Genomic DNA, 57,671 nt, shown 5'->3' with positions numbered 1-57,671 from the left:
CCACCTCGGCCGGGTTCGGCTGCAGCGCGGTTCGCGAGGAGAGCGCCGCAACGTGCGGGTACACCAACAACCCCGACCAGGCGGGGAACACATCAAGCGGCCCCAGATATGTCAAATGGTCCGGCCGAACGCCCAATTCCTCGCACGTTTCGCGCAGCGCGGTGGCCGCATCGTCCACGTCCGCCGGCTCCTGATGGCCGCCCGGGAACGAGATTTCCCCCGGTTGGCGGCGCAGCGTCCGGGCCCGTTTCGTGAACAACACCGACACCCCGTCCTCCGCCTCCAGCAGCGGAATCATCACAGCGGTCCGAATCGTCTCAGCCGGTGTCAGCAGCCCGCGCGCCCTACCCTTCAGGCTCGCCGCAATGTCGGGAAGGTGGAGGGAGATTCCTGCATCCGACATGTGATACCCTCTCTTTCCGCCCTCGTCGTCACCCATCCATAGTACCGCAACCAGCGGCGGAGGACATCAAAATCCTTCCTGCTGCGTGGAGAGATGCGGCGAGCGACGCAGGTTTTACGAACATTTGTGTATAAATCGTTAACATTGTTCGTTTTATATTGAAAGAAATGGGTTACATTCATTCGGGATGTTGTCCTTTTTTCGTCTTTGGCGTAGGATGAATTTCGTTCACAAGACAGACATATCGCTGGGGGGATTGGGAACTGTGAAACGACGGAGCGCATGGATAGGGAGCGTGCTCAGCACCGTGGCCTTGGTGGGACTGGTCAGCGGCTGCGGTGCGGCGACTACGGCCAACAACGCGACGGGCAGCGCGCCGAAGAGCCAGGTGAAGGTCGGGCTGATCACGGATATCGGTGGTCTCAACGACCACAGCTTCAACCAGAACGCGTACATTGGTCTGCAACGGGCGGAAAAGGAACTCGGCATTCAAGGGAGAGTGGTGCAATCCCAGTCGGCCAACGACTACGTGCCGAACCTGCGTAACTTTGCCCAACAGGGGGATCAATTGGTCATTGCGGTCGGCTACCTGATGGAGGATGCCGTCAAACAGGTGGCGCCCGAATACCCGAATACAAAGTTCTTGATTCTGGACGATTCCATACCGAACATCCCCAACGTCGCTGGCGCCGTGTTCAAGACTGAACAGAGCGCGTACCTTGCCGGCGCCATGGCGGGGCTGATGGAACAAAAGTCAGGCATTCCGAAAATGAACAGCCAGAACGTGGTGGGCGTGGTCGCGGGCATGAAAATCCCGCCCGTGGAAGAGTACGTCGCCGGATTTCAACAGGGATTCCATAAGACAGATCCGCATGGCACCCTGCTCATCAGATGGACCAACAGCTTCACGGACCAGGCACTTGGCAATCAGGTGGCCAAGGATGAAATCGCCAGCGGTGCGGACATCGTCTATCAACTGGCCGGCGCTGCCGGCATCGGCGCCATCCAGGCCGCCAACCAGGCTGGCGTGTACGCCATCGGCGCGGACGCTGACCAGTCGTTCCTCGCCGAGAACGCCATTCTGACGAGTACATTGAAGCGCATCGACGTGGCCACCTTCGACATCATCAAGGACGTCACGGAAAATCGGTTCACTGCGGGCACCCACTGGTTCGACCTGGCCGGACAAGGGGTCGGACTGACGAACTTCAATGCCGTGGTTCCGCAGGATGTGCGCGACCAGGTGAATCAATTGGCCGACGAGATCAAGAGCGGGAAACTGAAGGTCTCCGCGCAAATGCAATAACCCCACAGACGATCCATAGATTCTCCCGGTGCAGGACACACTACCGGGAGAATCTTTCTGTTAGAAGACGGAGGTTGCACAATGCGTTGGAGAACGCTGTGGGCGGTGGCCGCGGCCATCACGTGCACTGCGAACCCCTGGATGGCATCGACTGCGAACGCGGGCCCAGCCGCGCCACAAGAGCCGCGCACCATTCGCGTGGTCACCTACAACATTCATTTCGGCACCGGTCTCGACGGACAGTATGATCTGCACCGCGTCTGTGAGGACATTCGCCTGCTGCACCCGGATATCGTGGGATTGCAGGAGGTGGACGTGCGCTGGGATGCCCGCAGCCGTTTTGACGACCAACTCCGCACGTTGGCCCACGAGTTGCAGATGAATGCCTACATGGCCCCGGTGTATCAATACGCCACAGCCCGCCCGGACACCCCCCGACAGAGCGGCAACGCCATTCTGAGCCGATTTCCCATTTTGGAAATGAACAACCGCTATCTCACGCGCGTGGCGCCATCCCCAACCCATGCGCATACGCCGCAGCACAACGGCGGGCGGCCGAACGCCCTCATCAGCACCCCGGGATTTCTCGACGTGAAGGTGGAGGTGGGGCGTTCACCGCTGCACGTGTACGTCACGCATTTGGATTCCCGCGAAGATCCCGCCGTTCGCCGACGGCAGGTTCAGGAAATGGTGCGCGTCATGGAGCGAGAGACGGGCGCCCAGATGTTGTTGGGGGACCTGAACGCGTCACCGTCGGCGGAAGAACTGAAACCACTTTGGAATCTGTTTCAGGACGCGGCTTCGAGTGAACGCGCCGAGAACACGTATCCGGCGGACCACCCGACGCGTCGCATCGACTATGTGCTGGTGTCGCCGGACATTCAGATCCGCTCATCATCCACGCTGCCCACCGTGGCCTCGGATCACCGGCCCGTGACAGCGGAGGTCACTCTGCCCAGGCTGAACTGAATCTTGCAGTTGACGACCGCCCGTCTGCATCCGGTACAATGAAGCGGATATTCTTACAGAGGCGGGATGCAGTTGACCTGGTATGTGCTGACCATCATTGGCACCATTGCGTTCGCGCTGAGCGGCGCGATTGTGGCCATGGAAGAGGAATACGATGTGTTTGGCGTGGTGGTTCTGGCAATGGTCACCGCATTCGGCGGCGGATTGCTCCGAAATCTCATGATTGGCCTGCCGGTCTCCGACATCTGGAACCAAGGCGCGTTATTCAATGTGGCACTGGCCTCCGCGCTCATTTTGATTCTGTTGCCCACCCGCTGGATTCACCACTGGCTGCGGTTCGCGAACATGTTTGACGCGTTGGGTCTCTCCGCGTTCACCATCCAGGGCGCATTGTACGCGGCCAGTATGAAGTATCCGGTGGGAATGGTTGTGGTGGCGGCCGTGATCACCGGTATCGGCGGCGGCGTCATCCGCGACGTGCTGGCTGGCCGAAAACCGATTGTCCTGCGCGCGGAGGTGTACGCACTGTGGGCCATGGTTGCGGGCGCAGCCATCGGCTTTCACGTGGTCAATCCGAGTCGCTCCTGGCAACTGTACGCCCTGCTGTTGGTGGTCTTCACGCTGCGCATGCTTTCCCTCGCATTCGGCTGGCACGTTCCCCGGCGGCGGTTTCGCGCCGTCCCGGTCCCCTCGGGCGAAGAGGACGCAATGCCTCCGTCCGTCCCGTAACCCGCCCCGACCGCCGAGCTGAACCACGCCATGCCTGTGGTGGCCCCGAGGGTCTAAAGGCCTCACTTGGAAGCAATCCACTCCGACTTGCCGGGCACAGGGCGTGCGCCATCCTTCAGGTGGCGGACGCACACGCAGTTGCGCGTCTGCTTCGCTTCGTACAGTGCCGCGTCGGCGGCGTCAAACAGAGCGTCCACGTCCACGTCTTTCGCGTCACTGTAGACAATGCCGCAGGAGAGCGTAACAGGAACCGCGCAGAGCACTGCGGATTGGAGCGCGGATCGCAACCGTTCGGCGAGACGAACCGCGTCAGATTCCGCGGCGTTCGGCAAAATGATGGCAAATTCTTCCCCACCGTACCGGCTGATGACCGCCGGATTCGCGTGCTGCTGCAACAGCTGCGCCGCGCGCTTCAAGACCTCGTCCCCCTCGCGGTGGCCGTACGTATCGTTGACCACTTTGAATTTGTCCAAATCCACCAAGAGCAAACAGAGGTGCTGAACCTTGGGGTGTTTTAGGTACTGCTGCATCTTGTAGCGAAAGTAGCGGACATTGTGCAATCCGGTCAGTTCGTCAAAAATGGACAGCCTGCGGTACTGGTGAAACTTCACCGATACCTCGGCGATTTGCGCAATCAGTACGACGCAGGCAGAAACCACAATGACCGCAAACGCCGCGTCGGGATGTCTGAGCATGCGGTAGAGCGGCCACGCCGAAACGGCCAACTGTAGCAGAAAATAGATGAGGCCGTGGATGGCGCGCAGCCGAACGGACAGAAAGCTGGAAATGACAGCGGACATGACCAAGGTGTATAGCACATAGGAAGGATATGCGAGCGTGCATCCGGCGATGGCAACTGCGGATAGCGTCAATAGCGCGGTTCGCAGCCACAGCCGTTGGCTGGGAAGAAGTAGCGCGACCACCACAAACAACACCGAAGCGCCGAGCACCACGGCTTGGGCGTACAGGTGATCTGGTATTAAGAAGGCGTCGGAAAACACACAACACAGCGCAGTGAGCAAGACCACACGTAGGTCAGAAGTTAATTTCATTCCTGCACCACCCGGTTGTTGATGAACCTGTGGCGACGCTGCAACGCACCCACCCCGATGACACTGTGTCCCACAAGCACGTATTGCAGGATATGTCTTCCTTTCTCTCCCGCATTCATAATATACAGATTGGCTTTCGCAGACAAGATGGTTTTGAAAATTCCCCCATTCGGGCATCCCACCCATTGTATGATATCGAACGGCCAGTCATCCCCCAGCCGCTTCCGTGCGGCTGGGGCGCCGATGCCTGCTACAGGCTCAGCCCAGATCGGCAATAGGAGACAATGTCCTCCCACGCCAGAAAGCGGCGCACCACATCCTCGTCCACCAGTTCCAATCCGCGCTGCACCTCAATGAAGCGCAGCCGGGTCGCCGCGCGCAGCGCGTGCCATTGCTCTGGATAGATGCGAATGACGTCGCCGGGAACGACGGTGATGATGCGGTTGTCCAGCGCCAGTTCACCGTTGCCCTCCAGGATGGTCCAGGTCTCCGAGCGCTTGACGTGTTTCTGATAGCTCAGGTGTTGACCGGCGTGCAGCTCGACGGACTTGGTCAACACCTCGGTTCCGTCTTCCAGCTTCTGCACATCAAGCACCCGATACCATCCCCAGCGCCGCTCTTCGTACATCGGCCGACCATCGTAATGTCCAATGACATCCTTCAACCGACTGGTGCTCTGTTTATCCGCCACCAGAATGCCGTCCGGCGTCGTGACCACCATCGCGTTGTGTACGCCCATGACCACCACGGGAATGTCCAGTTCGTTCACCACGTGCGTGTTGGTGCAGTCCACCGCATCGCCATTGCCGGCAAACGTGCTCGCCATCTCCTGGGACAGCGACTCCCAGGTGCCCAGGTCCTTCCACGTACCTTCGTACGCTCGGGCCGCAATCGACCGCGTCTGCTCGACCACCTCGTAGTCAAAGCTGCGCTTGGGCAGCGCATCGAATTGTTCATGCAGCGCCTTGTACGTAGTGGGGTAGCCTTTGTTCGCCAGCACCGAACGCAAAAAGGACAGCCGAAAACAGAACACGCCGCAGTTCCACAAAGCGCCCTCGGCAATCAGTTGCTCGGCCTGCTTCTGCGGCGGCTTTTCCACGAACGACGCCACCTTCAGCCAGTCCGCCTCGCCCTTCGATTCAATGCGCATATAGCCGAATTTGCTCGTTGGCTCCGTGGGCTGGACGCCGAGCAGTACGAGATCCGCCCCGGATGCGTGCAGCGTCGATTCCAGTTGGGCGATGTGAGCAAAATACGCATCTTCCACGTAATGGTCGACGGGCACCACCGCCACCACCTCGTCATCCGGGCAGCCCACCACATCACGCAGGTACAGCGTGGCCAACGCGATGGCTGGAAACGTGTCTCTTCGGGAAGGTTCCTGAATGAAGGGGACGTCACCCAACTGTGACGAAATCACCTCCCACTGCGCTTTGGACGCGCAGATGAAGGTGTTCGACCGCAACCCGACCGCGCCCAATTGGCGCCAGACGCGCTGCAGCATGGACACGCGGCCGCCGTCGGGGGCGGGCAGAACTTTGAGGAATTGTTTGGATCTGCTGTCATTCGACATCGGCCACAAACGTTTTCCGGATCCACCGGACAACAGAATCAGCTTCATTTCGGAGACTCCTTTTGGCAAAATCACAGTAGACGTGCCCATTCGTCTTCACTAGAATAGATCTGTCTGTTGAGGCATGTCCACAATACCGCAAACGAGGAAATGATATGGAACTCAGTATCGTCATCCCGACGTTCAACGAAAAGGAAAACGTCCGCGCCATTGTGCGGCGCATTGAACAAGCATTGGCATCGGTTCCGTGCGAATATGAAATCTGGTTCATCGATGACAGCCGGGACGACACGCCGGACGCCTTGGCCGCCCTCGCCGCGGACAACGCCCGCGTGCACTTCGTCCATCGCGAGCATGAGCGGGGACTTGGCACCGCCGTGGTAGAGGGATTCCGGCGGAGCCGCGGACGATTCATCGTGGTGATGGACGCGGATCTGCAGCACCCACCGGAACTGCTGCCCACCATCTTGCAGCGGCTGCGCGACGGGATTGATGTGGTGATTCCCAGTCGCTTCGTCCCCGGCGGCAGCGACGGCGGACTCAACGCGTTTCGCAAGCTCGTCTCCTGGACTGCGCGAAAAATTGGCCAGTTGGCCATTCGCCGCCTGCGCTCCATCTCCGACTGCACCGGCGGCTATTTTGGCTTGCACCGCGAGGTCATCCGCGATGCGCGGCTGAATCCAATCGGTTGGAAAATTCTCATGGAAGTGCTGGTTCACGGACACTATGAGACGGTGCATGAAATTCCGTACGCATTCCAGGCGCGCGACGCCGGCGAATCAAAGATGAGCCTCCGCGAGCAGTGGAACTACCTGAAGCACATCGGCCGCCTGCTCTGGAGCAGTCCGGAAGACCGGCGGTTCTATGTGTTCTGCATGGTCGGCGCGCTCGGCGTGGTGGTCAACCTGGTGATGATGAGCATCTGCCTGTACCTCCTGCACATTCGAACGGTGGCGTGGGCCTCCATCCTCTCGTCGTGCGTGGCAATGATTCACAATTTCCTGTGGAACGACAGAGTCACCTGGGGCAAGCAGCACGCCCACCCTGTCAAATGGCGGCGCGCGCTGCAGATGCCGACCTTCATCCTGGTCTCGAGTGTGGGCATCGCCATCACCGCGCTGGTCGCCCACGTGTTCCACCTGCTGCACTGGCATGCGTTGGTGGGGCAATGTCTCGGAATTATCATCGCCACCGCTTGGTCGTTCACGGCAAACAACCGATTCACCTGGGGCACCCAGTCCGACAACCGAGAACAGGTGAAACGCACCATTCGCGTGACCCACGAATAGCGGTGCGCAACGGAAAGGAGGTACAGAGTATGGCGGAAACCGCCCGCTCCCCTATGGCACGCCCCTGGTTTCTGGGGCTATTGGCGGTGAATTTGCTTGGCCGCTGTCTCTGGATTTTATACATGCATCCGCCGCAAAAGGCGGATTTTGATTGGTATTTCACGCACGCCGTACAGCTGGCGCAACACAACGTGTATGAATGGAACGGGCATCCGACGGCCTACTGGCCGATTGGCTGGCCGCTGTTTCTGTCGCTGTTCCTCCGCATATTCGGCCCGCACATGATGGTTGGGATGTTTGTCAACGCCGTGCTCAGCACCGGTATCGTGGCGCTCATCTACCGATTGGCCGCGGAGATCTTTTCGTCGCATCGGATGGCTCTGTGCGCGGCCATTGGGTACTCACTGCTGCCCAGCCAAATTCTTTGGAACTCCGTGCTCGGTTCGGAAGAACTGTTCACGTTTCTGCTGGTGTTTTCGATGTATCTCTATGTGCATGCGACGCGCCAGCACACAGCGAAGGGCGGGTGGATACGGCCAACGCTGTTCGCCGGACTGTTGCTGGGTCTCGCCTCCGACGTGCGTCCCATCACGCTCCTGTTTCCGTTGGTCATATTCCTGTACGAATGGTGGATCAACCGTCGGCGCTGGCTGAACAGTCTCGCCCGCGTCGCCTGCTTTGTTGGACCGATGGCGGCTGCGATTGCGCCGGTCACCATCCGCAACATCCTGTCCCTACATCACTTTGTGCTGGTGTCAACGAACGGAGGGACAAATCTGTGGCAGGGGACGAAAACCGACTCGGGCTACTACTGGTCTTGGCTCCCTTGGAAAAATCCGCTGCTGGCAGCCCACAACAACGAATTGCTGCAGGACCAAATCGGCAAAAAGGTGGCGGAACGGTACATCCTGTCCCACCCGCTGACCACGCTGCACCACGGGATATTGAAAATCATCAGCCTCTACAAGGACGATGTGAACAGCGTGTGGTACACATTTCACGTGACCGCGCCCGCGCTGACCACCAGCATCTCCTGGTTCTGCACCGTCGTGTACGGACTGTTCATGCTGCTGGCGGCGATTGGCCTCATTCGCGTGTTTTTCGTGCACCGCGGCGCTTGGCGCCTGGCCCTGTTCCCGGCCGCGTGGATTGTGTACAACACGCTGCTCTTTATGTTTTTCCCCGCTTGGGATCGGTTCCGTTATCCGATGATGCCCCTCTTCGCGCTGTTCTTGGGTGCGGGCCTGGCGCTGCTCTGGAAAGCGGAGCGAGACCGCCCGTCCGCTGCACGGCCGCAGGGCATGTGAGGCCCTCCGCGTCAGTGCACAATCTTCATGTCGGAAGGCGGCCACACCACCGCGTCAATTCGTCCGATGATATTGGCGCGGGGGACAAAGTGGTTTTGCCAGAACCGGCTGTCGAACGAATTGTTTCGGTTGTCTCCCATCACGAAGTACTCTCCAGGCGGCACCTTGTACGGCCCGAACGTTCCCTCGGTGGTGACCGTCAGATACGGCTCCTTCAACAGTTTCCCATTGATATAGACATGCCCATTGGTGATGTAGACCGTTTCCCCGGGCAGCCCGATGATCCGTTTCAGCAGCGGATCTTCGGAGGTGGAATTCTTGGGGTGGTGAAACATGATGACCTCGCCCCGATACGGCGCGGCCAGTTCAGTCGCCAGATGATCCACCAGCAGATGGGTTGGATAGGGGAGAGTTGGCACCATCGACCCCGAAATGACCTCCGCCTGACTGACAACGTAATGCGTTGTAAATAAGGCGATGAGCACACCCGCCACCACCGGACCGATGTAGTTTCTAAACACCTTCATCAGGGTTTTCAACCCACGGACGCCTCCCGAGAGATCGTGTTTGCGCAATCGTTCCTCCGGCCGGACGCGCGCCCGCCCCCGGCAGAAAACACCGCCCAACGATGCTAAATTCAACGCACGAACGGTTCATCCTCTCCCCCGGCCCGTGGGGAATCAAACCACCCATGCCACGCGCCGGGGAACATGCCCCGCGCTCGTGGCATCCAGTGTGGACATCCGTTCGTCGCCGACTCACACAGGGATGCGCGCCACCCGCAGCGAGCCGTCGGGGTCGACCCACACGTGGACCATACCGAGCGCCACGCTGCCGGCTATCGCCGGGACCAGTTTGTTGTACGTGATCCACAGTCCGTTCGCGCTGGCGGCGCGCACCAGTACAGAACTCGGCCGTGACGACAGGCGAGTGGAGTCAAACACATCCGCGGTCGTCCAAGACGCGCCGCCGTCCAGACTGTAGGACACGTCTTGCGTGCTCGATCCGTACACAAACCAGGTCCCGTCCGCCGCCAACGGCAGACGCACGGTGACGTCGTCGGCACCGTATTGAACCGTCACACTGTTGAAGAATCGGTAGGTGTTCACAATGGCCGTCTGGATGTCTGTGGTCGACGTGAAGACCGGAGTTCCTGTTGCGGTGACGGCCTTTGAAAACGTCGCTGCGTATTCCTCTTCCGGCGTGTAGCGCAGTGTTGCCGTGCCCTCGGTGGATGCCGAGTATCCGCGGAGCAGATCCGTGAGGTTGGCCATCCATTTCTGTTCGTCGTCTGCCATGAGGTACTCGGTTTGCTGAACACCGTTGGTCAACTCCGTGTCATCCGCCCAGGCGCTCCAGGTCTGCCCCGGCTGATACCGACCGTCGGTGATTTTCAGATAGTTCCAGTAGAGTTGATCCGCGTCCTGTAGGGTCACCACATCGCCGGCGCCGAAGTGGGACGCGGAGAACGGTGTGATCCAGTGGTTCGACACCGCCTGCAGCACGGCGCCCGCATTCGGATCGGACGTCGGAACATCGTCGTACGGCGACGATGATGGTACGGTCGCCGTCGCCCCCACCGCCGCCGCGAAATCGGCCACCAGCTTCTCCTTGGATACCGCTCCCGGTATCGTGGACGCTTGGACCGTCGTGTCCGCTGGGCCCTCAGGAGCGGTCTGGGTCTGCTTCATGTTCCAGTGGGTGCCGTCCCAGGACGGCGTGATGCCCATCCGCTGAAACACACCCATGGCGTACCAGATGGGCAGGTATGTGGTGGGTTTGCCGGAGGCCGGATCAGGGTAGACCAAGCCGTATACGCGCTTGACCAGTGTATTGTTGATGTAGATGGACACGTCACCAGATCCGACGCTGATCTGGCTCAGGTCCACCTGAATGCCGGACGGCACCTGGAGATGCCAGGCGCTGCCGTTCCACGTACTGTGGATGCCGATGCTGTCCAACGCGTGCATCACATAATATACCGGCAGATATGAGGTTCCCTGGTAGCTGAATCCTTTCGGAGAAGACACCAAGTTCCCATTGAGCGACACCGTCTTGGTTGACAGCACCGGATGAAACCCGGCCGGTGCCTGAGCGGCGTTGGCAAAGGACGTTTCCCCCGCCGCACACAGCAACGCCGCCATCCCTGCGGCCGCGGCGCGCCGGAGGTGCTTCTTGTTACGCATCTCGATTCTCCTCTCCCGTAAACCCTAAGGGCGCGCTATGAACTGGTACGTGTTGTCATACACAAGCCGCGTGTTCAGATCCACACTCCCCGAAGCCTGAGTGAACAGTTTGGATGCGTCGTAATAGGCGTGCGTCACGCTGCCCGCGTACCCGTCCGCGGCCAGCTCGTTGATGGTGTTGGTGTAGAGCGACGCACCGGTGGCGTCCAATCCTGTGCACTCCAGTTCCAATCCGAGCCCGTACTTCGTCGCATACTGCTCGGCGTTCCGCAGCCGCCCGAGGTCGGCACCGCTACCGAGCTCCGCGTAGTTCGGCTGCAGCCACGCGGCATCAAACCCGAAGGAGCGCCAGTGGGAAATACCCTCGGCGTCATAGTAGGGAATCCAGTAAAAGGACAGAGACTGCGCGTGCGCGAGCGCCGCCGCATCCTGAACGAGCGCCACCTCTCCGGGCCGCTCCGTGTTGATCGCCTCGTTTTCCCAATACAGGCCAACCAGTTTGAGATTCGAATAATTCGCGTTCCGCCAATCAGCGAGGAGCTGTTGCAGATACCATTGCAACGCCTGGTGGCGGGCCTGCAGCGCCAGCGCGTCGTCTGGTCCGCCGTCAAACGAAAGGGTCTGGCCGTTCACAGTGCCGAAGACGCCGTCCCCGTAGGCCGGATAGGGAAGCGTCAGCACGACGTTTTCCTTTTGTCCGTAGGTGCCCAACTGTTGATTGATTTGGCCGACTGCAGCGTCGAGCGCGGCCAGTTGCTGGTTCGGCGCGAACAGATCATGGAGGTAGTCCTGCCACGCGGACTCGGTGTCTCCGACCGTGCCGTACGGCACGAAGAGCATGGTGTCAAACATGCGCCCTTGCCAAGACCCGCTGCTAAGCGACGAGTATCCCACCATCGGCAGAAAATCCTGCGTCGTCCACGTCCCCGCAGCCGTGTGATTGCCCGTATAGACCAACAGCATATTGCGGATGCCGTTCACTCCCGGATCGGTTGGGCTGAGCGGCCGATTCGCCGTGGCATCTCCCGAATCCGACGTGGAAATGGGTGCGACCGTTCCGCCGGTCTGACCACCGACCGCAGCGTAGATATGTAAATGGCGCGCAAAGACCCATACGCCCACGGGGAACGAGACCCGCACTTGCGTCGTCTCCACGCCGGGTAACTGCAGCGCAAACGTCTGCGTGCTCACGCGCCGGTCCGTCAGGGGAATGTGCGTGGCCACCCGGCCCACCTTGATCCATTGGCCGTTGCTCTGGACCTCCACGTCCACATAGCTCGGGTAGTAAATTCCGCTCGCCGGGTTCTGCATCATATCGATGGAAACCGTTCGAACGGAGGCACTGCTCGGCAGCGTCACCGTAATGGAACGCCCTTGCTGCCGCAGATATCCCCGCCAGTTGTCTCCCTGCGTCAACCATCCTGCGTACTGCTGCTCGCTCGCCTGAAAGGTCGCGTCCGGACTGCCTGTCACCGTCGTCTCCAGACTCGAGGAGGGCGCCAGATCCGTGACCGGCGCAGAATCCGCCCAAACCGGGGTGCTCCCGACAGCACCGCTTGCCGCCGCCAACGTCAGCGAGCACGCCGCCGCAACCAATTGTCTTCGCATAACTTTCCTCCCGCTCGTCCACTGGTCGGGCGCCACAGGAGTTGGCGGAAATATCGCCGGGCGCATCCGGGTGACCGCGCACCCACGCCATCCCGGCTCAACTTCTGTGAACGCCCGCTGAATGGGGATTATGGAATGGAAATGGGAACTGAGGTAGCGAATGTATCCAATCTATCTTACACCAAGAGGGACGAAGTAGAAAGGCGAATTGTTACACGCCACGACACGAATGCCCGTGCCGTTGTCGAATTCCGTCGTTGAGTTGACACGAAGGGAAATTCGTTATACAGTATAAACGTTTAGTTTTTAAAACATTGCACCCCTCAAACTTTCATCCATGCAAAGAAGGGAAGCGTGTGCCTTCATCCACCGAATCACAAACGCAGCGATTTGAACGCACGATGTACACGGTGTTACACTTTTTCGGGCCAGGCGTCATGCAGCAGTTGGACACTCCCCTCACTCCCGGGCAGTGCTTTCTGTTGTTCTTTATTCAGAGCAGGGAGGACTGCACCGTCTCCCAATTGGCGGACAAAATGGAGGTCAATCCGAGCGCTGTGACGGTCATGTTGGATCGGTTGGAGAACCACGGATTCGTCAAACGATCCCGCTCCAGCCATGACCGCCGCGTGGTCACGCTCTCCATTACGCCAGCAGGACGGCGGGCTCTCGAACACGTGCTTCAACAACGAAGGAAGATTGTATCCCATTGCTTGTCTCAGATGCCGGAGGAGAAGGTGGAGACCTTCCTTTCGGCATTGGAAAATCTCGCGCAGATTGCCGAAGTCACCAACGTACCGTTGGTGCTCGGTTCACCGCGCAAAACGGAGGAATGACGTTGGAATCCACACAGACCCTCATGGAAACGTCCGCGCCGACCGTTCGCCACCGCGGCATGCTCATCGCAGGATTGATGATTGCCATGCTGTTCGGCGCCCTCGACCAAACGATTGTGGGTACGGCCATGCCGCGCATCGTCGGCGAGTTGGGCGGACTGGGCCTGATGACCTGGTTGACCACCGCATATATGCTGACATCCACCACCGTGGTGCCCATTGCCGGAAAGCTCGCTGACCTGCTCGGACGCCGCGTGGTGTACTTGACGGGGCTGATTGTTTTCGTGGCCGGGTCGGCGCTCTGCGGCATGGCCCAAACGATGCCCCAATTGATTTGGTTCCGCGGCTTTCAGGGCCTCGGCGGCGGCATCATGATGCCCATGGCCATGATCATCATCGGAGACCTGTTCTCCGGCAAAGACCGCGCCAAGTGGCAAGGTGTGTTCGGCGCCATCTTCGGGCTGTCCTCGGTGATTGGTCCGCAAATCGGCGGTTGGATTGTCGACGCGTTGACCTGGCGGTGGGTGTTCTACATCAATCTGCCCGTGGCCATCGCCGCGATGATTTTGATTGCCCTCGGTCTGCCGAGCCACTCTCGCAAGGGCAAGGTGCAATTCGACATCGCCGGGATTGTCACCATGGTGGTTGGCGTGGTGAGCATCTTGCTGGCACTGACCTTCGGCGGCAAGGATTACGCCTGGACATCGTGGCAGATTCTGGGCCTGTTCGCCCTGGCCGTGGTGGCGCTGGCGCTGTTTGCCGTAGCGGAACAACGGGCGTCGGAACCCATCATCCCGCTGCGCCTGTTCAAGAGCCGCGTGTTCACCACCATTAACGCCGTCGGCTTTCTGATGGCGGTGGGCATGTTCGGATCCATCATGTTTGTGCCGCTGTTCTTGCAGGGAATTCTTGGCATCAGCCCATCCACCTCGGGCACGGCCATGACGCCCATGATGATTGCGATGATGGCCTGCAGTGTGCTCGGCGGTCAACTGGTGCTGAAGATTGGCGTCCGCGTGCAACTGGCGCTCGGCATGATCATCATGGCGGTCAGCTTCGGCCTCCTGTCGATGATTCAGGTGTCCACATCCGGGTTTACGGTGTCCGTCTACATGGTCATCCTGGGACTGGGCATGGGGCTCGTGTTCCCGATTCTCACGATTGCACTGCAGGACAGCTTCCCGAAGTCGGAACTCGGCGTGGTGACGTCATCCAGCCAGTTTTTCCGGCAAATCGGCGGCACGTTCGGCATGACCATCCTCGGCGCAGTGCTCAACAATCGGTCAAGCCACGTGCTCTCGGAAAAGACGGCGCCGTTGTTTCAGCATCTGCCCGCGAACAATCCGGCGACCCAGCAGCTGCAGACGATGATTCACGGCAATGCGCAGAGCCTGTACTCGTCGCTGCTCAGCCCGGAGGCGCTGGCCAAAATGCCAGCTCAATTCTCGCAGCAGTTCGTGCCCATTCTCAAGTCGTCGCTCGTCACCTCGCTGCACAGCGTGTTTCTCTGGGGGCTGGCATTCGTCCTGGTCGGCACGCTGTTGACGGTGTTCGTCGGGAAAGTTCAGATCTCCAATCCGCGCAAACGCAGCCAACCGACGGAAGCGTGAGTGAGCGGGCAACGAAGGGCTGCCGAGATGTGACCCAATGGGTCTGCTCGGCAGCCCCATTGCTTTTCCGTCAACTGTATCGCAACTGCACCAAGCCGGCCGAGAAAAACACCACGGCGAAGCCTGCCAACACCAACAGCAGCAAAACCATCGCCATGCCGTCCGCCAGATGGAAGGAGCCGCCAGTGCACAGGCACGCCCACGGTTTCCATGCGGATCAGACCAACGTGTGCAAGCCATTGAGAAAAACGCGGCACGCGAAATACACGAACAGGGCCGCGGACAGTAAGGACACCCCGCGAAGCAGCGATGTCCCGAGCCAGCGCCGCGCCTGGCCGCTGACGAACGCCACGACCGCCGACCACAACACGCCGGCGGTGAAAAAGCCTAGGAAGAAGACCAGAGAGGATCCCCCCAGTGCGCCTGTACGCGTGGTGGCAGCAATCACACTGCCGCCCACCGCCGCAAACCAGAGAATGGCCGAAGGGGAAGACAGTGCGAGACCAACGCCGGTCAGCAACGGCCGGATCCAGGATGACTCGATCGCGGTACCGGCTTCGTTCAGGACCAGCGCCTTTGGGCGGAGCGATTCCCGGATCATATGCACGGACAGGTATCCCAGCGCCAATGTTCCGCCAATCCAAAGCAGCCATCGCACCACCGCGAACCGCAGCAACAGTGACATTCCGACCATGGATAGCCCGGCGTACACCAGGTCTCCAAATGACGAACCCAGGCCGAGCAAGAACGAAGGAACGACACCTCGCTCAATCCCGGTCTTCAGCACGGCCACGTTCACAATTCCCAAATCTAGGCAGAGCGATAACGAAAGCAAAAATCCTGAACCGAATAATTCCATCATGAGGACGGCAACTTCCTTTCCGCACACGCCTTCCGCCGTGACGCCGCCGCGCGACCGCCACACCACGGGCAGTGCAAACAGAGCGAGGAGCACGTGCTCCAAAAACACAATTTGGGTGGACGTCAGGACCCGCACCAAAGGTACAATCAAAATCGAATCCAATCCCCAGAACGCAGCACCGAGCGCAACCAAACACCGAGCGACGACCCACCGGTCGCCTGTATGCGCAGCTTCGCCATCTTCAATTCAAAACCCTTCCTTCAAAGGTGTTCCGAATTGAACCTTCCGCAGCGCCTCGCTCAACAGGGCAAACTTCGCATCATCGGCGCACCGCAGCAACCACGTTGCGGTGCCTCTGAAGTCGCGCGCTGCTGGGAAGAGAAATGCCCCGAAGCCGCAGAAAACACGCGCTTCGGGGCAAGTCACCACAACCCGGCGATTCGGCGCCAAGGAACACAGAATCAGCCGGGTTTCCCGTTCCCTTCTCCCATCCGGACTGTACCGTCGGTACTGGACTCTCACCAGTTCCTGCCTTGCGGCTCGTGGCCTTCGCCTGACGGCGTCACCACCGGTCGGGAATTGGCACCTTCCTGTGCCTCACCCTGCCCCCCGAAGGTTCATATTCAGATGAGATCACTGTAGCAGAGGATAGCAATGCCGTTCAATCCGAGCGGAATACCCAACTAGCGGGAGGTCCCAATCAACTCGGGAATGGTCACCAATCGGTATCCCTGGCTGCGCAGATACTCAATGATCTTCGGCAGCGCCTGCAGTGTGTTGTCCAGATTGACATCCGCTTTGCCCCCGCAGTGCTCCAGAATGATGGCCCCCGGCCGCACGTCCTTGCGGACCATCGCAAGCATTGCCGGAACGGGCGTCCCGGCCCAGTCGCGCGTGTCCACCGACCAGTCCACCACTTTGTATCCCATCGCCGATACCACCCGCACCGTATCCGGGTTCAGCGCCCCGTATGGCGGGCGCAACAGATTCGTGCGATACCCTATCAGCGGTGACAGCACACAATCCGTACGCACAATTTGATCCCGAATTTCGGAAGCGCTCATCTTCGCCAAATCCGGGTGATTCCACGTATGGTTGCCGATGGCGTGACCTTCCCGTACCATGCGGCGCACAGTTTGAGGATACCTCTTGGCCCGAACGCCGAGTACGAAAAATGTCGCCTTCACATGATATCTCCGCAGGATATCCAGCACTTGCGGCGTGTACTTGGCATCCGGCCCGTCATCAAACGTCAGAGCCACGTTTTTCGCCGATGGCCTCCCGGTGTAAAACACAATTCCAGGGAACTGTTGGCTCAGATTTGCGCTGACAACGTATCGAGTCTCGGCCGCTGAAGCCGGAGCGGCCCCGACCAACCCGACCACCGAGCTCGCCGCGATAGCACACAGACAGAGCTTCCCAAACAGCCGCCCGCGGCGGAAATACCGCAGGCCACCGATGTGCTCGCTTCGGCTCCGTCTCCCCATGACACTGTCCCTCCAGGCGAACTATGACACCACCAATACGGTTCCATCCTTCGTCCAAGCCAAGCACGCGTTGGCCTGCACACTCAGTTGACTATTCTGCGGCAATTGGATGGTTTTATGCGTCTGTTCGTCCAGTAGGCTGTCTCCGTTCGCCACCAGGATATGTCCGTCGCCGTTGACAAACACTTTGTCCGGAGACGTCGGCGCAGTCAGCGTATAGTACACCGAAAGTTGTCCGTTTTCGTCCTTGTCAATGCGAATGACGTTCCCCTGGTTGTCCAACACGCCAAAATACAGCGCATCGTTCACCACGCGGTACAAGCAGCTGTTGGTATGCACCAGCTCCACGGTGCCCTTGCTGTACTTCAACACGTTGGGTACACCGTTCGCGCGATCCTGCACGTACAACACGTTGGTCGTCTGCGTAACCGCCTCGTCCGTGACGTAGCGCCCTCCGAGGGACACCTGGCTCATGTCACTCATGGTATCGAAGTGGTACACAAGACTGTTGGTATTTCCCGCGATGAGCACGTACACATCGTTCGTATATGGGCTGTACGTTATCGCCCGGAATCTGGCGCTGCTCGAGAAACCCTGATAGGCATGGACCAATCGAATCTGTCCGGACGCGACGCTGATGGTGCTCAGATACAGCGTTTTTCCGCCCGCGGCCGGTTCCTCGGTGCCCACGAAAATGCTGTCATCGCCAATCCAGGTGATGGCGACCGCCGTGTGATTCAGCGCCTTGGTGAAGACATCTTGATTGGTGGTGAGATCAATCACGTGCAAGGTGTTGTTCTCATCCACATACGCAAATTTATCCGTGCTTTCGGATACGGCCATCAGCGCCGGGTTCTGATTCAATGGATGGATGTTTTTCAGGGACTGTACGGTTTTCTGCGGCGGTGCGGAAACCGTGACGCTTCCCCCCCCCAACAGCGACTCATAGTGCGAAAACACGGCCAACTCCGCGACGGTGACCATGCCACAGGCCACCACCAACAAGGCGATGAACCGCCTCGTACGCTTTTTCACGGTTCACCCCTCCTATCGCGTGACAATCCAGGCCGTGGCGACTTTCCGCTCGCCCAGGATGTCCGTTGGATCATTGATCAATTTGCCGTTGTAGACCATGGTGGATGAGCTGCCGCCATCGAGGTTGGCGGCCACCACGGCCCCGTAGCTCTGCATCAACTGCGCCACTTCGGCCAAGGACGCCCCCACATTACCGGGTCCGTGCACAAAGCGGCCGTCCGTCACCATCAGGATAATGGTCCCGTCTGCCGTTTGACCGATGGCGGTTCGCGGCGCATAGCCCCAGCCGCCGTCCCCCTGAACAACCACCTTGCCATCTTGAATCAGCACCGGTCCGAACGTCAGCGCGTTGGTGACGTGCAGCGCCTCTAATTGATCCAACGTGTAATCGCCGACAATCAATGCCCCCTGTGCCGTCAATCCAATCACAGACTGTTGATTCGAGGAAGCCTGTACCACCTTGCCATTGGAGATGGTGATTCCGAGCGGCACACCGCCTGTGCCGTGCCATCCCACATCCTGAAACGCGCCGCCGTTGACCCCGGCGACCGCGTGGTGCTCCTGCACCATATCGCTGACCGATTCCCCGACATCGCCGAGGCGCCCTGTGACCGCCACCTGCAGGCGCAGGGGATTGTGCACCAAGAGGATTTGCGCAGTGAACGTCTTCCCGGTGTAGGTCTTGTACTCAATTCGATTGTCTCCGCTCAGACTGCGGAAGTCCCGCGATTCTTGTTCCGAAGATCTGCCGGCCCCCGCCGACAGGTTGGGGTTATGTTCGTCAATCACCTTTTGCGACAGCGTGAACAGAGAGAGTGGACGCAACAAATAGCCGTGCCTCGATGTGGTGAACGAATCAATGATATACTCGCGCAGACCGCTGAACGGCCCATGAAAAATCAGAAGTGAGCTGGATACGAAGGTGTACAATCCTACCAACAGCAGCAGTAGAGACAAACGTAACAGGCGCACTGTCACCCTCCTGTATTGTCGTCGGGACAACCGCAGGACCCGACAGGTTTCGTGCGACCACGTTCCGTGCAAACGAAGCGTTCCACACCATCATGGTCCCGTCTGACTTCTTTTCCATCATACCGAGAAGCTATGGATTTTCAATGATAGAATTCTCATAAACCCATGGCTCTGTGACGGTGAGCGAGAAAATAATCCGCCATGATTCGACAGGGTCTTGCATTTTTCTATCGGATTGCATACTATATTTTCAGCAACGGTGCTCGGGAGTTGGACGAACTCTCGAGGGGTATCTGGACGTTAATGTTGCTACGGCTTCATTAACCGCATATTGTATTAAGGGGAGGTCAGGTACGCCTGACCTTCTTTACTACACAAAAGGAGGAATTCTGTGGAACGAGTGATGGTTTTTATTGATGGCAACAACTTTTATCACGCCTGCAAGTTTTACTTGAAGCAGCCTCCGCGCTACAACTTTCAACAGATGTGCGATCTCGTGGTCAACAAGCGACCCAACCGACAACTCCTGCGCTCGTACTTCTACACTGTGAACGATCCGCAGCAGCAGGGGTTGGTCGCCGCGCTCAGCCACATTCCCCGTTTCACCGTGGTTCAGGGCTGGATTCAAAAACTCAAAATACCCGGCGTCCCCTTCGACCCCAACAATCCCAACACGTACATCCCCGTAGAAAAAGGCACGGACGTAAATCTGGCGACGCAACTGCTGATTGGCGCGTACACTAACAGCTATGACACGGCCATTATCTTCAGTGGAGACACGGACTATATCACACCGATTCAGGAGATCAAGAAACTGGGCAAGATTGTGGAGGTCGTACTGACACCGGGGCAACCGACCGAACTGAGAAAAGAAGCGGATGAAGTGTTCGAATTAACTGAAGACGACTTTCAGCAGTGCTGGCTCGGCCACTACCAGTCCCGGCGCAACGCGTCCAACAACGTCACGGCAGGCTGAGGATGTCCGGTGCTTGACGGTGTCATCCGTGTCCAATGTGCGCAAAACCGCCCCGCGGCGATGGACCTGGGGCGGTTTTGCATGTGAAGGCCCAGCCAGCGCAGGCTTCACTCCATCGTGAAGACCTTGCCTGGGTTCAAGATGTTGTTCGGATCGAACGCGCGTTTGATCTGTTGCATCAGCCCGATGGTGGACGCGTGTTCTTCACGCAGGAACCCCATTTTACCGATTCCAACGCCGTGCTCCCCGGTGCATGTGCCCCCGCGGGCCAACGCGTAGCGGACGAGCTCGGCGTTGACCTCGTCCGCCGCGCGCAACTCCGCCTTGTCCTCCGGATTCACCATGAACTGGACGTGGTAATTGCCGTCTCCCACATGCCCGAGAATGGCGCCGTATATCCCTCGAGCGTCAATCGTCGTCCGCGCATGGTGAATGGCATCCGGCAACTCCGACAGCGGCATGCAGACGTCCGTGATTTTCATCTTCTTGCCCGGGGCGGTCGCAGATATCGCCAACGCGGCGTCATGGCGAGCTTCCCAGAGTTGATGGCGCCGCGCCGGATCGGTCTCCTGCACCACAGCCTTGGCACCGTTCTCGCGGCAGATATCCAACACCAATTGCAGATCCGCCGCGACGGCTGCCTGAGTGCCGTGGACCTCCAGGAACAGGGTGGGTTGTTCCGGATAATCCGTCCCCTTGAGCCGATTCACCGCCGACACGGTCAGGGCATCGACCAATTCCACCCGACCGATGGGGACCCCGGACGCGATAATGTCGTACGCCGCCTGACAGGCGTCGCGGACGCTCGCGAACACGGCTCGCGCCGCGGCGGTGTGCTCCGGAATCGCGTGCAGCCGCAGCGTCAGTTCGGTGATGACCCCGAGTGTGCCCTCACTCCCGACGAACAACCCGGTCAAATGATAACCCGCCGACGATTTGAACGCCTGACTGCCGGTGCGAATGACGGTGCCGTCCGCCAGCACCACCTCGAGATCCATCACCTGGTTGCGCATGACGCCGTAGCGAACGGCGGTGGTGCCGCTCGCATTGGTGGCGCACATGCCGCCGAGCGTGGCGTCCGCCCCCGGATCCAGTGGAAATTGCAGGCCGTAGGAGCGCAGATGATGGTTCAGCGCCACGCGGGTAACACCGGGCTGCACGCGAACCAAGAAGTCTCCGGGCCGCACTTCAAGAATCTGATTCATCTCGGTCATGTTCAGGGTGATTCCGCCCATGAGCGGGATGGTGTGCCCCTCCAGGCTGGTGCCGACACCGTAGGGGGTGACGGGAATGCGATGCTCGTTGGCAAACCGGAGCACCGTGGCCACTTCGACGGTCGACCGCGGATACACCACGGCATCCGGTGCGTGCGGCGTGTGGTAGGTTAAATCGCCCGCGTGCTGATTCCGCACCGAATCTCCAGTCCGAACGGCATCCGGCCGTCCCAACGCGGCAGCCAATGCTTCCTTCCAATGGCTCATGAACAACACTCCCAGAATGCGAACATCGATCAAACCTTCAGAAGCTCGCGGATTTTGTGTCAACTCTAGGATAAACGCTTTCTTTTGGGATGGCGAGTGCAGGGTCTATGCGCTTGCCTATCTGGAACGGATTGGACAGGCAGCTCGCGGTGGATCAACAAATGTTTGCGAACCCGGTCTTATCTGACAGTTTTCGACATACTTTTTTCTACGATTGCCCTACATTGAATTTACACCCATGTTTCCGGCACGCTGAATCGTTTGTCGAAAGGAGGCTTGCCCATGCATCTCCCGCGTCACCGTTGGGCGATGAGCGCACTCTCCGTCACGGGCGTGGCGAGCTGCGCCGCCATCGGCTATTTCGGCATGTCTTTGATTCGCAGCCATCATGGGAACGCTTCCAACATCGTGCTTCAAACGGCCCACGCCGAGGCGCCCACCAGCACCAAAGGCAGTTCAACGGGCCTCACGGATGCCGGGACGCGGCTGTCCCCGGTCAATGCGGCACCCGGTGGATGGACCTCGACATCCTCTCCTGATGCCACCGGCATCGGGGGTCGCCCAACTGAACTAGGCTCGAGCGGCGGGGCCCCCGTGGGACAAAGCGGCCAGGGGAGCGCGAACGGCGCACTTCCAACATCCCCTCTCCCTGCGAACACCGCTTCGGGAAGCACGGATCATGCGCCCGGATCATCCGGCGCACCAAGCGGCGGGACTGGCTCAATCGGGAGTGCAGCAGGAGACACGCTCAACAGTATCATCACCGCGACGGGTGGTGCCACCAACGCGGTGGGCGGTGCGGCAAGCGGTGCCGTCCATACTGTCGGTAGCACGGTGGGCGCGGCGCCTTGACCTGCACTGCGATTTTGGCCGGGGACTGCCGCCCCGGCCCCCGTCCTTCCCTGCTGCCCTGCAAAGTTCCTTGGGTATGTCCTGAAAATTTTAGACAATTCCAATGGAAATGACATAACGATTGCAAAATTTTTTCATACAACAAGAAATCAAATTTTGTTAAACTGTTTTTGAGCATCGACACACATTGGGTGTTCGCTGCAGAAAAAGGTACAGAAAGGTCGTGGAATAAAAAAATGCCGCTCGATGATGTGTTGCCGTTCGAAGAATTTCAGCAACTGTCCAAGGAAGAACAGCGAGAGAAGCTGGCAGATTGGCGTCAGCGATACAAGACAAAAGATATTCGAGATTTTTGGAATATGGATCCGAATGTCTTTTACAAGCTGCTGCACGAATTGAACGTTCCAACGCGACCGCGAGCTTCCACCTCCAGTTGGGAATTGCCCAAACCGGTCGCCACCAAACTGTCCGATTTGCCTCGTTACCGTGGCGGACTTAGCGCCCTCAAAGCCGCTCGAGCAGAACAGGCGGAGAACTCGTCCGCGGATGCTGTGGACGAAATCGCCACCGCCGCTGTCACCCCCAAACCCATTCGCCAATTTGGTCAACGAAACATTGAGATCTCCATAGAAGGGGAATACGAAGGACGCGAATTGAGCTCCAAGCTCGACGGGATCTCCAAGATGTTGGACGGACTCAGCAACCGGTATTTCATCCGCCTGCAACTGCAGGAGAGATCCTGACAGCGTCCATCGCCGACCAAGCGGAGACAAGGGGCGGGGTGCACCGCGCCCCTCCCGCGTGTTGCCTTCCGCGCCCGATGCAACAGTCCGCTCCAGCATGCCCACGTCTCATCTCGCCGATTCGAGAGATTGATAGTATCGTTTGAAATCCTGCCGATGCGCCACGAACCCCGCTATCACCGCCATGTTGTACAGAATGTCGAGAACCACCGGCCCCACGTCCCACCGCACGTCCGGTTCCTCCGCTCGCATGAAAGCCTCCTCCATCGCGGGCCTGCGCCGCAGCAGCGCTTCACTCATCCACCGCATGTTCCAGCGAAAGAACTCCATCTCGCTGGACAACAGAGGTGCGGCCAGATAGAATCCATCGCCCGGCTGGAGCAGGCTGTTCTCCAGTGCGGGGCGCAGTATCAATTCCCGCTCCCGGCGTGCAATGTAGGTCGAGTAACTTCGTGCGTGTTTACGAATCTTCTGCAGAATGAACGCAGAATTGCCGTACACGGCCGCATCCGCCTCCAACAGGCACAGCGCCGCAGTCACGTCCGCGCACACCTGCAGTCCCCAGAGTTCCAGACTCGATACCAGCACGTCCACCTTTTGCTCCGGGTGAAACGTATTTCGCAGCGCCGGGTACAGCTTGTCCGCCACGTCGTCGCGGATCATCCATTCTTCTGTATAGGTGTAAACGTAATCGAGAAGCCCCGGCCAATTCTCCAGGTACACCGCCTCCACTGCCGGCCGATGGTTGGCGGTGATGCGAATTTGCCCTGATTCGCTCAAAGAGAACAGATCGGCGTAACGATGGTCAAACGTGGCATCTCCGCGCTGCGTGGATTCGTCTGTCAAATGCGTTCCCTCCTTTGCGCACCACCGTGGGAATCGCCCTAGGAATCTGTGCCGTTTTCCACACTGTCTGTCGATTACCTCCATGATACGCTCTCAGCCAGGGTTGTACAGCCCATTGCGCACCTGAGATGGCTCACCCCTCCTGAAAATCACGTGATGTTATCTTACATAACCCATGGTCAGAACCTTCGCTCCGCTGCTGTGGTGAATTTCAGAATCTTCCGATGCTCAATGATGCCAACGCCCCATCGGCTCTCTTCATGTCGAACGCAGCTGTGTGATACGCTTGCTTTCCCGCGTGGGAGAACAGGACACTGTAGCCTGGTCCCTGCTTTCTATCCTCATCCCGTTCGTCGTAAAAAATAAAAAAAGAACCCCGCAGCAAATTCCGCGAGGTATTTCGGGTGTGCCTGGCGAACTTGTTTCCCGGTCGCGAAGGAACCAAGTAACCAAACAACTTGTCCTTACGCAATCAATTATACAGCCTCCCCCGCCGTTCGCCCGCCCCAGAACAGAAATCAGGGGATAATACGGGGAATCCCCTACATCCCCTTATGTTAAATTCGCACACTCATACATAAAAGGAAAATTAATCCTACCACGGCGCCCGCTCCTCTTCTTCCTTGCCACGCCGGGCCAACTGGCACATCTGCTCATACCGGGATACTTCATTATCGGAAAAAAACTTATCACATCTCTTCAGAATTCGATAAAATATGGGGTTGACAAGGGGGGGGCCAAATGATCCGAACCGCGAAGTTTCCCCTGCGCACAAAAATGTTCTGCGTATTCATGATATGTTTTTCCGTACTGCTGTTTTCAGCGGGCAGCCTGTACTATCTCACAACCCGGCACATTTTGATTCACAGCGCCGTTCAACAGAACGTTCAGCTGGCAAGTGAAGTGGGGTCACAGTTGGCGGAGTTCCAACAAGGCGAGCAGGCGATGGATCAGATGATCAGCGAAAAGTTGCGAATAGCAGCCATCGCCGCGGAATTCGCGCTCAACCCGGACGCCGCCAAGGTGTCGAACCAGGAGTTGGTCCGACTGACAAAACAGTTGGGCGTGTCTGACATCACCCTGCTGCAGCGCAAAGGGGACGACATCGTCGGCGTGAAGTCGTCCAATCCACAGGAAATTGGCCTGAGCACCAAGCGAATGTCGGGTTGGTTCCAAGCGTTCAACGAACTGCTGAACCAAAAGCCTGTCACGGTCGGCTTTGGTGACACCGCACCGCACTTCTGGTCTGGTCCGTGGGCCAACGCCACATCCAACCCATCCCAGATCGACAAGTGGGGTTATTACTATGACGGCAAGACCAACTATATCATCGATCCGTTTGTCGAAACGTCCGCCGTTTCTCAATACGCGACGACCATCGGGTTGGATCACCTGATTCAACGCATCCTGTCCCAAAGTTCGTCGTTGCTGGACGTCACGGTGTTCAATCCGAAGACCTTTGGAAAGACGCCGATTGTGTATCACAACGACGGGCAAACGTGGATAGACTTCAAAAACCTACCAACATTGGTCGGAAGCTATAATTATCCAAACATGGCCGATGACGAACGTCTCATTCAGCAGACCGTTGAAAAAAATGCGCCCCAATACGAGGTGGAGACCCTGCTCAACCAGCGCGTGCTGAAAACGTTTGTTCCCATTCCGTACGGCGGAGCCACCTACGTGGTGGGCTTTGTTTCCGATTACGGCCAGGTCACTGCCGGTCTCTCAGAGCTGATGAGGGACAACCTGTGGATCATGCTGCTGCTATTGACGATTGTCGCCATCATCAGCTTTTTCGTGTCCGGGTACGTGGTGAGGCCGCTGCGTCACATCACAGCCCAGGTGGCCAACCTGGCCGATGGCAACCGCAACGCACTGGCACTGCCGACTTTCCGCAACGACGAAATCGGTGAACTGGCGCACCAGGTGAGCACCGCCACCAAGAACTTCAACCACTTCGTGCACGAGGTGGCGGCAACCATTCGCGATGAACGGGCGAACGCCATGGCTTTTCTCGGCCTCGTGTCATCCGCGCTGATTCACGAACTGCGCAATCCAGTGACCACGGTGAACAACTTACTCGAACTGCTGCCTCGCGTTTCAGGAGACAAGGCCAAGTCGGAGGAACTGATTGGCCACATCCGTGTGGCTGGTCAGCAGCTCCACACCATCATCGGTCAGTTCACCGAATTTCTCCGCACCGGAAAGCTGCATCCCGGTCCATGCGATCTGGTCGCCCTGGTGGCGCAGGCGGTTCTGCACATGCAGCCTGCGGCCGAGCGAGAAGGCGTTCATCTGTCGTTCGCCAACCGCACGGGAGAAGAGGCCCTGTGGGGGCACATGGACGGAGAAAAAATCACGCGCGCACTGGACAATCTCATTGACAACGCGCTGCACGCCGCCAGCCAGGCGGAGACGTCCGGCAGCGTCACCGTTCGATTGTCCAAGCGAGGAAATTTCGTGGATATTCACGTGGAGGACAACGGACCTGGGATTCCCGTCGACGCCTGGGACGACATTTTCATTCCGTTCAACACGACCAAGCCGAGCGGCCTTGGACTCGGTCTGGCCATTGCCAAATTCGTCGTCACGGGCAGCGGCGGACAAATCCAGGTGGAATCCAGCAGTGCCACGGGCACGGTGCTGCGCATGACGCTCCCACTTCACCCCGCGTCGACAGAAAGGATGGAATGATCTCACCATGCCTGCCATTCAGTCGGTATTGATTGTCGAAGACCATCCGGGTACCGCCTTCGGCCTGCGCATGCTTTTGGAACAGATGAACGCCGCAGCCAACATTCAAGTGGTGGACAACGGACCTGCGGCACTGGAGCAACTTCGCAACAGCCAGCCGGACATGGTGATTGTAGATTTGCACCTGCCCGGCATGGACGGCATCAAGGTGGCCTCGGAAATTCGAGCCATGGACGACGACGTGCACATCGTTGTGTACACGGGCACCACGGACATCGAGTCCAGCTTGGCGAGCTTATTGGAGATTGGCATCAGCGGTTTCATCACGAAGAGCATGCCGCTCCAGCGCGTCCAGCGCGCCATCGAATGCATACTCGATGGGGAAACCGTAGTCCCCATCACTCTGTTCCGCAGAATGCGCCTGCAGCCCACCACGGACATTTCGGAGTTTCGAGCCATCGACTGGACGATGATCCGGCTGCTCGCCGAAGGAAAGAGCAATGCGGAAATGGCGCAGCAACTGTTCATCAGTGTGAAGACGGTGGAAAACCGGTTGACCAACCTCTACAGGAAGCTGAACGTGACCAGCCGCCTGGAAGCGGTCCAGAAATGCCGCGCCCTCAACCTCATTGAGTAGGCGCGGCAGGGCGTCCGTCACTCAATCACCGTGCGCAGACGCCCCAGGCCCTCCGCTTCCACCACCACCTCGTCTCCCGGTTGCAGCCAATGGCGCTCCTCTTCCGGCTGCCCCAGCACGACCCCGTCCGGCGTGCCCGTCAGAATGACGTCCCCCGGCTCCAGGGTGAATTGGGACGAGACGTAGTGAATCAACGTTTCAAACGAAAAGATCATCTGCGCCGTGCTGGCGTTCTGTCGCAACTCGCCGTTCACGCTGCAGCGAAGACCAATGTTGTGCACGTCCGGACATTCGTCGAGAGTGACCAGCGCGGGACCGATGGGGCAAAATCCGTCGTAGGTTTTCCCCAACAGCCACTGGGACGAAGCGAACTGAACATCCCGCGCAGAGAGGTCGTTGGCCAGCGTCAGTCCAAGCACGTAGTCCAAGGCGTCAGACTCTGGCACATCGCGCGCCTTCCTGCCCATCACCACCGCAATCTCCGCTTCGTAATCCAGCTGGGTTGTCTGTCGCGGCCGTGCCACCACCGCGTCATGGCCCGTCAACGCGTTGTCGAATTTGCTGAAGAGCAGGGGCGCAGAGGGAGCGTCCAAGTGTGTTTCCTCCACGTGCTTTCGATAATTCAGGCCAACGCACACGATCTTTCGGCCTCGTGGAACCGGCGGCAGAAACACCACATCCGATGGCTCGACCCAATCTCCGGCATCCGGGAGTTGCGGTAAGCGAGGCTGCCATTCCGCCAGGGCTCGTACGCCGTCCCGCCCGAGCGCCACCAGCGCTTCTGCTGAATGCGGCAATCCGTTGGCCAACGCCCACTCGGACGACAGGCGAAACAGCCGGTCAGCCATCCATATCACCAGCGCGTCCACATTTCCCTGTTGAACCACGGATATACGCATGTCTCCATCCTCCCCCACGCCGCTGCCGTTTCGCGTGCATCTCGCGGCCGTGCTCGGCGCGTTTTGTCAGACTGTCACTTCGGATTATTGCACAAATTCCTCCCGAGGCACATGCCGCTTGAGTTCTGACGCAAACAGGCGTAGTATAGTCGTTTGTTCGCATGCGAAATATTTGTCGTATGAAACATTCGTATTCAAAGAGTAGAAGGGAGGGTGGATATTGACGGATGAACATCAGAAGGCCGCCCAAGCCAGGGAGCTTCTGCACTCATTTCGACAGGTTGATCGATCCATGCGGCACCTGATGCGCATACAGGCGGATCACCTGGGATTGACGCCTGTGCAGCTGCTCGTGGTTCGCATTCTGTCGGAATCCCCAGATCTGTCCCTGAACGAGTTGTCGGAACGCGTCCAACTCGGCTGCAGCACCGTCAGCGGCGTCGTCAAACGGCTGGTGGAGTGCGGCGTCGTGGAGCGGGATAGACTCAATGAAGATCAGCGGACAGTGGCCATTCGACTCACGGGCAAAGGCAAGCAACTGCAAGAGCGGGCCTTCGGCAATGGTTCGTTATTATCCAAGGCCCTTCTGAAGTTTCTGGAGTTTCCCGACGAGGATATTCAGACCTTGTTGAAGCTGCATCGGGCTCTGATTCAAATTCTGCAAGTCGACGACTGATATTCTTCATACGAGAAAAGAGGGAGAGAATCGCCATGACAAGCACTCCAGTCAAGGGCGCGCCGAACGTTCGAATTGGTCCCATTTTCGGCGTCATGCTGGCGGGTGCGCTGGTCGCCTTTTTGAATCAAACGCTGATTAACATCGCGTTGCCGCAAATCATGGACCGCCTGCACATCTCCGCCGCGACGGCGGACTGGCTGGCGACCATCTTCATGTTGGTCAACGGAATTGTCATTCCCATCACCGCGTTCCTGATGGAGCGCTTTACCACGCGACAACTGTATCTGAGCTGCGTCGGCCTGTTCGCGTTGGGCACACTCATTTGCGGGATTGCGCCAAACTTCCCGGTGCTTCTGATTGGCCGAGTGGTGCAGGCCGCTGGTGCGGGGATTCTGTTCCCGCTCATTACGAATGTGATCTTCATCCTGTTTCCGGCCGAACGGCGCGGATTTGCCATGGGTATCTTCGGCATTGCCATAAACTTCGCTCCGGCCGTCGGTCCGACCATGTCGGGCTGGATTGTGCAGAGCCACTCGTGGCGCGTCCTGTTTTTCATCATTTTCCCCATCGCCCTGATGGACTTTATCGGGGCCATATTCCTGGTGAAAAATGTGACAGAGACCAGCCGTCCAAAACTGGACACGCTCGGTGTGATTTTGTCCACGTTCGGGTTTGGCGGCTTGCTGTACGGATTCTCCGAAGCCGGGAGCCAGGGATGGGACAATACAACGGTCATCGCCACCCTCGTGGTGGGGGGCGTGGGTCTGCTGCTGTTTGTCTGGCGGCAGTTCACCGTCGGTCATCCCATTCTCGAATTTCGGATCTTGCGTTATCCCATGTTCACGCTGACCACCATCATCAACGTCCTGGTGACCATGGCGCTGTTTTCAGGCATGATTCTGATGCCTCTGTACATGCAGAATGTCCGCGGCTTCTCACCGCTGCTGTCCGGCTTGATGCTCTTGCCGGGCGGCATCCTGATGGGACTCATGTCTCCCATCACCGGTCAGCTGTTTGACAGGTTCGGCGCCCGGTGGCTGGCGGTGGCAGGAATGATGCTCACCATTGTCACCACGTACGCATTGACACGGCTGAAACTCGACACGACCTTCACCTACGTGACCGTCGTGTACACTCTGCGGATGTTCGGCATATCCATTCTGATGATGCCCATCACCACCGCGGGATTGAACGAATTGGCGCTCAGTCTGAACCGTTATGGTACCGCCATGCTCAACACCTTCCGTATGGTGGCGGGCGCCATCGGCATCGCGTTCTTCGTATCCATCATGACGTCCCGAGCGAAGACGCACGCGACGCAGTTGATGGTGCAGCAGCACATCCTGCCGACCGACAAACTTTACGCTGCGGAAGCCATCCGGCAGGGTACCGTCATGGGCATCAACGACGCATTCATGGTCGCGACGGCACTCGCAGTAGTGGCGTTCATCTTGTCGTTCTTCATCCGACGGACCACGCCGCAACCCGACACCATCACCCAGCGTGCCCATAAACCAAAGAGCCAGACCATTCGCTCTTGCGTTTTGGGCGAGGGGTGACCTCTGCATGTGAAAACAGGATGCCCCGGTGTGGGCATCCTGTTGTTTTGTCCAGTTATCCCCACTGTCAGAGACGGTCAGTGTACCGCCGATTTTGCCCAACTGGACTGAACAAACCTTCAACCTTTGGTGCAGCATTTCGGGACGCGCGTTACACCCCGTACCAGTCACCGTCGGCAACCCTCGACATTTTCCGGGAAATAGTGACTACATTCCTCACTCCAGTCGAGTCTGATTGAATTGGACAGCGCACTCAATGAAGAAAAGAAAAAGCCCCGCTTCCTCACACCCCCGTTCACAAGTCCGTGATGATTTCACATGTGCCGCGCGGGTGAGAGACGAACTCACGCTTCCCTCCTCTTCATCTCGTTCTTTTACCACACCATGTCTGCCGTTCAGAGATTCAGCAGGAATGTCCGTTCCGGGCTTGACGTCGCGTGAGCGCCCACCATCTCATCCAACGTCGTTCGGAGTTCGGTGATTCATGCCGTCCAATATATCGCCGGGTGTCATCCGGACCAGTTTTACAAAGTAGTCCTCGGGTCATTCCTCTTTCAAAGTGTCATTCGAGAGGCACGTGTGGAGAAGCGACGAGCACACCGGTCCACCCCTGGCCAGGGCTTGGTGGTGTGCTCCTACCGTACGTGTCACTCGGATGCGCTGGCGGCCGCTGGCGGGACAACCCCCACCTCCGCCCATTCACGCCCGGATGTGTAGAACGAACTTCGATACTTGAGGCGGTAATATACCAGTGGAAAGACGCCAATCAATAAGGCGCCCATTCCGATGGCATCGGTGGTCCAACCGAGCTGAGGAATGTCATACAGTGCCACGGACCACAGGAAAAGTGCCGCCACCACGGGCCACAGCCCCCGCATGACAAACGTTCCCACGCTGCGAGTGAGTAGCCGCCTGTAGTACCAGGCGCAGGCGAACCCGGTCAGACCGTAGTAAAACGCAATCTGTAAGCCAATGGCGTTGATAGCGCTTGTCATCAAGGCGTTCACGGTAGAACTGAAACTGGAGAGCACAAACAACACCAGCGCGACAATGCCAATCACGATGCCCGCCGACCACGGCGTTTGGAATCGCGGATGCAGCTGCCCGAACTTTTCCCCAATCACTCTGTCCCTTCCCATCGCGAACAGCGTGCGGCTGGCCTGGAGCAACGAGGTTTCCAACGTGGCGATGGTGCTGATGAGCACCGCCAGAATCGCAATGTCTCCCCAGGGGCGAGGAAAGATCATGTCGCCCACCACCGGCAGGAGGTTGGTGCTGGCCTTGCTGATCTGGTCTTGGGTGAGGCCCATTTGACACGCAATTTGCATGACCTCAAATAGCACGAAGATACCCACCATACCGAACACGCCGCCGTAGCCCGGCGCCCGGTTTCTATCCTCGGTCTCCTCCGTCAGATTGGCCGTGACATCCCATCCCCAGTAGTAAAAGACAGCGACCAACGATCCGGACATGAACGTGCCCAGGTCAAAATGAGCTGGGGAAAACCACGACCACGAGAACGGCTGAACCGGATGGGCGGAAAACTTCACAAACGCGCCCACGGCAATCACCAACAGCGCGAGCACCTCGATGATGGTCATAATTTTCTGGAATTTTGCGGTGATTTGAATCCCCAACATGATGAGGATGTTCATCGCCAGAAACCACACCGCCCCCACAGCGGTCACCGCCAACACGTTGCTGTCGAGCGACGGCGCAATCAGGTCGAGCGTCACCGACCCCGCCGGCAACGATCCCGCAATCATGAACAGACACGTCGCCACCACGAGCCCCCATCCACTCATGAAGCCGAGCGATGGACTGATGGCCCGTCCCACCCAGGCGTAGCTGGCACCCGCGTCCGATCTCCACCGATTGAGATACATAAACGCAAAGGCGATGCCAAACATCACCACCGCCGCGTACAGAATGGAGCCGGGGCCCATCAGCCCCACGGCCCCAATTAATGCGGCGGTGCTCGCCGACAGGGAGTAGGCGGGCGCGGTGCCCGCCACCCCCATGATGATGGAATCCGCTTTGGTCAGCACATTGTGCTTTAGTTCGTTGGTCTGGGACATACCCCATATCGCCTCCACCTCGGACCCTGTTTCATGCATTCAACCGTTGTTGTTTCACCCTCTCATAGACGCACATTCGTGCTCGCCAGCGCCCCGGCCAACACCTCAAACACTCTGTCCGCCTCCGCTTGACCGATGGTGAGCGGCGGCTCCACGCGAATCGTCTGGGCGTTCACCAGCGTTCCCGCGACGAGAACACCGTGCTCGAACATGTGCTTGGCCACCTCGTAGCCGACCTTGTTGTCGACAAACTCAATCGCCATGAGCAGACCTTTGCCTCGCACTTCCACCACTTTGCCCTCGTGGCCCTTCACGGCCTCCCGCATGCCCCTGAGCATGTAATCCCCCATCGCGGCGGCCCGCTCCGGCAGACGCTCTTCAATCAGGACGTGAATGTTCGCAATCGCCGCCGCGCAGGCGAGCGGATTTCCGCCAAACGTGGTGGTGTGCAGGAAGGGATCATCAAACAACCGCGAGAAGACCGCCTCGGTTGCGATGGTAGCTCCCGCCGGCATGACTCCGCCGCCAAACGATTTGGCCAAACACAGGATGTCCGGGACTACATCGTAGTGTTCACAGCAGAACATCTTCCCGGTTCGTCCCATCCCCGTCTGCACCTCGTCCAGAATCAGCAGCGCTCCGAACTGATTACACAATTCACGGACCGCAGGCAGGTAATCATCATCCGGAATGTTGACACCCCCCTCGCCCTGAATTGGTTCGAGCAGGACCGCGCCCACGTCTTCCCCGACCATCTGGCACGCCTGCATGGTTTTGTACATCATGTCCACATCGTTGAACGGTACATGCCGCACCCCCGGTAAGAGCGGCATGAATGGACGTCGAAATACGCCTTTGGCCGTCCCTGCCAGCGAGCCGTAGCTCTTGCCGTGGAACGCCTTGGTCGCTGCGAGAATGGTCGGCTTGGTGCGCTGGTACGCCCGCGCCAGCTTCAACCCGGCCTCCACGGATTCGGTGCCGCTGTTGGTGAAAAAGGAATACTGCAGATTGCCCGGTGTGAGGTCGGCGAGGATTTTGGCCAACATGGCGCGGAGCGGATCGAGTAGATCCTGACTGTGCAGCGCCTGACGGTTCAGTTGATCCACCACCGCCTTGACCACCTTCGGATGCCTGTGGCCCACGTTATAGATGCCGAATCCGCCAAGACAGTCGATGTAATGCTTGCCGTTCACATCCACGAAGCCGTTGGCACCAGCGTCCGCCCACTCCACCGCTGCATCCAATCCGCCCAGCGTCACGGACTTGCGGTACTCGAGAAACCCTGGATTCACGTGATCCCGAAATCCATCCAACGTCTCCTGCGTCACCCACCTGGCGGTCTCCGGAGTGATATGCGACTGCGAAATCAGTTCGAGCACCTGTTGGGTGTAATCGTAAATGTGCTTATAGTCGGGCATGATTTGCCACCTCCATGGATTTTTGGGCCTGATTCAACCGGCCGGAATCATCCCCCGCGTCCGACCCCCGCGCCGTTCCTTCAAACAGGGTCAGCAACATTTCGCGAACAATCTTCGCGCCGAGCACGGCCGTGCAACCGGACGCGTCGAGCTGCGGGGCCACCTCCACCAAGTCCGCGCCGACCACGTTTCGCCCGCGCAATAGGCCCAATGCGGCAAACAGCTCCCGCGGCGAGATCCCGCCCGCCTCCGGGGTGCCGGTGCCCGGGGCGAACGCCGGATCGAGCACGTCAATATCCACGGTCACGTACAAGGGCGTGGCCTGCGGAACCTCGGCCAGCCATTGCGCCAGCGGTTCGGCCACATCCATGGTGCACTGCCGCAATGGACGGGCTGCGGCAAATTCGAGTTCGGACCAGTCCGCCGAGCGAATCCCGAACTGGGCGAATTGGTTGTGTGGAAGAAAATCGAGCACGCGCCGCATGACGGTCGCGTGTGTGACGGATTCTCCAAAATACACGTCGGCCAGATCGGCGTGCGCATCCAGGTGAATCACGTGAAGATCAGGATGATGTTCGTGAAGCACGCGAATGATGGGCAACGAGATCAGGTGTTCTCCACCGAGCGCGAAGGGCGTCTTGCCATCCTTCACTAGGCCGGAGACATACGTTTCGGTGCGCAACAGACTGTCCTTGGCATTCCCGAACGGCAGCACGAGATCCCCCGCATCGTGATAGGAGCGATGCAGCAGCGTGTCCCCAAACTGCAGGCTGTACGGTTCCAGGCCGTACGATGCCTGCCGAATGTGCGCCGGTCCGAACCTGGCGCCCGGTCGGAAACACACCGTGTAGTCCATGGGTACGCCGAACAGGACAACGGAGGCAGCGCGGTAGTCGGGATTGCTATACAGAAAGGTGGAACTGCTTTGCAACAACGGTGGGCCCTCCTCTCCTCATGGCCTTGCCCATAGTACTTAGCAACGATCATGCCAATCTGAAATGATTGAAGAATTGGTATTTTCGTGCTATGTTTCGGTACAAGAATGAGGCACGGATGAATATGTAATGCACCCGTGCATAACCTGCATCCCCGGTGGGAGGGTGGTGTGTTCCTTTGAACCTGATGGACTGTCTGCGCGATCCCGTCGTGCTTGACGACGACACCAACCTCGATGTGTGCTGCGAACGGCTGCGAATGGAAGATCATCCAGTCGTCTTTCGACGCGTGGGAAATCAGATGATGGCTGTCAAGAGTTTTGCCCTGTTATTGGCCATGCAGGCGCCGAAGGACAAACGGTCACTGGATGACTTGTTCACCAGCCCTCCGCTGCGCGTCATCCCGTATCCGCACCTGGCCACGATGGCCTTGGACGTACTGTCCGACGAGGTAACCTTGGTTGAAACGGAACAGGGGTTGCGGTACATTTTGCGTGAGGATTTTCTGCTGAGCATCGTCTCTGACGAGTCGAACAGCGAAATCGGCTGGCTGCGAAAGTTGTTTTCATCCATTCCTCGCGGGTTGATGATTGTCGACAACGACTATGCAGTGGTGAATAGCAATCGGGAAGCCCTGCGCATGCTCCGCCTCACGGAAGAGGACTTGCGACACATCCGTATGAATCGTCTCCTCGGCACACCGCCCTTTCAGTACGTGCGATACACGCAAAACACCTTGCTCAATCAGGTCATCACGTCCCGCAACGGACACCCGGCCCTGTTGGTGGACTTTGTCCCTCTCGTCAGTCGGAATCACGTGTCAGGGATTGCCCTTGTCATACAGGATCTCCCCTCGGTCGAAGCCATGGCTCTGGAGTTGGACTCAGTGCGGCAGGTGAACCAGGACTTGGAGGGGATTTTGTCCACGATTTACGATGAGATCATCGTGGTGGATGCGGAAGGCAGACTTCTGCGCACCAGCGAGCACTACATTGCGGCTCATTGGACCACGCCGCCGCATCAACTCATAGGACAGCCCATCGCCGAACCGGTCATCTGCGGAGACTTGGTCTGCCAGGTCATTCAGGAAGCGCGCGCCAAACGCCAAAAAGTCTCGCTTATGCACAAGGAGGGCGAACACCCGATGGTCTGCTCGGGCAACCCGATTTTGACGAAATCGGGCAAACTGGAACGCATTGTGGTAGCATCCCGCGACCTCACCGAAGTCTTTCGGCTTCAGTCAGAGCTGGAGCGGACGCGGCAACAGAAGGAAGACTACCGCCGCGAACTGGAGGGACTCCGGGAGCGGATCTCGCAGCTATCCGGAACGGTTCCCATCTACGTCAGCGCGGCCATGCACGAAGTCATGCGGGAAGCGGAGCGGGTGGCTCAGTTCTCCACCACCGTTCTGCTCACAGGCGAATCCGGCGTCGGCAAGGAGATCATCGCAAACTCCATTCATTCCTTGAGCGACCGCAGAAACCAACCATTCGTCAAGATTAACTGTGCCGCCATTCCCGAGGCGCTGTTGGAAAGTGAACTGTTCGGCTACGAGCGCGGGGCATTCTCCGGGGCGAAGCAGGACGGGAAAATCGGACTGTTTGTGAAGGCCCATCAAGGTACCCTGTTCCTGGATGAGATCTCGGAACTTCCGCTCGGCATACAGAGCAAATTGCTGCGGGCGATTCAGGAGCGGGAAGTCTACCCGGTTGGCGGCACAACGCCCATCAGGTTCGATGTGCAGCTGATTGCCGCAGCCAATCGCTCACTTGCAGAGTTGGTCGAAAAGGGCGAGTTCAGGGCGGACCTCTTTTATCGCATCAACGTATTCCCCATCGAAGTCCCACCGCTGCGCGAACGTAAAGAGGATATTTCGGCCCTCGCCGCGCACTTCCTCTACCAGTTCAACCAGACCTATGGACGCAATCTGAGATTCTCGAGCACGGCGCTGGAACTGCTTGAGGCTTACGAATTCCCCGGAAATGTCCGGGAACTGCAGAACGTCATCCAGCGCGTGGCCATCAAGAACGACGGCGAGGTGATTGGCGCCGACGTGGTGGAGCGGGTGCTGCTGTCGAAGCGTACGACGGAGACACTGCTGGACGGACGTGCAGCAAACCGACGGTTTCGACAAGTCATTCCGTTGAAGCAAGCGTTTGAAGAGGTGGAGCGAGAACTCATCGCGCTCGCCATGGAACAGTACGGGACCACCACGAAAGCAGCGCGGGCACTCGGCATCAGCCAGTCGTCGGTGAGCCGAAAGTACCGGCGCAACGGAGCCAATAAGTCGTGAGCATCAACGCCATTCTCAAAGGAGATAGACGCATGCCTCCACAGCGGGTTCCGTGGAGGCATGTTGCACGTTGTTAGGTCGGAATTGCGCAGTGCCTAAGAGTCCTCACTCAGACTGTGGACCGGTCACCGAGACGTCCGCCCCATAACGTTCCCGCCGCTCACGCGGCCGAACCACAGGCAGATAGTACAATGCCCCAAGAACCAACACGACCACCGCCAGGAGCGGTACCGAGCCATTGATGTACCAAGCGGCCCCCGGGTTTCGCGGCCAGCATAAATTGAGGATCACGAAACCCCCCCACAGGACCGCAAGCACATTCACCCATACACCAAAGCGGCCAAGGTGGAATGGGGCACGCGTCCCGTCCCAGCCGCGGGATCGCGCAATCAAGGCGCCAAGAGGCACGCTCAGATACGCGAGATAGATCCCCACGACACAGATGTTTACGATGTACGTCTCAGCCGAGGCGGACAGAATGAGGGCAATGGTGAACAGGCCACTGAAAACAATCGCAGGAACGGGTGTCTCAAAACGAGTGGAAACGCGCGTCCACAGTGAGGAACCGGGTATTTTCCCGTCTCTCCCAAAGGAGTACAGCAGCCGCGACACCGTAGCCTGCACCGCAGTTCCGCAGACAAAGATGGCGAGAATGGCCATCCAGATAAACGCGTTGGCCACAAAATCGCCCAGGTTGCTTTGAAGAATGTATGTCAAAGGGACGGTGGACTTCATGGCATCGCTGAGATTGGGAATGGCGAGCACAAACGCCAACAGGGCCAATGCGCCAATGACGAACGTGATGACGAGTGCGGACAGTATCGCTTTGGGCACGGCCTGACGTGGATTTCTCACCTCTTCCGCAAGGCTGCCCGCTGAATCAAACCCGTACAGCACCCACGTGGATGTGAGCATGGCGGCGAGAAATGCGGGCAGATATCCCCCTCTGCCTGCTACCCCCGCCGTGTTGAAGACAAACGTCACATCATGATGCACGCCGACCGCAAACAATGCCCCCGCGAGGACAATCATCGCCACAATTTCAGCCACCATCCCAATGTTGTTAATGATGGCCGTCACCTTCACGCCAATCGAGTTGATGACTGTCTGCAGGATAATCACACCGGCGGTGATAACGACCAATACGGATTGTCGACTCCCGTCGAGCCCAAATTCTCCAGCGATGTACGGAGCTGCTCCAAAGTCGACGGCGGCAATCGTGGCGAGCAGCGCCACCAGGTAAATCCATCCTGAGAACCAGGCGTAGGCGTGATTCACCAAGTGTTTTCCCCACTGGTAGATGGAGCCGGCAATCGGAAAATTGGAAGCGACCTCCGCCATGGACAACGCCACCAAAAATTGTCCGACGAATACGATAGGCCAGCTCCAAATGAAGGCGGGTCCGCCGGTGGAGAGTCCATAACCAAACAGACTGAAAATTCCGGTCGTTGCAGAAATGAAGGAGAACGCAATCGCGAAATTCGACAAAAAGCTGAGATTCCTGTTTAACTCCTGCCGATAGCCAAACTGGGCCAAATCGGCTGCATCGTCGTCCAGATAGGGCGGATGCTCGGCCATTGCACAACCCCCCCTTGAATGGATGTGAGTCGGGCAGCGGCACCCGCTGCGGGCGCCGACCGCCGTATCAGCCGCGGAACCAGCCGGACGGTTTCACCGCCAAATTGACGTTGATTTGCTTGACCTCGGTGTATTCCTCGAAGCCAAACGTCCCCAGTTCGCGTCCGATACCGGATTGCTTGTAGCCGCCCCACGGAGTCTCGTTGTACGTCGGATGATAGGTGTTCATCCACGTGATGCCCGCGCGCAGTTTTTGAATAACCCGATGCGCTTTGGCGATGTCCGACGTGAACACCGCGCCGGCCAGCCCGTACACCGTATCGTTCGCCAAGCGGATGGCATCGCGCTCGTCTTCGAACTTCTGCACCGCGAGCACTGGGCCAAAAATCTCCTCCTGCACAATCCGCATGTCGGGACGCGTATTGGTGAAAATGGTGGGGGCCAAAAAGTAGCCTCCGCTGTCCACCCGCACCCGCTCTCCCCCGCAGCGCAGCGTGGCGCCTTCCTCGAGGCCAATCTGGATGTACCGCTCCACCTTCTCCAGGTGCTGTTGAGAAACCAGAGGCCCCATCTCCGTGTCCGGATGGAACCCATCCCCCACCCGAATCTTTTTCGCGCGGTCCACCAGCGCCTCCACAAACTGGTCGTGGATGGACGCCTCCAACAAGAGGCGAGATCCGGCCGAACACACCTGGCCGGCGTTGGCAAAGATCCCAAACAGCGCGTAATCCACCGCCGTTTCGAAGTCTGCGTCGGCAAACACGATGTTCGGGGACTTCCCGCCCAGTTCCAGCGAAATTTTCTTGAGGTTACCCGTGGCGGCCTGCATAATCTTACGCCCGGTGACCGTGCCACCGGTGAACGCGATTTTATCGACGTCGTGACTTTCTGCCAACGTTTGTCCGACCACCGCGCCGGCGCCCAGCACAATGTTGACCACGCCGCGGGGAAACCCGACTTCGTGAATCAAGCGACTGAGCATCAGCGCGGACAGTGGTGTGATTTCAGACGGTTTGAGAATGCAGGTGTTGCCGGCCGCCAGCGCGGGTGCGAGCTTCCACGCCGCCATCAGGAGCGGATAGTTCCACGGAATAATTTGCCCGCACACGCCCACTGGCTCCCGAACGACGAACGTCTGCGACGGGGCGGGGACGTTCACTGCCTGACCGTGCGGTTTGGTCGCCAGTCCGGCGTAGTAGCGAAAACAGTTGGCCGCATCGGCAACGTCGAACTGCGCCTCGCGCAACGGCTTGCCATTATCGAGCGTCTCCAAACGGGTCAGAAGATCCGCGTGTTCTTCGATAGCGTCCGCCAAGCGAAACAGCAGTTGCGCTCGTTCCAGCGCCGTAACCTCCGCCCAGCCATCTTCATCGAACGCGCGCCGCGCAGCCCGGATGGCCGCCCGTGCATCGTCCTCCGTGCCCTCCGCCACGCGGGCGATGACCTCTCCGGTCGCCGGATTCACCACCTCGCGAACTTCACCGGCAGATCCGTTCACCCATTCGCCGTCCACGTACATCAGGAAAACGCCCGCGTCGTCCTTCCTCAGTTCCTCCAACCATCGCTGCGGATTCACCGCCGTAGCCCCAGTCAAGCTTTCCGTCATCCGCCTCTCCTCCTTCAGCCGGCGCGGCTTGGCGGCCATTCCGCATGGGCTCGCCCCAACGCGCCGTCACAGGCCGCTTCCGCAAGATTCGTGCCAAAGTGGAAGAGATCTAGAAAGCGCGGTCTCTGGGGATGAGCGGAATGCAAGGCCGCGGCGGGCCCGCTGACCGCTATTCATCGCTGAATGGGCAGATTTCTCGATGGACCGGTGCCTCCCTCCGAACCTTCAGGTGCCTGGCGATGGAACGGCCTATGCGCAACTGCATAGGGGTATCCAGAGATGCATGAAGGCTCCTCAGCCAAGTGCCCAAATCCTCACAAGCGATGGTTGACGCTTCTCAAACGTTTATCGTTCAGGGTAATCTGGTACTGAGCCATTTCGTATCACAAGGTCATGTTCGTGCAACACGTCAACACGTATCACACAGGCTGGCAGAGGTGGATGGAGTCTTTCTAAGGCATTGCGACAAGGGATTTGGGCAACTGCCTTTAGCAGTTCAGCCGTTATATGCAAGGACGAACCAAAGGAGATGCAGGACATGACCTTAAAGGTCAAAGGTGTGACCTACGATGTTGGAATGCCTGTCATCAAGGGCGGGATCACACGCGAAACGCTGACATCGGACGTAGTCGCGCGAGAGATGAAAATCATTTCTGAGGAGTTGCATTGCACTGCCGTACGCATCACGGGGCAGGACATGGAGCGACTGAAAATGGCTGCAAATATCACCGCGCGCCAGGGACTCGATGTTTGGCTGTCACCGTCTTTGCACGATGCTGACGAACAGGAAACATTCAACCAGATTGTAGATGCGGCCCATGTGTGTGAGGAACTGCGCAAATACGATGTTCAGGTTGTTTTAGTTATCGGTTGTGAACTCAGTGTATTCATGGCAGGCTTGATACCTGGGAATAACGGACTGGAACGATTGGCGGTGCTTTCCGACCCATCGCGATGGACTGAGGAACTCTTCGCACAGGGATCGCCAGTGGAACGGTTAAACAATTTCTTGGCACGCGCGGCAACGGAAGCGAGGAAGCGGTTCTCGGGGCCACTAACGTATGCCGCCGGATTATGGGAAGATATCGACTGGCGCATCTTTGATTTTGTGGGTATTGACGCTTACCGTGATGCCAACAATTCCAATCATTTTCGAGACCTCATCCGAAAATACAAAGACTATGGGAAGCCGATTGTCGTCACCGAATTTGGATGCTGCACCTATGTCGGCGCTGAGGACCAAGGGAGTATGGGGTGGCTCGTGATTGACCGAGATTCCCAACCTTGGCGTCTGAAAAAATCACTGATACGAGATGAAGGCGTCCAAGCGCGGTACCTGACGGATATGCTCGCACTGTTCGAAGGTGAGGGCGTGGAAGGTGCCTTTGTCTTCACATTTGTTAGCCCCAGTTATCCTTCCAGTGCTGATCCGGATCGGGATTTGGACGTTGCCAGTTTTAGCATTGTGCGGTCCTGGGATGGCATCAAAACATCACGGTATCCGCTTCCATGGGAACCTAAGGAAGCGTTTCATGCCATCGCACGATATTATGGCAACCCATCATGAGATAAATCTGTGATTCAACAGGGCGATTGCACAAAGGCATCGCCCTTGTTTATTCTTCGCACCTCATGACGTTCAGTGCGTCCTCCACCGTGCTCTCCGGGCGATGGCCGCGCCGGTCGCCGTTCCGCGACGCCTCTGCGTTTCTGTGGCGCGTTCGATCCACACGCACGTTGGCCACGAGGGCGACGCTCGACAAAATGATGAGCAACCCGAGGAGAATCCGCAGAGTGACGGGTTCCTGGAGGAATAGCCTGCCCCAGATGACGCCAAACACAGGGACCAAGAACGTGACGGTCAACGTTTTCAACGCACCGACGCTGTGGATGAGCGCAAAGTAAAACAGGTAGGCGATGGCGGTACACAGCACAGCCAGTCCGAGGACGGATACCGTGACAACCGGTGACGGGGCCTCCCGAGGAAGTGCCGCCAAACTCCACGGAACCAGGATGATGCTCGCCGCCAACTGCTGACCGATGGCCATATCCATCGGACTTTCCCCCTTGAAGTACCGCGAGGAAAACACGCCCGCCACGCCGTAAGAGAGGGCGGCGAGCAGCGAGAACGACGCGGAGAGCCAGAGGTGAGGTCCATTGCCGCCGGATTGCCAGCCCACCAACACGCCCACGCCGAGAATGCCCAGCACCACCCCGGACAGCTTTTTCAGGTTGAATGGCTCGTTCGCCCACAACCAAGCAACCAGCGCGGTGAACATGGGCGTTGTGGCGTTGAGGATGGCCGCCAGCCCCGCACTCAGCCGCAATTCGGCGTACGAAATGAGCGTGAAGGGGATGGCGGCGTTGGCCGCTCCCAGCACGAGGTACTGCCACCACTTGTGCAAGATATGAATGCGGTGCCGACTTGCCAACGCCAAGCCAACCAGTGTGATTCCCGCCAGCAATACGCGCAGCTCAATGAGCATCACCGGTCCCAGTGCGGGCGCCCCAATGCGCATAAATAGGAAGGAACCGCCCCACAACGCAGCCAAGAGAAGGAGCATGATGATGTCTTTGGGTTTCATGAAGATGCCTCCCCATTAGAGATCACGCCTCGATTCCGTTGTACCAGTTCATCGGCGAATTTGCTTCTGACATCTTGCCTTCTCATTTCGGCTGTCGTTGCAAGGTGGAAGGCCAGACTCGAAACTGTTTTCGTACTTCCATGTCTAAGGAGTGGAAGGGCACGTATCCTACGAAAGCATGACGCCACCGGCCCCCGCGTGCCCGTCCCGTTCGGTTACTGCGCAACGTAGCCGCCGTCAATGACCACCGCCTGCCCGGTGACGCTCCGCGCCTTATCCGATGCCAGAAACACCGCGTAGTCCGCGATTTCTTCCGGTTGCAGCAGACGGCGCTGAGGAACCAGCGGATAGATCACTTCCTCCAGCACCTTTTCCAATGGGACGCCGCGGGTCGCCGCCAGATCCCGCAGCTGGTTGCGGACCAGCGGCGTATCCACGTAACCCGGGCAGAGGGCGTTCACTGTGATGCCGCGCGCGGCGCCCTCCAGCGCGGCCACCTTCGTCAACCCAATGACGCCGTGCTTCGCCGAATTGTACGCCGCTTTGCCCGCAAAGCCAATGAGCCCATTGATGGACGCAACGTTGATGATGCGCCCAAATCCCGCTGCTTTCATGTGTGGAAACGCATACTTGATGGCCATGAACGGCCCCACCAGCATCAGCCGCACGATTTGTTCAAACTTCTCCGTCGGGAATTCTTCGATGGCCGCCACGTGCTGGATGCCTGCGTTGTTCACCAGAATGTCAATCGATCCGTACCGTTCCCGCACAAACGCCAACAGAGCCTGGATATCCTGTTCCTTGGCGGCGTCGGCAGCGCAGTGCACCGCTTCCAGTCCCCGCTGGCGCAGGGCTTCCGCCGCCTCGGCTGCAGCCTCTGGCCGCAGGTCTGAAATCACTACGCGCGCACCCTGTTCTGCAAATTTGGTGGCAATCGCCAAACCGATGCCGCTGGCGGCGCCGGTGACCACCGCCGCCCTTCCGTGCAGTTGTTGTTCCATGCATATCACCTTCCGGTTAATCTGAGGGAGCGACGGACGTGTACAGCGTCACGTCTCCAGCAAACGCCGACACCGTCCCGAATCGACCGGACGGCGGCGGCACGATGCCCCGTTCGACCCATGCCTCCAAGTGATGGAGCGCCGCCTCGTAGGATGGGTGCACCGCCTGTTGACGCCCGCGATGGCCGCGCAGCATCCCATCCACGTGATTGCCTCGCTCAATCTCGTACAGCCGGTGCCAATGCGCAGCACCCCGGCTTTCCACCAGCCGCGCGTACGCCTGCGCGTGGTGCGGGAACGCCACCAGGCAATCCCAGTTGCCCGCCACCGATAGCAGCGGTTTGGTCAAATGTCCCGTATTGGCGATGGGTTCGATGCGCCGAGCCAGCACATCCAATCGATCCGCCCATGGGTACGCAAGCGGGCTCGGATCTTGCAGCCATCTGTTGTCCCAAGGCGCAGCGAACGGGGCCCAATCCGGATCGAGATTGCGTCCATACAGCCACAGTGACACCAACCAATACATCATGAAGTACTGCGGCCAGTACGGTTCCGTTTCCGGATGCAATCCCGCCGCCAGCAGCGCCTCCAGCGCGGCGTGGCGCTCGGACGAGGTGCTGTCGCCGCGCCAATTGGCGTACACCGGGAACTGCTGGACGTACACCGGCAGGCAGGTCAGCAGGTGCCGCCCTTCCGATTGCCAGAGCACCCCTTCCCATTCTACGCCTCCGTCAAACAGTTCTGGAAATCGCTCCAACATGATTCGGGTGATGTACCCGCCATTGCTAACGCCGGAAATGTACACCTTGTTGGCAGGTTGACCGTAGTGAGTGCGGACCGCGGACTTCGCAAACTCGGTCAACTGTCGATAGTTCTCCGGCCACTCGGTCATCTGCCGGTCCGGATCTCGCAGGACCAAGCCCGGCGTCCCCTTGTCGCAGGCGGCATATGCGTAGCCGCGCTGCAATGCGATGTCACTCAACAGGAGGTCGAGCGAGAACTCATTGCGCACCGCAGGAGTGGCGCCAATCATCAGTTTCCCGTTCCACAACGCCGCCTCCGGCAGGCGTACGACGGCACGGCTCCCGCCGACCGTTCCCGTCCACCAGCCCCCGGGGATGGGTCGTTCAATCCGGGGCCGGCGCTCCACCAGCGGCTCCGCATCGGCGTCCACGCCCCATCCGTTCGTTGTCAGATCTTCTGCCGGTTTGAAGGCAGGAACGTTGTCTTCCATGTGCGTCGCCCTCTCCATTGAAGTATCGTGCCAAGCACACCTTTGCACCAACCCGAATGTCAGGCTGCCGAGGGCCCCGTTTCCCCGGGGCAGACAAATGCCCATCACACAGGCCCCGGTGCCAAAGAACATGGCGTGTCCAAACGACACAATTCCCGTAAATCCGAGCAAGAGATCATACGACATGGCAGCGCCCTTGCGCACTACGCCCATCGCGAGACTGACGAAAAAGGCTCCAGAATGGAATCTGAAGACCTTTGAGTCGACAAAACCCCCGTTATGGGACGCGTTCTGTCGTACGGGCAGGGAGCATGGAACTTACTGAACATTTGTGGGCGAGAGTCATTTATGTTTGTGTTCACTGTTCGAACCTGGGTCTATCCATGGCGATTCCAAACCATCTCTTAAGAACTTGATAATAAAACGGAGTTCATTTACATCATATTTCTGAAAAATCTTATCAACACCGACTTCAATTCTCTGATGTAGGGTGTCATGGAGTTCGAAAAGTTCTTGCCCAAGAGGAGTCAAACGGAACAGTATTTCCTTCTTATTTTCGGGAAGAGACCCTGTCACTATCAGCCCACTCTTCATCAACCCCCGTGTGATCTTTGACACAGTGCCTTTTGGAACATCCATATGCTTTGAGATAGTTATACCATTCACGGGTTGAAACCGACCAATGGTATCTAACACATGGATCATCATTGTGGTCATGTTTTCCATGGCCTCGAGCAGCACGGCATTTTGGCAATGTTCTCTCAACCACTGTTTCTCTTCATCGGACTCCATCCTCTTTTTCCATTTCGAAAACAAAGCTCAAAGTGAACGCGGTATATTTCCCGCTGTCCAAAGTGGAGGCAGTTTGGAATGCCCCCTCCGACAGTGGGCAACGGCTCGTGTTTGTCCCGACGATTTCGGTGAGAAATGAGCAGAGACGTGTTACATAATGAGGGTTTATCGCCTGTTCTAAAATCTTGGGATCGCCGTTTTCGGCCAAATCGGACCGTGAGCGGCGATTTGATGTTCTGTAGAGTCCCTCGAAAACCCGCCAAGGAACCTGCGCGTGGAAAGCGGTTGAATTGCTAAACGTCCGAAACAACTAGCTTGGCACCATCGAAGGTAAAGTGCATCAAACTGAAATTTGTTGCTGACCACCGGGTGTATCACATGCTGTGGAAATGAATCACAGGACGAAAAAGTGATCTGAAGACTGTTGAAATGTTTCCGTAGGGAGCGTAGCATATTCACGTCTGAATATTCATCCGATTACAGGAATTCATCTGCGCAACCATCACTCATTCAATGCGCTCTGTGGCCAATTCGGCCTGGAGCTTGGTTTTCAGAATAACAGAGCATATGAAAGGATGTGATCAAAGCATGCTAGATTTCTCTCTCAGTCCGGAGCAGTTGGAACTGCAAGCGCTCGTCCGCCAGTTCACGAAGAATGAAATTCTCCCCCACATCAAAACCTGGGACGAGAACCATCACTTTGAAACGGGCGTCATCCGCAAACTGGCCGAACTTGGTCTCATGGGCGTGTGCATTCCAGAACAGTACGGCGGGGCCGGCATGGATTACAACGCGCTGGCCATTGTGTGCAGCGAGCTGGAATACGGAGACACCGCGTACCGCACCGCTGTGTCGGTTCACACGGGCCTCCACAGCATGACGCTGCTGCAGTGGGGGACAGAGGATCAAAAACAACGCTACCTCGTGCCGCAGGCCCAGGGCAGGGCGCTTGCGGCATTTGCCTTGACCGAACCGGATGCGGGATCAGACGCGGGAGCCATCCGGACCCGGGCCGTGCGGGTTGGAGATGAGTATGTGCTGAACGGATCGAAACTGTGGATCTCCATGGCGAATCACGCGGATCATCTGCTCGTGTTCGCGACGGTCAATCCGGCGTTGAAGCACCGGGGCATGACCGCATTCATCGTGGAGCGAAACTTTCCAGGTGTCACCACGCGCCCCATCACCGGAAAGCTCGGGATTCACGGCGGCGACACGGGGGAAGTGATTTTGGAAGACGTGCGCGTACCCGTGGAGAATCGCCTTGGCGAAGAGGGCGAGGGATTCAAAATTGCCATGTCGGCGCTGGACAACGGGCGCTTCACCGTGGCGGCGGGTGCCGTGGGATTGACGCGAGCGTGCCTGGATGCGTCGGTCAAATACGCGTTGACGCGGAAAACGTTTGGCAAGGAGATTGGCCGCCACCAATTGGTGCAGCAGATGATTGCCAAAATGGAAGCGGGGCTGCAGATCTCAGAGTTGTTGGTGTACCGGGCGGGATGGCTGAAAAATCGGGGCGTGCGGAACACGCGGGAGACGTCTCTGGCCAAATGGATTGCCGCCGACACAGCGTTTGAAGCGGCCAACAACGCGGTGGAGATCCACGGCGCCTATGGCTACTCCAACGAATACCCGGTGGAGCGGTTCCTGCGCAATGCGCGGGCGTTGGTCATTTACGAAGGCACGCGGGAAATCCACACCATCATGCAGGCGGAATACGCCTTGGGATTTCGACAGGATAAGCCGTTGAACCGAATGCTGCCCGCATGGAATCCGGAGGTATGAGCCATCGGCAGAGGAGCGGCGGAAACCCTGGGTATTGTTATCCACTTTGAAAACGCCGATCTGTGACCGTTCAGGGGCCCCCCCTCCTGCGGGTGGTGGCCCCTGATGGAACGGGTTAACCGAACTGCCAAACGCTCTGGCTGAGACTCCCATACCGGTAGCTCCGATGCAGCAACGCCGCCGTACGGACGTCATCCGCAGCGCCCATCGCATACAAGAGGGGAGCAAAATGCTCATTTCCATGTGGCGGAACCGCCAGGCGCGCGTGGGGAGCGAGGGCCTCATATTGGAAGAGCGATCCCAAATCCCACGCTTTCACGTGGCGCTCCAGCCACTGGTCGAACGCAAGCGCCCAGTCGTTCGGCTGGCTGGCGTTCCACGCCAACGCGCCCAGGTTGTGGACGGTACCGCCGCTGCCAATCAGGAGAACATCCTCCTGCCGCAGCGCCGCCAGCGCCTTCCCGATGTCGTACTGTTCAGCCGGGGTGAGCCGGGGATTCACGGACATCGCAACCACCGGCACATCCGCTTCCGGATACAGCAGCCGCAGCACCACCCATGCGCCATGGTCGAGGCCGCGCCCCGTATCCACCGCGGAAGGAATGCCGTGTTCCGCCAACCGCGCTTCCACCGCGCGCGCCATCTCCGCGTCCCCCTTTGCGGGGTATTGAATCTGGTACAGTTCCTCCGGAAATCCTCCGAAATCGTGGATGGTCTCATACGTATCCACCGCGCTGACGCGTTGTACGCCCGCCAGCCAATGAGCGGAAAACAGCACCACGGCCCGGGGGCGCGGCAGATTTTCTCCTAATTCACGAAGGAATTGCGTGTATTCGTTGGCCTCCACAGCCAACAGCGGTGCACCGTGCGCGATGAAGAGTGACGGCAGCATGTTCACGGCCCCTTCCCTGTGGACTCTGTGCGAAGCACCGCCCTCTGTTGGAACGGCGCGCCGCTGCGTTAACCGATGTGAATCGCGTACGCGCCGGGACCCACCAGGGCCACGCCGACGGCAATCGCCATGAGGATGAGATTATACTCAAACCCGTTCTGGGTCACCCAATAACCGTTCTTCCCGTGAACCTTTACCACGGCCACGAGCATAGTCAGTACAATCAGAATCGCCGCGACAGGCATTCCCCATCCAACTGCAAAGAGGATCCCGCCGACCAGTTCCGCGAGCCCCGCCAGCAGCGCCATGAACATCCCCGGTTTCAGGCCGATGGATTCCAGCCAGCCGCCGGTTCCCTTCAATCCGTGGCCACCGAACCAGCCGAACAACTTTTGCGTCCCGTGTCCCGCCATGGTGAGTCCAATCACCAGGCGAATGATCAACAGTCCAAGACTCACCGCAAAACACCTTCCTTTATTTTACTAGCTTACGATTGGTAAGCCTAAGTCCGCGTCCTCATCATACCTTGATACTTACTTTTAGTCAACATCTGATTTATAATTAGTTTAGAGTGAGGTGTTCGCAATGGCTGACTACCAGATGTGCCCCAAATTCGAATCCGCCTTCGAACTGCTCGGAAAGCGGTGGACGGGACTGATTATTCACGCCATGCTGTCCGGCAAGCACCGGTTTTCCGAAATCGCCGAGGTGATTCCCCATTTGAGCGACAGGATGCTCGTGGAGCGTCTGAAGGAGTTGGAAAATGCGGGGATTGTGAAGCGGACCGTGTACCCTGAAACGCCCGTCCGCATCGAGTATCATCTTACGGAGAAGGGCCGGGAACTGCAAGCCGTCATGGAAAAGGTGCAGGACTGGGCGAACAAATGGGTGGAACTGTGACCGCGTCGTCTACACCGAAGAAGTGCGGTTGACCGAGCGGCGGCAGGTTCCCGCACATGTTCGCCCGAATGTCGCCGCAGAACCGTTCAGGCAGCCGCTTCATGAGGAAATTGCAAACTCGCTCGAAGCATGCGAAATCCCTTGCATGAAGTGGACATTCGGTTCCGCTCACGGCGAGACTGCCAATGTGACCTGTCCGCCGGCCGGCACGCTGAGGATGCCGTCGTCCAGACGAATGGATGACCCTGTGGCATGCAGCAGCGAGACGGGCCATGTCCAATCGGCCTCCGACGCCGCGTGCAAGAGAACCTGCCCGTCCTCGGTTCGATGGTAGTGGAGATCCATCCGGTTGTCCCCCCTCCTCAGTCTCCGCATCGACACATCCCGCCAAGCCCCAGGCATGTTCAGGTGAATGCAGCACTGCCGCTCGTGCGCCAGCGGCTGAATACCAAACATCTGGCAGACCACCGGGTACAGGAGGCCATAGACAGGCGCAGCGTGTCTTCGCACAGTTCAAAGCGCCCGAGCGGCAGCACTCCGAGCAAGGCTTAACCGTTGTCGCAGGAAAACCACCACGGATATTCGAGCATCCCGGCACTGAGTCCGCGACCGATGGCGGAGACTTCCTGAACCAACCAATCCGTGTTGTATTTCACCCATTCCATCGCCCGGTCCAGTCGTCGCATCATTGAGGGAGCGACCCACGTTGCGAGCCAGATTCAAGAAGTTTCTTCCGCTGTCCAGAAGCTGTCCGAGCGCAGCGCAGAAGTGGTGAAATCCATCCGATTCATCGCGGAGATTGCGGAAAACAACGCCGCGGGAACGCAGAACGTCTCCGCGGCCACTGAGGAACCGCTCGCGTCCATGGAGGAAATTTCGGGGTCCGCCACGGAGTTGGCGCGGATGGCCGATGAACTGCAGCAACTGATCCAGCATTTCAAGATCTGAACCGGTACACCGGCAGAGTCGTCAGAACCGCAACGGCTCCCTGAAGGGGGCCGTTTGCGGTTCGAGGTCCGGATCGACGGAGGACTTCCAAATGAATCTTTCCACATACGACAGGCCCGACCTCTTCAGTTCGCCCATCTTCGCCCCGCCCCCTACATCCCGAGGCCCAAATGGCAATATTGTATAATCAGGAAGTCCAGTTGTTGACTCTTCTGCACCACTTCGTCGTCTGTCAACACACCGTTTTTCTCTTGCACACAAGCGACCAGTTCGTCTCTCGCCTTCTCTATAGCCTCCGTCAACAGGGTGAGATTCGTGATGGGCATGGGAGCGGTCCAGTAGTATCCTTGGCTCAGATTCACGCCGGATGCCTGAACAGCGAGCAAGTCGTCGTGGGTTTCCACACCCTCCGCAATCACCGAATTACCCGAATCCATATAATCCACCAGGTGGGACAACAGTCGTTGCTTTGCGGATGACGTGGAAATTCCCTGAATCAGCGAACGATCCACTTTGATGAAGTCCGGCTCAAGCTGAACGAGCGCAGCGAGATTGGCATTCCCCATCCCGAAGTCGTCCAAGGCAATGCGAATTCCGAGTGAGCGCAGGGGCTTGATGCATTGGGCCAATGACTTCGGATCGTACGACACATGCTCAATGACTTCGAAAACCAATTCATCCGGTTGGCGATATCCCTCTTCAAAGAGGATTTCAACCCCCCGAAGAAAAGACTTGTCGGAAAGGCTGTTGGGCATCACATTGACAAACAGAGGGGTGGAAGCGATTCCGTGGGGCAATGCACTGAAATCTTTCACCCCGGTGGAGAGCGAAAGCAAATCCGCATCCACGGCCAGGCCGCTTTCATAAGCGGCGTGAAACCAGACATCCGGTGGAATCCGTTGCCCTTCGTAGTGGGGACGGCTGAGAACCTCATGTCCGAAAACCGTGCTGTTGGCGTGATCTACAATCGGATGGTAGACGGTGTCAATGCGTCCTTGCTCAAGTATCCATTCAACACTTCTTTGAATAGAAATATCATAAATTGGGTTTATTGGAGGATTATACCCCCCCCCCCCCCCCGGAAGGGTTATTTTTCCATTCGCAAGTGTGATATGCTTCTTGCTCATTTCCCCCACCCCTCACCCGATTTTTCGACAGCGTGATATTCTTCTTGTCTACCATTCCCCTCACCCTTCGCCCCAATTTGTAGAAAAAGGCAACCCGTGCACGGATCGCCCAAAAGGTATGTCGTGGCAACCCGGCGATCATAGGTTTTACCCTTAGACCCGTGGCTTTGCGTCCCAGCGTTTCCACTGGTTTGCCCTGTTCATGTGGAAGATTACACTTGTGTTTGTCAATGGTATTCTGCACCATAAATCGACATATTTCAACGGCGCTATGAAATTTCGACCTCGAAATACGCAACATTTGCAGAAATTCATCGCATGACTGTGGTTTCTGTCGAATCCTCGAAGAGGTTCACACGCCAAGAGCCAATGGAGCCGGGAGATGGACTTGAGTCCCCGGTTGCGTCGACTGGCCGCATGAATTCGAGTGTATCGGTTTGGAAAGCTGGACGCGTCGGTGACCATCACTCTGCATTAACGGAACGTGGCCATGCGGCCCACCGTCCATTCGTGGCGGCTCAATACAACCCGGCATGTCCACACAAAAGACGCCCCCGATGCATACACATCCAGGGGCGAGCCAGGAGCTTGGTTGTATTCTGGGATCGCAACGTCTTCAGTTCCTGCAGGTTTCTCCTCGATGGACCGTCCGGGCGGCTCCTTCAGGTGCGCGAACCTGTCAAACGGCGGGAGCGGTGCGGTGTGTCGTCTTACACTTGGACCAACTGCTTCCCCAGGTTTTCTCCGGAGAACAGCCCCAGGAACGCGTTTACGGTATTGTCGAACCCGTGGACAATGGTCTCTTTAAACTTCAGCTGCCCATCCTGCACCCACTTCGCCAACTGGGAAATTCCTTCTCCAAAGCGCGCTGAATAATCGCCGACGATAAATCCCTTCATGAGCGCACGATGAATCAGCAGCTGAGACTGCACTCGTGGTCCGACATCTGCTTGCTCCAAATTATACAGGGCGATTTGACCGCAGATGGGAATGCGGGCCCCGTCGTTGAGATGGGCAAGGACGGCGTCGGAAATGGAACCTCCCACATTGTCGAAGTACACGTCAACCCCCGCCGGGCAAGCTTTCGCCACCGCCCGGTTCAGGTCTGGCGACGTTTTGTAGTTGATGACCGCGTCAAATCCGAGTTCCTGCGTCAGGTAGTTCACCTTTGCGTCAGAGCCGGCAATCCCGACCACACGCGCGCCTTTGATCTTGGCGATTTGACCCACAATCATGCCGACGGCGCCAGCGGCCCCCGAGACGACCACCGTTTCGCCCTGCGCAGGACGCCCGATATCCAACAGACCAAAATATGCGGTGAGGCCTGGCATGCCCAGCACCCCTAACGCAGTGGAAATGGGAGCGAGACTGGGATTGATCTTGCGGATTTGGTCTTCGTGAACCACCGCATGGGTTTGCCATCCGTACCCGCACAAAACAATGTCGCCGACCGCGAAGTTCGGAGACTTGGTCTCCACCACTTCCGCCACAACACCGCCGGCAATGGGTTCATTCAACGCGTACGGAGGCACGTAGGACTTCCGTTCACTCATCCGGCCGCGCATGTACGGATCGACCGAAATAAACCGCGAGCTCACCAGGACTTGCCCTGCCTCGAGAGGCGGCAGTGGCACTTCAACAAACTGAAAGTTATCCAGAGTGGGCAGACCGGTGGGCCTGCTCTTCAAACGAATCTGGCGGTTCATGAGAGTTGGCATTCGCAATGCTCCTTCCATTTGAGGGTACCGAATATATCATGGCACAATTTTGCCATGTGGTGCTGAGCGGCAGGGCAAGAAGGCCGTGAGCACGAAACGTCCTCGGAAATACGTCAGTCCACTCAAGGCCTTCATCGCGACAAACGTCGGGATCTGATCCGCAGGTACCATAGTGAAAACCACGAACGCCCCGGTGATGCGTATGCAATGTTCGCGGGCGATCATCGCATGAATTTTCACACCTGATACTTCGTTGATATGACCGTGCAAAACCAAGACTCCAACTGGGAGGAATATTGCCCAACATGGTTGACAAGAGATTTAGTCACCAGCATACCTTGACGAAATTTTAATCTACTTTGAATCCCCACTCATCGAGCGTTAATCATAGAGTATTAAGATTTGTGTCGATATTCCATAGGGAGGGAATATGGCACATGAAGAAACCCAGCGGCAAAATTACACAAAGGATTTTCGTCCGTTTCGACAATACCATCGTGTCTGTGGGACTGAATGCGGTGCTGGTATTGAACGCCAGGAACACGTAATCGGAAAACGATGGCTTCCAGTGCTTCCACTCCTCCGACGCAATGGCCATTTGCGGAAAGTACAAATCCGGCGCTTCCTCCGTGTTCATAATGCTCAGCAAACACACCACCACCAGGACGGTCCAGCTCGGGCCCACTGTTAAATTTTCTGATAGGGCACTGAGCAACACGCCAATCAGTAGGACAGCGATGATGAATGGCCATCTGTGGACTCGGCCGGTGATCACATCCTCAATCTCTGTTTCGAGGGATTCCATGAGCTTTTTCTTCAACGCCAGTTCTCCTCCATTTCTGAACCTACTGACGCAAATGATACGGCACAGTCGTGACCACCACATCCTTGTTCTGAAGCACCCAGGCCCGAATCAGCAGAGACGTCTGGTTGTGCAGGATGTAATGCCACCATCTTCTGGGCAAGAACTGGGCAATGACGAGTTGAATATGATCCGGCCTGCCGCCTTCGTAATTCTCCAACCGGCGAATGAACTTGGACAACGGATGCAGGATGGAACGATACTCGCTTTTGAGGGTCACCAACCGGCAGGGTGCTCCAAAGGCCGCCCACTTTTGTTCCATTCTCTCGATGGATTCGTCGTCAAACCCGATGTACAGCGCGATGACGTCCTGACTCGTGCTTTTTGCGAAGGAAACGGTGCTGACCACCATGCGGGTGATGTCCGAAACGAGCACCACGGACAGCACGCGGTGCGCTTTCGGACGAGCCGTGTCCAGGTCAATCCGCAGTTCCTCGGACACTTCATCGTAGTGCCGCCGGATTCTCGTCGCAAAAAGGATCATCAGGGGCAGGACCAACAGCACAATCCATGCACCGCCCGTGAATTTCGTGACCGCGAAAATGATGGCGACCAGCGCGGTAACCACCGCGCCACACGCGTTGATGAAGGCCTTGACAGACCACCATTTCCCCTTGACCCTGAACCACCGTTTGGTCAGTCCAACCTGGGCGACGGTGAAGGCGACGAAGACCCCGATGGCATACAGCGGAATCAACGCGTTGGTCTGCGCGTGAAACACTTCAATCAGCAGGGCTGCCAGCGCAGCCAGCACAATCATCCCGTTGGAATACCCCAATTTATCCCCGCGAAGCGTCAGCGCCCGCGGCAAAAAACGGTCGTGCGCGACCATGGCCGCCAACTGCGGAAAACCGGTGAAGGTGGAGTTCGCCGCCAGAATCAGGACAATGAACGTGAACAGGATGATGATTTGGTACATCGCCCCATGGCCAAAGTACAATTCCGCCAATTGGGAGAGCATCGTATTGTGCGGATTTACCGATATCCCCCGGACGTAGAGGTGATATGCAAAGCCGAGCAGGGTCACGGCGGTGATGAGACCCAACGCCGCATAGGCCTTGATGGCGCCATTTTTCCCTTCGCGAAAAATCGGAACCGCGTTCGAGATGGTTTCAATCCCCGTCAAGGACGAGCACGCCGAACTGAATGCTTTCAGCAAAAGCATCCACGTGAGCCCGCGCGGAATGGTGCCAAACGGCGGCGTCTCCGCTTGCACAAATCCGTGGTGAACTTCGTCCATGAAGCCTGCGGCTATCAACAACAGCATGCATCCCATGAAGAGAAACGTTGGATACGCAAATATCTGTGCGGATTCCGAAACGCCGCGCAGGTTGACCAGCAGAATGATGAACACACACAGCACGGAAATCATCGTTTCGTGTCCCGCGAGGAATCGGTAGGACGACGCCATGGTCTGTATGGCGGAAGAAACCGACACGGCGACCGTCAGCACGTAGTCCACGAGCAGTGCGCTGGCGGCCACGAGGGACAGCCACGGTTTCTTGAAATTGTCCTTGGCGATGGCATAGGCCCCGCCGCCGTTGGGATACGCGGTGACCCCCATGATGTAGGACGTGATCAGGATGCACAGCAATATGACGGTGGCGCCGGTGATGGGGACAATGAACCATTTCGCGGGTTCGCCCAACGGTGCCAGTTCCGTGATGCCGGCTTCCGGACCGTACGCCACAGACGAGTACAGATCCGCCGCCAGAATTGGTAAGGCGAGCAGCCAAATCAACTGGGTATGGGGCTGAAAGAGTTCGCGAGAGCGCATGGGTCTCCCCACGAGCACACGTTTCACGCTGCCAAAATTGAATAGAGCAATTGTGAGGGCCATGATGAGGATGCACACCAAAACAGGATGAAACCAAGAAATTTCCCTGTGCATATTGAAAGCTCCCCCTCCGGTCATTCTGTCGTAGCATTTTTCCTTCGACTGGGTTTTATGTGTCGAGTCCCAGACACCCCTTCATCATGGCCCCCTGTCGCGGAAACTCCTCCATGCGCCACCCTTTCGCAGCACGCGGCACGTGCAGATGCCCCCCGAATAGAATGTGTTGGAATGCCCTTTCCGAATGAGGTGCATGCAATGAACGGTTTCTTCTGTGAATGGCGCGAGCCGGCGCGTCAGATCCCCCCATTCCAGCACGGTCCGGAACGGTTGACAGAGCGTCCGCCCAGCACCCAACACATCGACTGGCACGCGCTCTACCCGAATGACGTGATATTGAGTGGCCCTACGGATCGTAAAACGGTCGCTTTGACCTTCGACGATGGCCCCGACGCAGTATGGACGCCTCAGATTCTCTCCGTGTTGGACCGATACCGGATCAAAGCGGAATTTAACTGTGTCGGTCAACGGATTCAGCAGTACCCATATATGCTTGAAGAGATGTTTCGGCGTGGCCACAACATTGAAAATCACAGCTGGAGCCACCCGAACTTTACAAAAATCTCGCTTACGGAAGCTAGACAACAGATTGAACGCACCAACGCTTTCATCGAACGAATCCTCGGCGTCAGACCCTACTTTTTCCGCCCGCCCTACGGGGCGTTGAACCAAGACGTGATTCGCGAAATCATCTCGCTCAGAATGAAGATTTTGTTGTGGGACGTGGACAGCCTGGATTGGGCCGGACTCACCCGCAAGCAGGTGGAGGCGAACGTCCTGTCCCAGGCACGCCCCGGATCCATCATCCTGCTGCACTTCGCGGGAGGGCGGGACGAGAGCCTGGAAGACACCGTCCAAGCGCTGCCAAACATCATTCGAACCCTTCGGCGAGAAGGATACTCCTTTGCCACCGTTGCCGAGTTGCTGGAACTCCCTGCGTACCAACCACGTGGCACCTGAGTCAACGCGCAATCTCTTTCCAACAGCGCGGAACACCAGACCTACAGCGATAACACAAACAGCAACAGAGACAACACCACCAGGATGATGATGACCGCCCAGCCGATGACATTCATCCACCGTTTGTTCTTATAACTCTCTCTATGATCTTTCGTTTTCTCCCGTATTCTAGCTCAATCGCAGTATTTCTCGTTTGACCTGACAGACAGATTTGACCGAGGATGAGGACAGAGTCCATCTTTCTGACACAAGGGTATGTGGAAACAAGGGCTGAGCCCCTTTTTCTAAAATATGGTCGCACATTGGATGTCCACATGCACCTTTGTGGCTTACCCTCTCATGTCTCACCGGGTCTCGTTGGAGCCCGCTACATTCCATCGTCCTGCCTGTCAAAGGGTGGATGCCGTTGTCTGCTGCCCGCCAGGGTCGTTTGCCCCATAGTTATGTGTCGGACCGGCTTCTCCGTGCTTCG

52 protein-coding genes and 2 riboswitches (1 of these 54 running past the window's edge) are annotated in these 57,671 nt (G+C 58.0%); of the genes, 20 read left to right on the top strand and 32 right to left on the bottom strand.

All coding sequences use genetic code 11. The features are described 5' to 3' along the window. Window positions 1–403 carry the 5' portion of an NUDIX hydrolase gene (locus G463_RS17770; RefSeq protein WP_051321715.1) on the bottom strand. It extends 278 nt beyond the left edge of the window, so 403 of the gene's 681 nt are visible here — the first part of the coding sequence; it begins with the start codon at window positions 401–403; its stop codon lies beyond the left edge, outside the window. A gap of 265 nt (window positions 404–668) precedes the next feature. On the opposite strand from G463_RS17770, the gene G463_RS0100270 reads away from it, so the two are divergent. From G463_RS0100270 to G463_RS0100260, 3 genes are all read left to right on the top strand, one after another. Next, complete coding sequence (locus G463_RS0100270) at window positions 669–1,709, top strand: BMP family lipoprotein (RefSeq protein ID WP_026973613.1); 1,041 nt, start codon at window positions 669–671, stop codon at window positions 1,707–1,709. A gap of 81 nt (window positions 1,710–1,790) precedes the next feature. Then, the gene (locus tag G463_RS0100265; RefSeq protein ID WP_026973612.1) at window positions 1,791–2,678 is read left to right on the top strand and encodes an endonuclease/exonuclease/phosphatase family protein; all 888 of its coding nucleotides are present in this window, start codon (window positions 1,791–1,793) and stop codon (window positions 2,676–2,678) included. A 72-nt stretch (window positions 2,679–2,750) separates the two neighbouring features. Next, window positions 2,751–3,407: a trimeric intracellular cation channel family protein gene (locus tag G463_RS0100260; protein WP_026973611.1), complete on the top strand. Its 657-nt coding sequence runs from the start codon at window positions 2,751–2,753 to the stop codon at window positions 3,405–3,407. Window positions 3,408–3,469: 62 nt separating this feature from the next. Here the strand turns inward: G463_RS0100260 and G463_RS21420 are convergent, their stop codons facing one another. From G463_RS21420 to G463_RS0100245, 3 genes are read right to left on the bottom strand one after another with little or no spacing between them, the layout of a single operon-like run. Further along, entirely contained in the window at window positions 3,470–4,459 is a 990-nt protein-coding gene (locus G463_RS21420) for a GGDEF domain-containing protein (RefSeq protein WP_169725391.1), read from the bottom strand. Continuing rightward, the gene (locus tag G463_RS23085) at window positions 4,456–4,734 is read right to left on the bottom strand and encodes a hypothetical protein (RefSeq protein ID WP_169725390.1); all 279 of its coding nucleotides are present in this window, start codon (window positions 4,732–4,734) and stop codon (window positions 4,456–4,458) included. Before G463_RS23085 ends, G463_RS21420 begins: the two co-directional genes overlap by 4 nt. Then, entirely contained in the window at window positions 4,710–6,080 is a 1,371-nt protein-coding gene (locus tag G463_RS0100245; RefSeq protein WP_026973609.1) for a sugar phosphate nucleotidyltransferase, read from the bottom strand. Before G463_RS0100245 ends, G463_RS23085 begins: the two co-directional genes overlap by 25 nt. Window positions 6,081–6,187: 107 nt before the next feature. On the opposite strand from G463_RS0100245, the gene G463_RS17760 reads away from it, so the two are divergent. Both G463_RS17760 and G463_RS0100235 read left to right on the top strand, forming a co-directional pair. Continuing rightward, the gene (locus G463_RS17760) at window positions 6,188–7,321 is read left to right on the top strand and encodes a glycosyltransferase (protein ID WP_035484812.1); all 1,134 of its coding nucleotides are present in this window, start codon (window positions 6,188–6,190) and stop codon (window positions 7,319–7,321) included. Window positions 7,322–7,350: 29 nt separating this feature from the next. After that, the gene (locus tag G463_RS0100235) at window positions 7,351–8,628 is read left to right on the top strand and encodes a glycosyltransferase family 39 protein (RefSeq protein ID WP_245575637.1); all 1,278 of its coding nucleotides are present in this window, start codon (window positions 7,351–7,353) and stop codon (window positions 8,626–8,628) included. 11 nt (window positions 8,629–8,639) lie between these two features. Here G463_RS0100235 and lepB read toward each other — a convergent pair whose 3' ends face one another. The 3 genes from lepB to G463_RS17755 form a co-directional block, all read right to left on the bottom strand. Beyond that, window positions 8,640–9,167, bottom strand: a complete 528-nt coding sequence (gene lepB, locus G463_RS0100230; protein WP_026973607.1) for a signal peptidase I — start codon at window positions 9,165–9,167, stop codon at window positions 8,640–8,642. 219 nt (window positions 9,168–9,386) lie between these two features. After that, entirely contained in the window at window positions 9,387–10,814 is a 1,428-nt protein-coding gene (locus G463_RS0100225) for a hypothetical protein (RefSeq protein ID WP_026973606.1), read from the bottom strand. Between the two features lie 24 nt (window positions 10,815–10,838). Continuing rightward, window positions 10,839–12,422: a DUF4855 domain-containing protein gene (locus G463_RS17755; RefSeq protein ID WP_051321713.1), complete on the bottom strand. Its 1,584-nt coding sequence runs from the start codon at window positions 12,420–12,422 to the stop codon at window positions 10,839–10,841. 356 nt (window positions 12,423–12,778) lie between these two features. Here G463_RS17755 and G463_RS17750 point away from each other — a divergent pair, with 356 nt between their 5' ends. Together G463_RS17750 and G463_RS0100210 are read left to right on the top strand one after the other, a co-directional pair. After that, complete coding sequence (locus G463_RS17750) at window positions 12,779–13,258, top strand: MarR family winged helix-turn-helix transcriptional regulator (RefSeq protein WP_051321712.1); 480 nt, start codon at window positions 12,779–12,781, stop codon at window positions 13,256–13,258. A 23-nt stretch (window positions 13,259–13,281) separates the two neighbouring features. Further along, window positions 13,282–14,868 (top strand): MDR family MFS transporter, encoded by a 1,587-nt coding sequence (locus G463_RS0100210; RefSeq protein WP_026973605.1) that lies wholly within the window; start codon window positions 13,282–13,284, stop codon window positions 14,866–14,868. A 217-nt stretch (window positions 14,869–15,085) separates the two neighbouring features. On the opposite strand, the gene G463_RS0100200 is transcribed toward G463_RS0100210, so the two are convergent. From G463_RS0100200 to G463_RS0100180, 4 genes are all read right to left on the bottom strand, one after another. After that, window positions 15,086–15,880 carry a LysE family transporter gene (locus tag G463_RS0100200; RefSeq protein ID WP_245575636.1) on the bottom strand — a complete coding sequence of 265 codons (795 nt, stop codon included), beginning with the start codon at window positions 15,878–15,880 and terminating at the stop codon, window positions 15,086–15,088. A gap of 325 nt (window positions 15,881–16,205) precedes the next feature. After that, window positions 16,206–16,351: riboswitch (FMN riboswitch) on the bottom strand. Between the two features lie 62 nt (window positions 16,352–16,413). Further along, entirely contained in the window at window positions 16,414–17,217 is an 804-nt protein-coding gene (locus G463_RS17740; protein ID WP_245575635.1) for a polysaccharide deacetylase family protein, read from the bottom strand. A gap of 21 nt (window positions 17,218–17,238) precedes the next feature. Continuing rightward, entirely contained in the window at window positions 17,239–18,252 is a 1,014-nt protein-coding gene (locus G463_RS0100185; RefSeq protein ID WP_026973602.1) for a hypothetical protein, read from the bottom strand. A 12-nt stretch (window positions 18,253–18,264) separates the two neighbouring features. Beyond that, window positions 18,265–19,224: a phosphodiester glycosidase family protein gene (locus tag G463_RS0100180; RefSeq protein ID WP_051321711.1), complete on the bottom strand. Its 960-nt coding sequence runs from the start codon at window positions 19,222–19,224 to the stop codon at window positions 18,265–18,267. Between the two features lie 391 nt (window positions 19,225–19,615). Here G463_RS0100180 and G463_RS21415 point away from each other — a divergent pair, with 391 nt between their 5' ends. Then, the gene (locus tag G463_RS21415) at window positions 19,616–20,200 is read left to right on the top strand and encodes a LabA-like NYN domain-containing protein (protein ID WP_051321710.1); all 585 of its coding nucleotides are present in this window, start codon (window positions 19,616–19,618) and stop codon (window positions 20,198–20,200) included. A 107-nt stretch (window positions 20,201–20,307) separates the two neighbouring features. Here G463_RS21415 and G463_RS0100170 read toward each other — a convergent pair whose 3' ends face one another. Further along, window positions 20,308–21,681 (bottom strand): FAD-binding oxidoreductase, encoded by a 1,374-nt coding sequence (locus G463_RS0100170; RefSeq protein WP_035484911.1) that lies wholly within the window; start codon window positions 21,679–21,681, stop codon window positions 20,308–20,310. 282 nt (window positions 21,682–21,963) lie between these two features. Between G463_RS0100170 and G463_RS0100165 the strand changes: the two genes are divergently transcribed. Together G463_RS0100165 and G463_RS0100160 are read left to right on the top strand one after the other, a co-directional pair. Then, window positions 21,964–22,533 carry a hypothetical protein gene (locus tag G463_RS0100165; protein WP_026973599.1) on the top strand — a complete coding sequence of 190 codons (570 nt, stop codon included), beginning with the start codon at window positions 21,964–21,966 and terminating at the stop codon, window positions 22,531–22,533. A 236-nt stretch (window positions 22,534–22,769) separates the two neighbouring features. After that, window positions 22,770–23,276 carry a hypothetical protein gene (locus tag G463_RS0100160; RefSeq protein ID WP_026973598.1) on the top strand — a complete coding sequence of 169 codons (507 nt, stop codon included), beginning with the start codon at window positions 22,770–22,772 and terminating at the stop codon, window positions 23,274–23,276. 108 nt (window positions 23,277–23,384) lie between these two features. Here the strand turns inward: G463_RS0100160 and G463_RS0100155 are convergent, their stop codons facing one another. Continuing rightward, the gene (locus G463_RS0100155) at window positions 23,385–24,122 is read right to left on the bottom strand and encodes a hypothetical protein (RefSeq protein WP_026973597.1); all 738 of its coding nucleotides are present in this window, start codon (window positions 24,120–24,122) and stop codon (window positions 23,385–23,387) included. 741 nt (window positions 24,123–24,863) lie between these two features. On the opposite strand from G463_RS0100155, the gene G463_RS0100145 reads away from it, so the two are divergent. Both G463_RS0100145 and G463_RS0100140 read left to right on the top strand, forming a co-directional pair. Then, the gene (locus G463_RS0100145; RefSeq protein WP_026973595.1) at window positions 24,864–26,819 is read left to right on the top strand and encodes a sensor histidine kinase; all 1,956 of its coding nucleotides are present in this window, start codon (window positions 24,864–24,866) and stop codon (window positions 26,817–26,819) included. 7 nt (window positions 26,820–26,826) lie between these two features. Next, window positions 26,827–27,456 carry a response regulator gene (locus G463_RS0100140; protein ID WP_026973594.1) on the top strand — a complete coding sequence of 210 codons (630 nt, stop codon included), beginning with the start codon at window positions 26,827–26,829 and terminating at the stop codon, window positions 27,454–27,456. Between the two features lie 17 nt (window positions 27,457–27,473). On the opposite strand, the gene G463_RS0100135 is transcribed toward G463_RS0100140, so the two are convergent. Beyond that, window positions 27,474–28,355 (bottom strand): fumarylacetoacetate hydrolase family protein, encoded by an 882-nt coding sequence (locus tag G463_RS0100135; RefSeq protein WP_051321709.1) that lies wholly within the window; start codon window positions 28,353–28,355, stop codon window positions 27,474–27,476. Window positions 28,356–28,575: 220 nt separating this feature from the next. On the opposite strand from G463_RS0100135, the gene G463_RS21410 reads away from it, so the two are divergent. Together G463_RS21410 and G463_RS0100125 are read left to right on the top strand one after the other, a co-directional pair. Further along, window positions 28,576–29,031 (top strand): MarR family winged helix-turn-helix transcriptional regulator, encoded by a 456-nt coding sequence (locus G463_RS21410; RefSeq protein WP_051321708.1) that lies wholly within the window; start codon window positions 28,576–28,578, stop codon window positions 29,029–29,031. Window positions 29,032–29,066: 35 nt separating this feature from the next. After that, entirely contained in the window at window positions 29,067–30,593 is a 1,527-nt protein-coding gene (locus G463_RS0100125; RefSeq protein ID WP_026973592.1) for a DHA2 family efflux MFS transporter permease subunit, read from the top strand. A 647-nt stretch (window positions 30,594–31,240) separates the two neighbouring features. Here G463_RS0100125 and G463_RS17725 read toward each other — a convergent pair. The 3 genes from G463_RS17725 to speB form a co-directional block, all read right to left on the bottom strand. Continuing rightward, entirely contained in the window at window positions 31,241–32,671 is a 1,431-nt protein-coding gene (locus G463_RS17725) for an APC family permease (protein ID WP_051321707.1), read from the bottom strand. Between the two features lie 62 nt (window positions 32,672–32,733). Continuing rightward, window positions 32,734–34,089 (bottom strand): putrescine aminotransferase, encoded by a 1,356-nt coding sequence (locus G463_RS17720; protein WP_035484805.1) that lies wholly within the window; start codon window positions 34,087–34,089, stop codon window positions 32,734–32,736. Beyond that, window positions 34,076–35,023 (bottom strand): agmatinase, encoded by a 948-nt coding sequence (speB, locus tag G463_RS17715; RefSeq protein ID WP_084171077.1) that lies wholly within the window; start codon window positions 35,021–35,023, stop codon window positions 34,076–34,078. The genes G463_RS17720 and speB overlap by 14 nt, the downstream gene beginning before the upstream one ends. 188 nt (window positions 35,024–35,211) lie before the next feature. Here speB and G463_RS17710 point away from each other — a divergent pair, with 188 nt between their 5' ends. Beyond that, the gene (locus G463_RS17710; protein ID WP_245575648.1) at window positions 35,212–37,317 is read left to right on the top strand and encodes a sigma 54-interacting transcriptional regulator; all 2,106 of its coding nucleotides are present in this window, start codon (window positions 35,212–35,214) and stop codon (window positions 37,315–37,317) included. 105 nt (window positions 37,318–37,422) lie between these two features. Here G463_RS17710 and G463_RS17705 read toward each other — a convergent pair whose 3' ends face one another. Continuing rightward, window positions 37,423–38,895 carry an APC family permease gene (locus tag G463_RS17705; RefSeq protein ID WP_051321705.1) on the bottom strand — a complete coding sequence of 491 codons (1,473 nt, stop codon included), beginning with the start codon at window positions 38,893–38,895 and terminating at the stop codon, window positions 37,423–37,425. 67 nt (window positions 38,896–38,962) lie between these two features. Beyond that, window positions 38,963–40,414 (bottom strand): aldehyde dehydrogenase family protein, encoded by a 1,452-nt coding sequence (locus G463_RS0100095; RefSeq protein ID WP_035484891.1) that lies wholly within the window; start codon window positions 40,412–40,414, stop codon window positions 38,963–38,965. Between the two features lie 625 nt (window positions 40,415–41,039). On the opposite strand from G463_RS0100095, the gene G463_RS0100090 reads away from it, so the two are divergent. Then, window positions 41,040–42,068, top strand: coding sequence for a glycoside hydrolase family 113 protein (locus tag G463_RS0100090; RefSeq protein WP_035484802.1), 1,029 nt, complete (start codon window positions 41,040–41,042; stop codon window positions 42,066–42,068). Between the two features lie 49 nt (window positions 42,069–42,117). Here G463_RS0100090 and G463_RS17700 read toward each other — a convergent pair whose 3' ends face one another. The 4 genes from G463_RS17700 to G463_RS17690 form a co-directional block, all read right to left on the bottom strand. Continuing rightward, on the bottom strand, window positions 42,118–43,086 hold the full coding sequence (locus G463_RS17700; RefSeq protein ID WP_084171076.1) for a DMT family transporter: 969 nt from the start codon (window positions 43,084–43,086) through the stop codon (window positions 42,118–42,120). A 215-nt stretch (window positions 43,087–43,301) separates the two neighbouring features. Then, window positions 43,302–44,087 carry a 3-hydroxybutyrate dehydrogenase gene (locus G463_RS0100080; RefSeq protein WP_026973589.1) on the bottom strand — a complete coding sequence of 262 codons (786 nt, stop codon included), beginning with the start codon at window positions 44,085–44,087 and terminating at the stop codon, window positions 43,302–43,304. A 16-nt stretch (window positions 44,088–44,103) separates the two neighbouring features. Next, window positions 44,104–45,321, bottom strand: a complete 1,218-nt coding sequence (locus tag G463_RS17695; protein ID WP_211227370.1) for a tannase/feruloyl esterase family alpha/beta hydrolase — start codon at window positions 45,319–45,321, stop codon at window positions 44,104–44,106. A gap of 342 nt (window positions 45,322–45,663) precedes the next feature. After that, window positions 45,664–46,113: a MarR family transcriptional regulator gene (locus tag G463_RS17690; protein WP_051321703.1), complete on the bottom strand. Its 450-nt coding sequence runs from the start codon at window positions 46,111–46,113 to the stop codon at window positions 45,664–45,666. A gap of 588 nt (window positions 46,114–46,701) precedes the next feature. Here G463_RS17690 and G463_RS0100065 point away from each other — a divergent pair. Further along, entirely contained in the window at window positions 46,702–47,898 is a 1,197-nt protein-coding gene (locus tag G463_RS0100065) for an acyl-CoA dehydrogenase family protein (RefSeq protein WP_026973588.1), read from the top strand. A gap of 115 nt (window positions 47,899–48,013) precedes the next feature. Here G463_RS0100065 and G463_RS0100060 read toward each other — a convergent pair whose 3' ends face one another. After that, window positions 48,014–48,790, bottom strand: coding sequence for a dioxygenase family protein (locus tag G463_RS0100060; protein WP_026973587.1), 777 nt, complete (start codon window positions 48,788–48,790; stop codon window positions 48,014–48,016). A gap of 68 nt (window positions 48,791–48,858) precedes the next feature. Beyond that, window positions 48,859–49,248 (bottom strand): DoxX family protein, encoded by a 390-nt coding sequence (locus G463_RS0100055; RefSeq protein WP_026973586.1) that lies wholly within the window; start codon window positions 49,246–49,248, stop codon window positions 48,859–48,861. A gap of 127 nt (window positions 49,249–49,375) precedes the next feature. On the opposite strand from G463_RS0100055, the gene G463_RS0100050 reads away from it, so the two are divergent. Continuing rightward, window positions 49,376–49,690: a winged helix-turn-helix transcriptional regulator gene (locus G463_RS0100050; protein ID WP_026973585.1), complete on the top strand. Its 315-nt coding sequence runs from the start codon at window positions 49,376–49,378 to the stop codon at window positions 49,688–49,690. A gap of 168 nt (window positions 49,691–49,858) precedes the next feature. On the opposite strand, the gene G463_RS22655 is transcribed toward G463_RS0100050, so the two are convergent. Continuing rightward, window positions 49,859–50,146, bottom strand: a complete 288-nt coding sequence (locus G463_RS22655; RefSeq protein WP_156900028.1) for a hypothetical protein — start codon at window positions 50,144–50,146, stop codon at window positions 49,859–49,861. Between the two features lie 92 nt (window positions 50,147–50,238). Further along, on the bottom strand, window positions 50,239–50,379 hold the full coding sequence (locus G463_RS22650; RefSeq protein ID WP_156900027.1) for a hypothetical protein: 141 nt from the start codon (window positions 50,377–50,379) through the stop codon (window positions 50,239–50,241). An 82-nt stretch (window positions 50,380–50,461) separates the two neighbouring features. Here G463_RS22650 and G463_RS22645 point away from each other — a divergent pair, with 82 nt between their 5' ends. Next, window positions 50,462–50,638, top strand: a complete 177-nt coding sequence (locus G463_RS22645; protein WP_156900026.1) for a hypothetical protein — start codon at window positions 50,462–50,464, stop codon at window positions 50,636–50,638. Window positions 50,639–50,790: 152 nt separating this feature from the next. On the opposite strand, the gene G463_RS0100030 is transcribed toward G463_RS22645, so the two are convergent. From G463_RS0100030 to G463_RS0100010, 5 genes are all read right to left on the bottom strand, one after another. After that, window positions 50,791–51,765 carry an EAL domain-containing protein gene (locus tag G463_RS0100030; RefSeq protein WP_026973583.1) on the bottom strand — a complete coding sequence of 325 codons (975 nt, stop codon included), beginning with the start codon at window positions 51,763–51,765 and terminating at the stop codon, window positions 50,791–50,793. A gap of 122 nt (window positions 51,766–51,887) precedes the next feature. Next, a riboswitch (cyclic di-GMP riboswitch) is annotated at window positions 51,888–51,971 on the bottom strand. Between the two features lie 504 nt (window positions 51,972–52,475). Continuing rightward, window positions 52,476–53,483, bottom strand: a complete 1,008-nt coding sequence (locus G463_RS0100025; RefSeq protein WP_245575634.1) for an NADP-dependent oxidoreductase — start codon at window positions 53,481–53,483, stop codon at window positions 52,476–52,478. Between the two features lie 36 nt (window positions 53,484–53,519). Next, window positions 53,520–53,753: a hypothetical protein gene (locus G463_RS22640; RefSeq protein WP_026973581.1), complete on the bottom strand. Its 234-nt coding sequence runs from the start codon at window positions 53,751–53,753 to the stop codon at window positions 53,520–53,522. 115 nt (window positions 53,754–53,868) lie between these two features. Then, window positions 53,869–54,303 carry a hypothetical protein gene (locus G463_RS0100015; RefSeq protein ID WP_026973580.1) on the bottom strand — a complete coding sequence of 145 codons (435 nt, stop codon included), beginning with the start codon at window positions 54,301–54,303 and terminating at the stop codon, window positions 53,869–53,871. A 25-nt stretch (window positions 54,304–54,328) separates the two neighbouring features. Further along, window positions 54,329–56,236 carry an APC family permease gene (locus G463_RS0100010; RefSeq protein ID WP_051321702.1) on the bottom strand — a complete coding sequence of 636 codons (1,908 nt, stop codon included), beginning with the start codon at window positions 56,234–56,236 and terminating at the stop codon, window positions 54,329–54,331. A gap of 201 nt (window positions 56,237–56,437) precedes the next feature. Here G463_RS0100010 and G463_RS0100005 point away from each other — a divergent pair, with 201 nt between their 5' ends. Beyond that, complete coding sequence (locus tag G463_RS0100005) at window positions 56,438–57,199, top strand: polysaccharide deacetylase family protein (protein WP_169725389.1); 762 nt, start codon at window positions 56,438–56,440, stop codon at window positions 57,197–57,199. Window positions 57,200–57,671 lie beyond the last annotated feature (472 nt).

This window comes from Alicyclobacillus contaminans DSM 17975, from assembly GCF_000429525.1.
Lineage (GTDB): Bacteria > Bacillota > Bacilli > Alicyclobacillales > Alicyclobacillaceae > Alicyclobacillus_A > Alicyclobacillus_A contaminans.
Note: the sequence above shows the minus strand (reverse complement) of the source record. Positions and strands in the feature narration are given on the sequence as shown.

Bases quoted from the DNA above. Each gene is read 5' to 3' on its own strand.
- G463_RS0100265 (WP_026973612.1), top strand. From the start codon at position 1,791: ATGCGTTGGAGAACGCTGTGGGCGGTGGCCGCGGCCATCACGTGCACT.
- G463_RS21420 (WP_169725391.1), bottom strand. From the start codon at position 4,459: ATGAAATTAACTTCTGACCTACGTGTGGTCTTGCTCACTGCGCTGTGT.
- G463_RS0100245 (WP_026973609.1), bottom strand. From the start codon at position 6,080: ATGAAGCTGATTCTGTTGTCCGGTGGATCCGGAAAACGTTTGTGGCCG.
- G463_RS17760 (WP_035484812.1), top strand. From the start codon at position 6,188: ATGGAACTCAGTATCGTCATCCCGACGTTCAACGAAAAGGAAAACGTC.
- G463_RS0100235 (WP_245575637.1), top strand. From the start codon at position 7,351: ATGGCGGAAACCGCCCGCTCCCCTATGGCACGCCCCTGGTTTCTGGGG.
- G463_RS0100225 (WP_026973606.1), bottom strand. From the start codon at position 10,814: ATGCGTAACAAGAAGCACCTCCGGCGCGCCGCGGCCGCAGGGATGGCG.
- G463_RS17755 (WP_051321713.1), bottom strand. From the start codon at position 12,422: ATGCGAAGACAATTGGTTGCGGCGGCGTGCTCGCTGACGTTGGCGGCG.
- G463_RS0100210 (WP_026973605.1), top strand. From the start codon at position 13,282: ATGGAAACGTCCGCGCCGACCGTTCGCCACCGCGGCATGCTCATCGCA.
- G463_RS17740 (WP_245575635.1), bottom strand. From the start codon at position 17,217: ATGGGGAGACGGAGCCGAAGCGAGCACATCGGTGGCCTGCGGTATTTC.
- G463_RS0100170 (WP_035484911.1), bottom strand. From the start codon at position 21,681: ATGAGCCATTGGAAGGAAGCATTGGCTGCCGCGTTGGGACGGCCGGAT.
- G463_RS0100165 (WP_026973599.1), top strand. From the start codon at position 21,964: ATGCATCTCCCGCGTCACCGTTGGGCGATGAGCGCACTCTCCGTCACG.
- G463_RS0100160 (WP_026973598.1), top strand. From the start codon at position 22,770: ATGCCGCTCGATGATGTGTTGCCGTTCGAAGAATTTCAGCAACTGTCC.
- G463_RS0100145 (WP_026973595.1), top strand. From the start codon at position 24,864: ATGATCCGAACCGCGAAGTTTCCCCTGCGCACAAAAATGTTCTGCGTA.
- G463_RS0100140 (WP_026973594.1), top strand. From the start codon at position 26,827: ATGCCTGCCATTCAGTCGGTATTGATTGTCGAAGACCATCCGGGTACC.
- G463_RS0100135 (WP_051321709.1), bottom strand. From the start codon at position 28,355: ATGCGTATATCCGTGGTTCAACAGGGAAATGTGGACGCGCTGGTGATA.
- G463_RS0100125 (WP_026973592.1), top strand. From the start codon at position 29,067: ATGACAAGCACTCCAGTCAAGGGCGCGCCGAACGTTCGAATTGGTCCC.
- G463_RS17725 (WP_051321707.1), bottom strand. From the start codon at position 32,671: ATGTCCCAGACCAACGAACTAAAGCACAATGTGCTGACCAAAGCGGAT.
- G463_RS17720 (WP_035484805.1), bottom strand. From the start codon at position 34,089: ATGCCCGACTATAAGCACATTTACGATTACACCCAACAGGTGCTCGAA.
- G463_RS17710 (WP_245575648.1), top strand. From the start codon at position 35,212: ATGGACTGTCTGCGCGATCCCGTCGTGCTTGACGACGACACCAACCTC.
- G463_RS17705 (WP_051321705.1), bottom strand. From the start codon at position 38,895: ATGGCCGAGCATCCGCCCTATCTGGACGACGATGCAGCCGATTTGGCC.
- G463_RS0100095 (WP_035484891.1), bottom strand. From the start codon at position 40,414: ATGTACGTGGACGGCGAATGGGTGAACGGATCTGCCGGTGAAGTTCGC.
- G463_RS0100090 (WP_035484802.1), top strand. From the start codon at position 41,040: ATGACCTTAAAGGTCAAAGGTGTGACCTACGATGTTGGAATGCCTGTC.
- G463_RS17700 (WP_084171076.1), bottom strand. From the start codon at position 43,086: ATGAAACCCAAAGACATCATCATGCTCCTTCTCTTGGCTGCGTTGTGG.
- G463_RS0100080 (WP_026973589.1), bottom strand. From the start codon at position 44,087: ATGGAACAACAACTGCACGGAAGGGCGGCGGTGGTCACCGGCGCCGCC.
- G463_RS17695 (WP_211227370.1), bottom strand. From the start codon at position 45,321: ATGGAAGACAACGTTCCTGCCTTCAAACCGGCAGAAGATCTGACAACG.
- G463_RS17690 (WP_051321703.1), bottom strand. From the start codon at position 46,113: ATGGAGTCCGATGAAGAGAAACAGTGGTTGAGAGAACATTGCCAAAAT.
- G463_RS0100065 (WP_026973588.1), top strand. From the start codon at position 46,702: ATGCTAGATTTCTCTCTCAGTCCGGAGCAGTTGGAACTGCAAGCGCTC.
- G463_RS0100060 (WP_026973587.1), bottom strand. From the start codon at position 48,790: ATGCTGCCGTCACTCTTCATCGCGCACGGTGCACCGCTGTTGGCTGTG.
- G463_RS0100050 (WP_026973585.1), top strand. From the start codon at position 49,376: ATGGCTGACTACCAGATGTGCCCCAAATTCGAATCCGCCTTCGAACTG.
- G463_RS22655 (WP_156900028.1), bottom strand. From the start codon at position 50,146: ATGTTTGGTATTCAGCCGCTGGCGCACGAGCGGCAGTGCTGCATTCAC.
- G463_RS22650 (WP_156900027.1), bottom strand. From the start codon at position 50,379: ATGATGCGACGACTGGACCGGGCGATGGAATGGGTGAAATACAACACG.
- G463_RS0100030 (WP_026973583.1), bottom strand. From the start codon at position 51,765: ATGAGCAAGAAGCATATCACACTTGCGAATGGAAAAATAACCCTTCCG.
- G463_RS0100025 (WP_245575634.1), bottom strand. From the start codon at position 53,483: ATGCCAACTCTCATGAACCGCCAGATTCGTTTGAAGAGCAGGCCCACC.
- G463_RS0100010 (WP_051321702.1), bottom strand. From the start codon at position 56,236: ATGCACAGGGAAATTTCTTGGTTTCATCCTGTTTTGGTGTGCATCCTC.
- G463_RS0100005 (WP_169725389.1), top strand. From the start codon at position 56,438: ATGAACGGTTTCTTCTGTGAATGGCGCGAGCCGGCGCGTCAGATCCCC.